Origin of the sequence: Mesorhizobium sp. M7A.F.Ca.US.005.03.1.1, assembly GCF_003997975.1 — a bacterium.
GTDB classification, from domain to species: Bacteria; Pseudomonadota; Alphaproteobacteria; order Rhizobiales; family Rhizobiaceae; genus Mesorhizobium; species Mesorhizobium ciceri.
In genome coordinates this window covers 1-56083 of record NZ_RZRO01000034.1, presented here as the reverse complement: position 1 = coordinate 56083, position 56083 = coordinate 1, and the positions used below count along the sequence as shown (strand labels likewise).

The following is a 56083-nucleotide window of genomic DNA, read 5'->3' as shown; positions in this document are numbered from 1 at the left end:
GGTTCATGCTGCGGCTCCGGCGATGGTGGTGGGCGAGGTTGGAGCTCTACGGCGCCCCCCTCTGTCCTGCCGGACATCTCCCCCTCCTGGGGGGAGATCGGATGTCATCTCTGCCTTCGCCAATTTCCAACGCTGCAAGAGAGGCGCTGACCATGGGCCTAGCCAATCTCCCCCCTTGAGGGGGAGATGTCCGGCAAGACAGAGGGGGGCGCGAAGGAACGCTGACATCGATTAGAATCCACTCACGGCGCAATGATCGGCGAAGCCGCCAAATCCGGCTGGCGCGCCTCCGCCCCGGCAAACGCACTGCCCTCCTCGAACCAGCTTTTCGGCGCCGGTGCGCCCCACAGCGTCTGGCGCTGCGGGTCCTTGAGGTCCCACTTGATCGGCTCGAGGTCGGGATCGACCGTCTGGTAGTCCGAGCAGTAGATCTCGATGCGGTGGTTGTCCGGGTCGCGGACATAAAGGAAGAAGGCGTTGGAAATGCCGTGCCGGCCGGGGCCGCGTTCGATGTTCGGCAAATAGCCCGTGGTCGCCATCAGGTCGAGCAGGTCGATGATGTTGAGCGGCGTCGGCACCCAGAAGGCGACATGATGCAGGCGCGGGCCGATGCCGTTGGTGAACGCGATGTCGTGGACGCCGCCCTTGCGGTGCGTCCAAGCTGCCCAAAGCTTCCCGGTTGCGGCATCCTCGGTGTATTCGGTGACGCGAAAACCGAGCTCGTTGTAGAAGGCGACGGACTCGTCGACATTGGGCGAGAAGCAGTTGAAGTGGTCGATGCGCAGCGGCTTGACGCCCTTGTAGAGCGCATATTTCTGATGGATCGGCGGCAGCCTTTCCATCTGGGCATAGAACTCCAGCGGAATCCCGTGCGGGTCGCGCGTCCGAAAAGTGCGCGACTGGTAGGGCCGCTCGACCCATTCCACCGGCAGGCCCTTGCCCTTGAAGAAATACTCGGCCTTGTCGAGGTCCTCGTCCGAAAAGACCTTGAAGCCGAGGTCGCGCGCTTCCGGCGTCGTCGCCTTGCGCAGCACGATGCAGTGATGGCCACGTTCCTCCATGGCGCGCAGGTAGATGGCGCCTGATGTCTCGTCGGTAACCTGCAGGCCGAGCGTGTCGACATAGAAGGCGCGGGATTTGGCGAGGTCGGTGACAGCCAACTCGACATGGCTGAGGCGCACGATGTTGAAGGCGGGGTAGAGATTGGGTTTGGGCAAGGGCATCCGATTTCCTCCGGTCAGCCGCCGAGTTTCTGGATCGCGTGCGCCGTCGTCGCGAAGGCGACGTTCTTCGTCTCCATGTAGAAGTCGAAGGAATGGTCGCCGCCGTCGCGGCCGATGCCGGAATTCTTGACGCCGCCGAAGGGGGTCGGCAAATGCCGCACGTTCTCGGAGTTAACCCAGATCATGCCGGCCTCCAGCGCATCGGTGAAACGGAAGGCGCGGGTGACGTCAGAGGTCCAGAGATAGCCGGTCAGGCCGTATTGCGTGTCGTTGGCCAGCGCCAGCGCTTCCGCCTCGTCGTTGAACGCAATGGCGCTCAGCACCGGCCCGAAAATCTCCTCCTGCGCGATGCGCATGCCGTTGGTCACGTTGGTGAACAGGGTCGGGCCGACATAACAGCCGCCTCCCGGTCCATCGACCTTGCCGCCGCCGACGGCCAGCGTCGCCCCCTCCGACCTGCCGATGTCGATATAGGACAGCACCTTCTTTTCATGCACCGGATGGATCAGCGGCCCGACCACCGTTTTCGGATCGAGCGGGTGGCCGACGACGATGCGCTTCGCCCTCTCCGCGACTTTGGCGGTGAAGCTTTCATAGATCGAGGCTTCGACCAGAAGCCGCGACGACGAGGTGCAGCGCTCGCCATTCAGCGAATAGATCATGAATACGGCGGCGTCGGCGGCGCGCTCGAGATCGGCGTCGGCAAAGACGATCACAGGGTTCTTGCCGCCAAGCTCGAAATGCACGCGCTTCAGCGTGCCGGCGCCTTGCTTCATGATCATCGAACCGGTGCGGCTTTCGCCGACAAAACCGATCGCCCTGATGTCGGGATGCTCGGTCAGCGCCTTGCCGGCGTCTTCACCAAGGCCGTTGACCAGGTTCCATACGCCTTTCGGCAGGCCGGCCTCCTCGGCGATCTCGACCAGCAGGCGGGCGGTCAGCGGCGAGAATTCAGCCGGCTTATGAACCACGGTGCATCCGGCCGCCAGCGCTGGCGCAATCTTCCACGTCGACAGCATGAACGGTGTGTTCCACGGCGTGATGATGCCGACCGGGCCGATCGGAACGCGCGTCGTCATATTGACCTGGCCTGTCGTACGCAGTGTCTCGCCGTCGCGCGCTTCGGGCGCGCGGTCGGCGAAGAAACGGAAATTCTCGGCACCGCGCAGCGCTGCCTTGGCCATGAACTTCAGCGCCTGGCCGGTATCCATGCATTCGACAAAAGCGATCTCCTCGGCGCGCGCTTCGATTGCGTCGGCGATTTTGTGCAGCAGCTTCTTGCGTGCCTCGCCAGGCATGGCCGCCCAGGCTGGGAACGCCGCCTTCGCCGCCTTGGCGGCGCGGTCGATGTCGGCGGCGCCGCCGCGCGCGACGCTTGCCAGCGGCTTGAGGTCGACCGGCGACAGCGTTTCGAACGTCGCGCCATCGAGGGCCGGCACCGCCTCGCCGCCGATCTGGTTCAAAACGCCATCGCGCTTGAAGCGGGCCAGATAGGCCTCGGCCTTTTTCAGATTGCCTTGCAGGTCGGACATGTCGGGTTCCGTCACTTGCCGCGCAGCCGCGGGTGGATTGCGTTTTTCTTCCAGCTGAGCACCGGGTCGATTTCCCGGATTTCGAGCGACAGGGCGAAATGCGGGGTCTCGAACAGGGCGGCAAGGTATTCGCTCACCGCCGCGAAGACAGCCTCGCCGGTCCGCTTCTTCTCGTCCGGGCTGCGGCCGGTGCCGATGCGAAACGACATGTCGAGAAAAGCGTTTTCCGGCAGGCTGTCGGCCATCGCGTAGGCCTCGGCGCGAAAGGCCCGCACCCGCACGGCGCCGGTCTCGAACAGCCCGGTATCCAGCACTGTGCGCAACACCAGCGCGCACAATTCGTCCATATCGACCTTGGCATCGAGATTGGCCGAATACTCGATGGAGAAGTGAGGCACGGCGCTTCGTTTCCCTGGGTTATTGCTTTGTTGTAGTTAACGCGTTAATTACATGCGGCATCCGCGAAGTCAAGTCTTGCATCGGCCTTGGCGCAACGATACGGGATGGCAGGAACGGGCCCCGGCTGGCGGATTCGGCCGAGGGAAGGCCTGTTTCGATCGCAAGCGTGGGAGGCTCTTTTTTGCTGCCTGAAAATACCCGTCGTTCCCTGCCGATGGCGCTGCTTCATGCCCGCGAAGCGGTGATGGCGCGGTTTCGGCCGATGCTTGCGGCGCATGACGTGACCGAACAGCAATGGCGCGTGCTGCGTGTGCTCAGCGAAGCCGGCCCGGTCGAGGCGACGGAACTTGCCGATCGCGCCTCGGTTTTGCCGCCCAGCCTGACGCGCATCATCAAGGCGCTCGAGGGACGCAAATTCATCACCCGCAACAAGGCCGAAGGCGACGGCCGCCGCGTCGTGCTGACCATTGCGCCTGCCGGCTCCGCCCTGATCGACGCCCTGTCGCCCGAGCGTCGCGTCATCTATGACGACATCGAACAGCGTTTTGGGCATGAGAAGCTGGAGCAGCTCCTTGACCTCTTGGAGAGCTTGATCGACGGCGAGAGCTGAGCGGTCGGTCCTGGCCGTTTCGTCCAGGCTCACCCGCCAAAGCTGCCCAACCGTGTCGGCTGCGTATAATTCCGGTCGACATAGAGCAGGGCCGAGCCGCCGCTGCCGTGCCGGACATCGATGACGCGGCCGATCATGACATTGTGCGTGCCGACGACATGCACAGTCTCGATCTCGCAATCGAAGTTGACGATCGCATCCGACAGCGCCGGCGTGCCGGAGGTCAGCGTCTGCCAACGCGCCGAGGCGTAGCGCGCCTCCATGTCCCTGGTCGCGCCGGCGAACTTTCCCGCCAGATGCATGTGGTCATGCGTCAGCACGTTGACGCAGAAGCGCCGGTTGGACAGGAACATGGCGGCCTGCGTCGAGCGCCCGTTCATGCACACGAGCAGCGTCGGCGGCTCGTCGGAGACGCTGCACATGGCGGTGGCGGTGAAGCCGCCGCGTCCTGCCGGCCCGTCTGTGGTGACGATGTTGACCGGCGCGCAGACCCTCGCCATGGCGTCGCGGAAATCGGCTTTCGAAATCTGCGTGGCCATGTGATTTCACTCGGCCGTTGAGACAAGCGGATTGAACCAGGTATCGCCGGTCCAGCCATTCTCGTCATAATCGGCCATGCAGGTGTCGACCAGCTCTTCCATCGCCTTCAGCCGCCCGCCGCGCTCGGCGCCTTTCAGCACCTGCAGCCGTACCTCTTCCGGCGCACCGGCATAGTTGAGCTCATAGAGCGCGTGGCGGCCGCCGAACTCGGTGCCGGTCGCATCCCACAACAGCTTCATGATCTTGATGCGTTCGATGTGGCCCATATCGTTGGAGCCGCGCACATATTGCGCCAGATATTTGTCGATCTCGGGGTTGTTGAAGTCGCGCACCGACGACGGTAGGTAGATCAGCCCCGAGGCGATCACCCGGCGCACGGTGTCGATGACGCGCGGATAGGCTTCCGACATGAAGGTGCGGTAGGCAAGCGCGGCTTCCAGATTGGGCAGCACCGCGCCATTCGCCCACGGGATCGGGTTGTAGGCCATGGCGTTGGAAAAGCTCCAGAACATGTGCCTGAGCGCAATGACCTCGCCCAGTGCCGCCTGGTTGCCGCGGAAAGCATCGCCGCCGGTGGCGCGCAGCGCCTTGGCCAGCAGGCCGGCGAGGAAGTCGAGCTTGACGGCGAAGCGCGTGCAGCCCTGGAAGCAGTAGCCGTGCATGAAGCCGGAGGCCGGATGAAAGGACAGGATTTTTTGCGCATCGCGCAGCACCAGAACGTCCTCCCAGGGGATGAAGACATTGTCGAGCACCAGGATCGCGTCGTTCTCGTCGAAGCGCGACGACAGCGGATAGTCGAAGGGTGCCGCCACCGTGTTGGCCGTCTGCTCGTAGGAGACGCGGCAGAACATCTTTATCCCCGGCGCATTCATCGGCACGATGAACATCACCGACAGCGACGGATCCTCGGTCACCGTCGCCGACCCTTGCGCCAGGAAATTGTAGTGCGTCAGCGCCGAGGACGTCGCCACCACCTTGGCGCCGGACACGTAGATGCCGGCGTCCGTCTCCCTGGTGATGTGGACGAAGACGTCCTTCACCTGTTCGGCCGGCTTGTGGCGGTCGATCGGCGGGTTGACGATGGCGTGGTTCATGAACAACGCGGCTTCCTGCGCGCGTTTGTGCCAGGACAGGGCATTGTCCTTGAACGGCCCGTACCAGTCGGCATTGGCGCCGAGCGTGTTCATCAGCGCCGCCTTGTAGTCGGGCGTGCGGCCCATCCAGCCATAGGACATGCGCGACCACTCCGCGATCGCCGCCTGCTGGGCAACAAGCTCGGCGGAAGACTTGGCAACGCGGAAATATTTGTGGGTGTAGCCGCCCGAGCCGGTGTCGGTCGGCGAGGTCAGCGCGTCCCGCCGCCTTGGATCATGCAGGGCGTCGTAGAGGCGCGCCAGCGACCGCGCCGAATTGCGCATCGCCGGATGCGTGGTGACGTCGGCAATGCGTTCGCCGTTGATATAGACCTCGCGGCCATCGCGCAGGCTCTCCAGATACTCGGCCCCGGTGAATGGGCGTGCCTTATCGGTGCGGAAGTCTTCTGATCGCATGATGGTCCTCCTCTTAAGCCGTAACCCTAGCGCCCTGGGCATCGATCGGTTATGGACGGAACGGCAAAACCGATTGGACTTTTTCCGGCGTCATGAGCCAGAGATCCATCCCCGACTTCTTCGTCTATGGCGAGCCGGTGCGGCCGCTCGATGTCGGTTTTCTGCATGTCGAGACGGTGCTTGCGCGCAGCAATATCCATCTTGGTGAGGTCGCCGCGCACAAGCACCCGCAGATGGGTCAGATCACCTTCTGGACCAGCGGCTCCGGTACCTACCGTATCGAAGACCGATCCTGGGACTTTTCGGCGCCTGCCGTGAGTTTCGTGCCGAGCACTATCGTGCACGGCTTCTCGATCGGCCCCGGCACCGACGCCATCGTCGTCTCGGTCGCCGACGGCGCGCTTGCGGCCATCGCGGCTCACAGCCTGCTGCCGCTGGACCGGCCGGTCTTTGCCGACGGCCTGCCGCAGCACGCAGCGTGGGCCAGATTGGCGGCGGTGCTGGAGATGATCGCCGCCGAATACGCCGAGGCGCAAGCCGGCAATGACAGGGTCCTGCAGGCGCTGATCGCCGTCGCGCTCTCCCACATCGCGCGCCTCAGTCCCGAGACAAAGGGTGCCACGGCGTCTTCGGATGCCTCACTGGCGTTGGGGCTGCGCCGGCTCGCCGATGCGCATTTCCGCGACAACTGGCCTGTTGATCGCTACGTCGAGGCGCTGGCCACGACGCCGCATCTTCTCGACAAGGCCAGCCGCGCGGTGCTGGGCAGCGGCGTCAAACGCGTCGTCAGTGAGCGACGGCTGCTGGAGGCCAAGCGGCTGCTGTTGTTCACCGTACGCTCGGTCGAGGACATCGCCTACGAGATCGGCTTCGACGACCCGGCGTATTTTTCACGATTCTTTCGCGCGCGGGTCGGCGAAGCGCCCGCGTCCTGGCGGCGGAAACAGTTGCAGGGTCATTGATGGGTGACCATGGATGCGGCCCTTGGCGCGCCGTTCCGGCGCGAGCCCGCTTCCGCCAGGGCGTTGGCTTCCCGACCGGCCATGATGCAGCCACAGCCACTTTTTCGTGAAGCTGAACGGGTTGATCCGCTCGCCTGTCTGCCTAGGTAGAAAGGAGCGGCGGGCGCCACGCAAAATCTGACAATCGGGCAAATCTGACAGTCGGCATGACATTTTCCTGCATTCGAAAGCTTGGCCTCGCTGCTCTCTGTGTCGGCATCCAGTCTTCCTGCGTCGTTCCCGACGATACGTCGCGTATCGCCAAGGTTGATCCAACGGCGGCGGCTGCCCGCAAGGAGATGGTCGGCCTCAGCGAAGCCGATGTTCGAATGTGCGCCGGGTTTCCGACCGCCACCGCCGACGCCGGCCAATCGGGCCAGATCTGGACCTACAAGCGCATCGTCCAGCGCGGCAATCTCAGCATTGTGGTTCCGACGTTGGCGGTCGGCGCGATCCCGGCGGTCGGCGGCTCCGTCAATGTCGCTCCCGGCGGCTATTGCGATACGCAAATTCGCATGGTCGATGGCCGTGTCGCCGAAGTTGCCTATGCCGGCGACAACAATTTGCCGAACAGGCGCGACGCGCTTTGTGTCAGCACGGTGGACGCCTGTGTGACCTATGCCCGCCAACACGGCCAGAGGCCGGCGGCCAAATAGCCGGCGGCAGCGAAACGGCGATGGCAGGTCATGCAAATGTCGTTGAGGGCTTGACTGACCCGCCGGACCGAATACGCTAGCGCAAAATACCGGCTCTGATCGCCGGGCGGCAAAAATGCCTCGTATGCCTCGCCCTTCCGGCGCAGGCTGCGGGGCATTGTCATTTTGGGGTCCTGTTTGAAACGGCGCATCGAGATCGGCATCCTGTATTCCCGCTCGGGGAGCTATCAGCTCGTATCCGATGCGTGCCGCATCGGCGCCATGCGCGCCATAGCCGACATCAACGCCGATCGCAGCTCAGCCATCGAACTGGTGCCGGTGGAGCGCGATCCGCAAAGCAATGCGGACCGCTACGCAACGCTTTGCGAAGATATCTTCAAGACCAGCAGCGCACGCCATGTCATCGGCTGCGTCACCTCCTGGAGCCGCAAGGAAACCATTCCGGTCTTGGAGAAAGCCGGCGGCATGCTCTGGTACGCCTGCCCCTATGAGGGCTTCGAAGCCAATGAGCATGTCGTCTACATGCACGCCTGCCCCAACCAGCATCTGGTGCCGCTGATGGCGCATGTCGTGCCGCGTTTCGGCGCCAACGGCTTCCTGCTCGGCTCGAACTACATCTGGGGCTGGGAGATGAATCGCGTCGCGCGCGACCTGATCGCGGATGCCGGCGGCAAGGTGCTGGGCGAACGCTACCTGCGCATCGGCGAGACCGACGTGTCGCGGCTGATCGCGGAGATCCGCGCCACGCGGCCGAACTTCATCCTCAACAATTTGATCGGCACCTCGTCCTACGCCTTCCTCGCGGCCTATCGCGACCTAGGTCACGAGGATGCCGCCTTCAGTCCCGAGACCTGTCCCGTCATCTCCTGCAACCTGACCGAAGGTGAGCTGCCGGCGATCGGTGAATCCGGCAAGGGACATCTGTCGGTCGGGCCGTATTTCGCGCCGCGCCCGGCTGCCTTTGCCTCATCCTTCGAGGCCTCCGCCTATGCCTCGGTGCAGGTGATGGCCGACGTGCTTTCCAGCAATCCCGACGCCGGTCCGGCGGAATTCTCCAAAGCCTTCGCCGAACGCCGCTTCTCCACCCGGCTCGGTCCGATCGCCATCGACGCCCACTCGCAGCATGCGACACTGCCGGTGATCATCGGGCGCATCGCGGACGGCTTCTTCGAGGTCGTCAGCCGCGAAGACGAAGTCGCGCCGGATCCGTATCTGTCGCGCTACGACCCGGCAAAAACATTCGGCCGCCCGCGCCTGAGGGTGGTGTCGTGACCAGAGCCCCACGCATCCCCAATCTCGGCGGCGCCAGGGCGTTTATCCTGCATCGCCCGCATCCGACGGTGCAGGCGATCACCAGGCAATTGTCGGCCATCGGGCTGATCACGCTGGATTGCTGGCCGGAACTGCCGCCCGAGGCGCTGGCCGCCGATTTCGTCTTCTTCGACGCCGATCTCGGCTTTGACGAGCAGTTTCCGTGGAAGCCGGGCGAGGCACCGATGCCGCTGGTGGCGCTGATCGGTTCCGAGGCGCCGGGCCGCATCGAATGGGCGCTGTCGCATAAGGCCGATGCGCAGCTGCTGAAGCCGGTCGGCAATGCCGGCGTCTACAGCGCGCTGCTGATCGCGCGCCAGAGTTTCGAGGCGCGAAAACACCTGGCCAGCGAGATCGCCTCGCTTCGCCAGCGCGTTGCCGAGCGCCAGACCATCGTGCGCGCGGTGACGGCACTGGCGAAAGGCGCCGATGACGGCCGCGCCTATGCGCAGCTGCGCTCGCTGGCGATGAGCTGGCAGATCAGCGTCGAGGATGCCGCGCGGCGGATCGTGGCCATGACAAGCGAAGAAGCAACAGGGGAAGAAGGCGGCGATGACCAGTCCCATCGTGCCTGATCTCACCGCGCCAGGGCGCATGCCGGTCAAGCCGCGCGCCGGCGTCTGGCGCCGGCTGGTCAGGCGCCGTCTGGCTCTGCTCGGGCTGGTCATCGTCGCCATCGTCGTTGCCGGCGCCGTGCTGGCGCCATGGCTGACTGGCTATGATCCCAACGAGCAGATGTTCGACGGCCTGACCATCGAGGGCTCGCCCTTGCCGCCGGATGCAAAATTCTGGCTGGGCACCGACTTGCTCGGCCGCGACCTCCTGACCCGCATCCTCTACGGCGCCCGCACCTCGCTGATCATCGGCATCGTCGCCAATGGCGTGGCGCTGTTCATTGGCACGCTGGTCGGTGTTGTCGCCGGCTATTTCCGTGGCTGGATCGGCAGCGCGCTGATGCGTTTCACCGATTTGATGATGGCGTTTCCGGCACTGCTGCTCGCCATTTGCCTGGCCGCGGTGTTCGAGCCCAGCCTGTGGATCGTCGCCATGGTCATCGCTTTGGTCAACTGGGTGCAGACCGCCCGCGTCATCTACACCGAGACCTCATCGCTGGCGGAGCGTGAGTTCATCGATGCCGAACGCACCATCGGCGCGAGCGCGCCGCGCATCCTGTTTCGCCACATCCTGCCGCATCTCTTACCGACCATCATCGTCTGGGGCACGCTCGGCATCTCGACCACCGTGCTGCTCGAGGCGACGCTCTCTTTCCTCGGCATCGGCGTCCAGCCGCCCACGGCGTCCTGGGGCAACATCATCTTCGAGAACCAGACCTATTTCCAGGCCGCACCCTGGCTGGTGTTCTTCCCCGGTGCCGCGATCCTGGCGCTGGCGCTGGCTTTCAACCTGATCGGCGATGCGCTGCGCGACATTCTCGATCCGACGCAGAGGGGCCGGGCATGATCGCCTATCTCGGCCGCCGCCTCATCCAGTCGCTGCTGATCCTGCTCGGCGTCTCGCTGATCACCTTCGCGCTGCTCTATCTCCTGCCGGCCGATCCGGTGCGCCAGATCGCCGGCCGCAGCGCCACGCCGCAGACGGTCGAGAACATCCGCCAGCAGCTCGGCCTCGACCAGCCGTTCGTCGTCCAGTACTGGCGCTATCTCACGAAGCTCGTCAGCGGCGATCTCGGCCGCTCCTACATCCAGCGCTCCGAAGTCACCGAGCTGATCGTTTCGCGGCTGCCGGCCAGCCTGTTGCTGATGGTCGGCGCCATCCTGTGCGAGCTGTTGCTCGGCCTGAGCATGGGCCTGATCGCCGCCGTCAAGCGCGGCACCGCCACTGACCAGACGCTGATGGTCGCCTCCTTCGTCGGCGTCTCGGCGCCGCAATTCGTCGTCGGTCTGCTGCTGCTCTACGTCTTTGCCGTGCGGCTCAGCTGGTTCCCGATCGGCGGCTACGGCACCTGGCGTCATCTGGTGCTGCCGTCACTGACCATGGGAATCCTCGGCGCCGGCTGGTACGCGCGCATGATGCGCTCGTCGATGATCGACGTGCTGCGCCAGGATTACGTGCGCACCGCCCGCGCCAAAGGCCTGGCGCGGCGAGCTATCCTGTTCCGCCATGCGCTGCCCAACGCCATCCTGCCGGTGATCGCCATGATCGGCATCGACATAGGCATCTTCATGGGCGGCATCGTCGTCGTCGAAAGCGTATTCGGCTGGCCCGGCATCGGCCAGCTCGCCTGGCAGGCCATCCAGCGCGTCGACATCCCGATCATCATGGGTGTGACGCTGGTGTCGGCCTTCGCCATCGTGCTGGGCAATCTGCTGGCCGACATCATCGCGCCCTTCATCGACCCCCGCATCAAGCTCAGATGAAATGAAAACCAGACAGAGAAAGGGAACATAAAAATGAAAAAGTTTCTCGCATCCACGGTAGCGGCATCGGCGCTGGCGCTGATGCTCGGCGTGACGAGCGTTCGCGCCGAGGACGCCGTCGATCCGAACGCCAAGCAGGGCGGCGCCATCACCATCACCTACAAGGACGACGTCGCCACGCTCGATCCGGCGATCGGCTATGACTGGCAGAACTGGTCGATGATCAAGAGCCTGTTCGACGGGTTGATGGACTACGAGCCGGGCACCACCAATTTGAAACCCGACCTCGCCGAAAGCTACGAGATTTCGCCCGACGGCAAGACCTTCACCTTCAAGCTGCGCCATGGCGTGAAATTCCACAATGGCCGCGAGATGACGGCCGACGACGTGAAATATTCGCTCGACCGCGTCACCAATCCGAAGACGCAGAGCCCCGGCGCCGGCTTCTTCGGCTCGATCAAGGGCTATGACGATGTCGCCGCCGGCAAGGCCGAGAGCCTCTCCGGCGTCACTGTCGTCGACCCTTACACGGTCAAGTTCGAACTGACCCGCCCCGACGCCACCTTCCTGCATGTGATGGCCATCAACTTCGCCCATGTCGTGCCGAAGGAAGAGGTCGAGAAATACGGCGCCGATTTCGGCAAGCATCCGGTCGGCACCGGCGCCTTCAAGCTCGCCGAGTGGACGCTCGGCCAGCGCATCGTCTTCGAGCGCAATGCGGACTACTGGCACAAGGGCCTGCCGCATCTGGACAAGATCACCTTCGAGATCGGCCAGGAGCCGATCGTGGCGCTGCTGCGCCTGCAGAAGGGCGAGATCGACGTCCCCGGCGACGGCATTCCGCCAGCAAAATTCCAGGAGGTGATGGCCGATCCCGAGCAGAAGGCACGCGTCGTCGAAGGCGGCCAGCTGCACACCGGCTATGTCACCATGAACACCACCATGGCGCCGTTCGACAATGTTAAGGTGCGCCAGGCAGTCAACATGGCGATCAACAAGGCGCGCGTCATCCAGATCATCAACGGCCGCGCCGTGCCGGCCAACCAGCCGCTGCCGCCGTCGATGCCGGGCTACGACAAGGAATACAAGGGCTATCCCTATGACGTCGCCAAGGCCAAGGCGCTGCTCGCAGAGGCTGGCCACCCCGACGGCTTCGAGACACAGCTGTTTGCCATGAACACCGATCCCAACCCGCGCATCGCCCAGGCGATCCAGCAGGATCTGGCGGCGATCGGCATCAAGGCCAGCATCCAGTCGCTGGCGCAGGCAAACGTGATTGCCGCCGGCGGCGACAAGGCCGGCGCACCGATGATCTGGTCCGGCGGCATGGCCTGGATCGCCGACTTCCCGGATCCGTCGAACTTCTACGGCCCGATCCTCGGCTGCGCCGGTGCGGTGCCCGGCGGCTGGAACTGGTCGTGGTATTGCAACAAGGATCTCGACGCCAAGGCGGCCGAGGCCGACTCGGTGGTCGACCCGGCTAAATCAGGCGAACGCGACAAGATGTGGAGCGCCATCTACGACAAGGTGATGGAAGACGCGCCCTGGGCGCCGGTCTTCAACGAGCAGCGCTTCACCATGAAATCGGCGCGCATGGGCGGCGCCGACAACCTCTATGTCGACCCGGTTCATATCCCGATCAACTACGACAATGTGTACGTAAAAGATGTGCAATAACTGCGACTACACCATCCATGGGCGCCAACATCATTTCGGCTGGGACAATTCGTTTGCCCCGGCCGAGCGGGTGGCGCCCGGCTCGACGATCGAGTTCCAGTGCCTCGATTCCTCCGGCGGCCAGTTGCAGGCCGGCAGCACGGTCGCCGACGTCGCCAAGCTCGACTTCGCCACCGTCAATCCGGTGACCGGGCCGATCTTCGTCGAGGGCGCCGAGCCGGGTGACGCGCTGAAGGTGACGATCGAGATGTTCAAGCCGTCCGGCTTCGGCTGGACGGCCAACATTCCGGGCTTTGGGCTGCTCGCCGACGACTTCAAGGAGCCGGCGCTGAACATCTGGAAATACGACGCTGCCTCGCTCGAGCCGGCGCTGTTCGGCAAGAATGCGCGTGTGCCGTTGAAACCCTTCGCCGGCACCATAGGCAACGCGCTGGCGGAAAAGGGCCACCACTCGGTGGTGCCGCCAAGGCGCGTCGGCGGCAATCTCGACATCCGCGATCTCGCCGCCGGCACCACGCTCTATCTGCCGGTGGAAGTGGCGGGCGCGCTGTTTTCGGTTGGCGACACCCATGCCGCGCAAGGTGACGGCGAGGTCTGCGGCACGGCGATCGAAAGTCCGATGGACGTCGTGCTCAAGCTCGACCTGGTCAAGGATGCCAGGCTGAAGACGCCGCGCTTCACCACGCCAGGCCCGGTGACGCGCCATCTCGACGCCAAGGGCTATGAGGTGACGACCGGCATCGGTCCGGACCTGATGACCGGCGCCAGGGAAGCGGTTGCGCAGATGGTCGACCTGCTCGCCGGTCGTTATCACATCGACCCAGTCGAGGCCTATATGCTGGCCTCGGTCTGCGGCGATCTCCGCATCAGCGAGATCGTCGACATGCCGAACTGGGTGGTGTCGTTCTACTTTCCGCGCTGCGTGTTTGAATGAGGAGGGGGGTGTGCCGGAGTAAATCCCTCTCCGGGTCACGCGCGCAATGATCGCCGCCAGCGAACCCATACTCGACATCGCCAACCTCTCCGTCAGCGTGCGCGGCGAGGAGGGCGAGCGCGAGGTCGTCTCCGACCTGTCGCTGACGTTGTCTCGTGGCGAGACGCTGTGCATTGCCGGTGAATCCGGCTCCGGCAAGTCGATGACCGCTCTGGCCATCATGCAGCTTCTGCCGCAGCCTGCCGCCAGGATTTCATCCGGCAAGGTCCATCTCGGCGATACAGATCTGACGATTCTGGACGAGCGCCGGATGCGGCGCATTCGCGGCAACCGCATCGCCATGATCTTCCAGGAGCCGATGACCTCACTCAACCCGGTGCTGTCGATCGGCCGGCAGCTCACCGAATCCATCGAGGCGCATACCTCCCTGTCGCAGAGCGAGGCTCGCCAGCGTGCCATCGAGGCGCTGAAGGCGGTGCGCATTTCGGAAGCCGAAAGCCGGCTAAAGCAGTTTCCGCACGAACTGTCCGGCGGCATGCGCCAGCGGGTGATGATCGCCATGGCGCTGGCGCTCGAGCCGGACGTGCTGATCGCCGACGAGCCGACGACGGCGCTCGACGTCACCGTGCAAGGCGAGGTGCTGGAACTTTTGCGCGATCTGCAGCGCCAGCATGGCACCAGCGTCATCCTCATCACTCATGACATGGGCGTCGTCGCCGAAATGGCCGACCGCGTCATCATCATGCGGCATGGCCGCATGGTCGAAGAGGGAAAAACCGCTGACATTTTCGCCAGGCCGCAAGCCGGCTACACGCGCGAGCTGCTGGCCGCCGTGCCGCGCATCGGCAGCGGTATCGGTCGCCAGGAATCCAGGAGTGCCGAGACGGCAACGCCGGCCAATGTCGCTGACGTCAAGGACCTGCATGTCCGTTTCGACCTGCATGGCGGCTTCTTCGGCCGGGTCACTCGTCGCGTCCACGCCGTCGAAGGCGTCAGCTTCTCGATCGCGCCCAACGAGACGCTGGCGCTGGTCGGCGAATCCGGTTGTGGCAAGTCGACCACCGCCAAGGCGCTGGCCGGACTGGTGCCCTACAGCGGCGACATCGCCATTGGCGGCCGCAATCTGTCCGGCCTCGGCCGCGACGAGCGCAAGGCGGTGCGCCGCGACGTGCAGATGATTTTCCAGGACCCCTATGCCTCGTTGGACCCACGCATGCGTGTCGGCGACCTCGTCGCCGAGCCGCTGCTGATCCACGGCATCGCCTCGAAGGAAGAGCGCAGCGAGCGTGTCGCGGCGCTGTTCGAGCGCGTCGGCCTGTCGCCCGATCAGATGGAACTCTATCCGCATGAATTCTCCGGCGGCCAGCGCCAGCGCGTCTGCATTGCCCGCGCGCTTGCACTGCGGCCGAAGCTGATCATCGCCGACGAAAGCGTCTCGGCGCTCGACGTCTCGGTGCAGGCGCGCGTGCTCGATCTGTTGAAGGAGTTGCAGCGCGAATTCGGCGTCGCCTATCTCTTCATCTCGCATGACATGGCGGTGGTCGAGAACATCTCCGACCGCGTCGCCGTCATGTATCTCGGCCAGATCGTCGAGATGGGCACCCGCGACCAGGTCTTTTCCAACCCGCGCCATCCCTACACCAGGCGCCTGATCGAAGCCGTGCCCGTGCCCGATCCCGCGCGGCGCAGAAGCCGCTTCGCGCGCCTCGACCAGGAAATCCCGAGCGCCACCCGCAGGATCGGCGAGGCGCCGCTGAAACTGGCGCTGAGGGATGTCGGCAACGGCCATCTCGTCGCCGCCGAGGACTGAGCCGGCACTGCCGCCGGGCGGTTCACATGTTTGTGTCTCTATCTCTCGCCCAAGGCTCGCGTTCCGCCGCCAAACCGTATCGCTTCGAACACTAAATCCCTAACGGCCTCTTGCCCTCTGTCCCTATCTTCCTCATGTTCAATACCATTGCGATGATCGATCATAGGAGGGTCGGTCGGATTCATCGCTATGGGAGGAAGTCAACCATGAAGGTAAGCCTTTTCGTTTCCGCGGCACTTCTCGCCGCATCCGCGATCCCCGCTTCGGCCGCCGAAATTTCCGACGGCAAGGTCAAGATCGGCATCCTCAACGACCAATCGGGCGTCTACGCCGACTTCGGCGGCAAGTGGTCGGTCGAGGCGGCCAAGATGGCCGTCGAGGATTTCGGCGGCAAGGTGCAGGGAGCGCCGATAGAAATCATCAGCGCCGACCACCAGAACAAGCCGGATATCGCCTCCAACATCGCCCGGCAGTGGTACGACACCGAGCAAGTCGATGCCATCATGGAACTGACGACCTCTTCGGTAGCGCTCGCCGTCCAGGGGATTTCCAAGGAAAAGAAGAAGATCGACATCGTCACCGGCGCGGCAACCACGGAGCTGACCGGCAAACAGTGCTCGCCCTACGGCTTCCACTGGGCCTATGACACTCACTCGCAGGCGGTGGGTACCGGCGGCTCTCTCGTGCAGCAGGGCGGCGACAGCTGGTTCTTCGTCACCGTCGACTATGCATTCGGCTACTCGCTGAAGGATCAGACCACCAAGTTCGTCGAAAGCCATGGCGGCAAGGTGCTGGGCGAGGTGCGTTATCCCCTGGGATCGACCGATTATTCGTCCTTCCTGCTGCAGGCGCAATCGTCGGGCGCCAAGGTCATCGGCCTGGCCAATGCCGGCCTCGATACCTCCAACTCCATCAAGCAGGCGGCCGAATTCGGCATCGTGCAGGGCGGTCAGCGTCTTGCCGCACTCCTGTTCACGCTGGCCGAGGTGCATGGGCTTGGCCTTCAAGCGGCGCAGGGCGTCGTGTTGACCGAAGGCTATTACTGGGATCGCGACGACAAGAGCCGCGAATTCGGGCAGCGCTTCTTCAAGCGCACCAACCGCATGCCGAACATGATCCAGGCCGCGACCTATTCGGCGGTGACACAGTATTTGAAGGCGATCGACAAGGCCGGCACGGACGAGACCGAAGCCGTCGCCAAGCAGCTGCATTCGATGCCTGTGGACGACGCGGTGATAACCAACGGCAAGGTGCAGGCGGACGGCAACATGGTCCACGACATGTACCTCTACCAGGTCAAGTCGCCAGCCGAGAGCACCGAGGATTGGGACTACTACAAATATCTCGCCACCATTCCAGGCAACGAGGCCTTCCTCAGCGAGAAGGAAAGCGGCTGTCCGACGGCCGGCCAGTGATCGGCGCGGCCGATGGCGCCGACTGACCTGGACGCGAACGAGCCGCGGGTTGTGCTTTCCGCCCGCGGGTTGCGACGCGACTTTGCCGGCTTCATCGCCGTCAAAAACGTCGATCTCGATGTCCGCCATGGCAACATCCATGCCCTGATCGGACCCAACGGCGCCGGCAAGACGACCGTCTTCAACCTGCTCACCAAGTTCCTGGCGCCGACCAGCGGCAGGATCGAGCTGCTTGGCCACGACATCACCCGCACCTCGCCGGCCAGGGTTGCGCGGATGGGGCTGGTGCGCTCGTTCCAGATATCGGCGATTTTTCCGCACCTCAGCGTGCTCGACAATGTCCGCGTCGCGCTGCAGCGGCCGGGTGGTCTTGCCGTTCAATTCTGGCGCTCGCTCGCGGCGCTCGACCGGCTGACCCCGCGCGCCGAGGAATTGCTGCGCTCGGTTGGTCTCGACGACGCCAGGAACAGGCTCGCCGGCGATCTTTCCTATGGCAGGAAACGCGTGCTGGAGATCGCCACGACGCTCGCGCTCGATCCGAAAGTGCTGCTGCTGGACGAGCCGATGGCCGGCATGGGGCATGAGGACGTGGCCACGGTTTCCAGCCTCATCCGTTCGGTTGCCAGGGATCGCGCCGTGCTGATGGTCGAGCACAATCTGACCGTGGTGGCCGACCTTTGCGACTGGATAACGGTCATGCAGCGCGGCGAGGTGCTGGCCGCTGGCGACTACGCCACCGTTAGCCGCGACGAGCGCGTCAAGATCGCCTATATGGGCACCGCCGATGACTAGTGCCGCACCTCTGCTTGCCGTCACCGGCCTCAACGCCTGGTATGGCGAGGGCCATGCGCTGCACGGTGTCGATCTGGAAGTGTTTGCCGGCGAGACGGTCACGCTGCTCGGCCGCAATGGCGTCGGCAAGACGACGACGCTGCGCGCCATCATGGGGTTGATCCGCAAGCGGACCGGCCGGATCGCCTTCGACGGCAAGGACCTGATGCGGCTGCCGCTGCACCGCACCGCCCATCAAGGCATCGGCTTCGTGCCGGAGGAGCGCGGCATCTTCGCAACGCTGACCGTGGACGAGAATCTGATTCTGCCGCCGGTCGTCGCGCAGGGCGGCATGAGCGTCGAGGAGATATTCGATCTGTTCCCCAATCTGAAGGAGCGGCGCAACAGTCCCGGCACCAGGCTGTCGGGCGGCGAACAGCAGATGCTGGCGATCGCGCGCATGCTGCGAACCGGCGTGAAGATGCTGCTTCTCGACGAACCGACGGAGGGGCTCGCTCCCGTCATCGTGCAGCGCATCGGCGCGTTGCTGGCGACGTTGAAAAAGCGCGGCATGACGATCCTGCTGGTCGAGCAGAACTTCCGCTTCGCCAGTCGCGTCGCCGACCGTTTCTACCTGATGGAGCACGGCAAGGTGGTGGCGGGGTTTCCGGTCGGCGAACTGCCGGACCGCATGGCGCAGCTCCACGAAGTCCTGGGTGTATGATGGCGCCATGACGATGATCTTCGGAATCCCGGTTCAGGCCTTCCTCGGCCAGTTGCTGGTCGGCCTGATCAACGGCTCGTTCTACGCCATGCTGAGCCTGGGCCTGGCCGTCATATTCGGCTTGCTGCGCGTCATCAATTTCGCCCATGGCGCCCAGTATATGTTCGGCGCCTTCGTCGGCTACCTGCTTCTCACCCATCTCGGCATCGGCTATTGGCCCGCTTTGATCCTTGTGCCGCTGATCGTTGGCGTCTTCGGCGTCGTGGTCGAGCGCCTGGCGCTGTCGAGGCTGTACGATCTCGATCCGCTCTACGGGCTGCTCTTCACCTTCGGCCTCGCGCTCGTGCTCGAAGGCATCTTCCGCTATTATTACGGCGTCTCGGGAAACCCTTACGCCGTGCCGCCGCTGCTTGCCGGCGGCACCAATCTCGGCTTCATGTTCCTGCCCAACTATCGCGGCTGGGTCGTGGTCGCCTCGCTGATCGTCTGCTTCGGCACCTGGGCGCTGATCGAGAAGACCAGGCTTGGATCCTATCTGCGCGCGGCAACCGAGAATCCCCGTCTCGTCCAGGCTTTCGGCGTCAACGTGCCGTTGCTGCTGACCCTCACCTACGGCCTTGGCTCCGCGCTGGCCGGGCTTGCCGGCATTCTAGCAGCACCGATTTATCAGGTGAGCCCGCTTATGGGATCGGACCTCATCATCGTCGTCTTCGCGGTGGTGGTGGTCGGCGGCATGGGATCGATCCTCGGTGCGATCGTCACCGGCTACATGCTTGGCCTCGCCGAGGGCCTGACCAAGGTCTTCTACCCCGAGGCCTCCAATCTCGTGGTCTTCGTCATCATGGCCATCGTGCTTCTGGTCCGGCCGGCTGGCCTGTTCGGAAGGGACGCTTGACATGTCGGAAGGGACATCTGACATGACCGAACTGACGCTTCGCGAGGCATCGGCCAAAACCTCGGCACGGCTGGAATGGATGCTGGTCGGGCTCGGCATCCTGGCGCTGCTGGTAGCGCCTTTCCTGATCTATCCGATCTTCCTGATGAAGATGCTGTGTTTCGCGCTGTTTGCCTGCGCGTTCAATCTTCTGCTCGGCTATACCGGGCTCTTATCGTTCGGCCACGCCACCTTCTTCGGCGGGGCCGCCTACTTCACTGCGCATGCCGTCAAGGTCTGGGGCTGGCCGCCGGAAGCCGGCATTCTGCTCGGCATGGCGGGTGCGGCCTTGCTCGGCCTTGTCATGGGCTTTTTCGCAATTCGCCGGCAAGGCATCTATTTCGCCATGATCACGCTGGCGCTGTCGCAGATGTTCTTCTTCTTCTGTGTGCAGTCGCCCTTCACGCAAGGCGAGGACGGCATTCAGGGCGTGCCGCGCGGCATGCTGCTTGGCGTCCTCGACCTGAACGTCTCGCTGAACATGTATTACTTCGTGCTGGCGGTGTTCCTGATCGGCGTCTTCGCCATCTGGCGCATCGTCAACTCGCCGTTCGGCATGATCCTGCGCTCGATCCGCGAGAACGAGAACCGCGCCATTTCGCTGGGCTATTCCGTCGCCAACTACAAGCTGGGCGCCTTCGTCATGTCGGCGGCCCTGGCCGGGCTGGCCGGCTCGCTCAAGGCGATCGTTTTCCAGTTCGCCACGCTCACCGACGTCACCTGGCAGATGTCGGGCGAGGTGATCCTGATGACGCTTCTCGGCGGCATCGGCACCATGGTCGGGCCGATCATCGGCGCCAGCCTTGTCATTGGCCTGGAAAACACGCTTGCCACTTCCGGCTTTCCGGTGACCATCGCCACCGGCCTCATCTTCATGGTGTGCGTGCTGATCTTCCGGCGCGGCATCGTCGGCGAATTTTATGCGCGGATTTTCAAGCGGGCGGGCAAGGACTGAGCACCGGAATCTGGGGGCCGCACGCCAATGTTGGACAACTACGCGGTGGACGGGTTTGGCGTGATCCACCAGGTCGACTCCAAACCGATCAAGTATGACAAGCAGTATATTTCCTATTACGAGGACCTGAGTGACCGGACCATCAAGCTCGGATATCAGCGACTCGGCTGGGTGCTGGGGATCACTGGCGAGATTCCCCGGTCCGTGCTGGAGATTGGATATGGCACCGGCACATTCATCGAAGCCGCGAAAATAACCGGGGTCGCCGACTGCGCCGGCTGCGACATAACCAGGTTTCCGCTGCCCAAGGGCGTCCGCTTCGTCGATTGGGATGAGGCGCTCTCCAGCTCGTGGGATCTCGTCGCCATGTTCGATGTGCTTGAGCATATCCCGGATCTGGGTTTCCTCGCCCGGCTTAAGGCCCGCTACCTGGCCGTCGCCGTCCCTTATTGCCGCTGGCGCGAGCTCGGCGCCGACGGCGACGCCTGGTTCCGGACGTGGCGTATGCGTCTTCCCGACGAGCACCTCCACCACTTCGATCGTGACTCGCTGGTGGCACTCCTCGCACACAGCGGCTTCGAATGCATGACGCTGAACTGCTTCGAGGACGGGATCAGACTGCGCCCTGGGGAAGTGGGTCCGAATATCCTGTCCGGATTCTTTAGAAAGCTATAGACCTCGATCAAATCGATGCGGCTGCTTGGGACCTGGGGCAATCGCGACAATCGCCCGATCGGTACGGGAGCACTGCTGTGGGCAAATCGTGATGCGCGCATTCTTTCGATTGGTTGCCGTTATGATCGTGGTGTCCGGTGTGACCGGCTGCACCAGTGTTTCATATTATGCGCAATCCGTGCAGGGTCATCTGCGGATCATGACGGCGCGCCAGGATGTCGGAAAACTGATCGAGGACCCTTCGACGCCGAAGGCATTGCGCGCTCGAATGGCATCGGCGAGCGCCATACGACAGTTCGCAACGGATGAACTGGCGCTGCCCGACAACAACAGCTACCGCAGCTATGTCGATATCGGTCGGGACTCGGTGACATGGGCCGTCTTCGCCGCGCCGGCATTCTCGCTGACGCCGCGAACATGGTGTTTTCCCGTTTTCGGCTGCGTGCCCTACCGGGGATATTTCTCCAGGAAGTCCGCAATTGAAACCGCTGCCGAACTTCAAGGACAGGGCATGGATGTCTATGTGACGGGCATCACCGCATATTCCACGCTTGGCTGGTCGAGTGACCCGCTGCTGAGCACGATGTTCAGCGAGGATAAAACCTATCTTGCAGGGCTGGTGTTCCATGAATTGGCCCACCAGCGCGTCTACGTGCACGACGATTCCGCATTCAACGAGTCGTTCGCTGTCGCCGTCGAAACGACCGGCGTGAAAAAATGGCTGCGCGCGGCTGGCGATACCGCAGCATTGCGCCGTTACGAAGCCGCCCGGAGGCGCAAAGCTGAATTTCTTGCGCTGGTGTCGCAAACACGGGACGAGTTGGCGAAAGTCTATTCCAACGCCGGAACCTCGGAGCAAAAACTGGCCGCGAAGACGGCCGCGATCGAACGGCTGCGGATGCGCTACCGACACATGCGCGACAGGCGCTGGGGCCGATACCGGGGATACGATGCCTGGTTCGCTTCCCCGATCAACAATGCAAAGCTCGCCGCGACTTCCGTCTATAGCGATCGGGTGACCGCGTTTCTCCGCCTGTTCGATCTGTGCTCGGGCGACTATGTCAGGTTCTATGCGTCGGTCCGACGGATTGGCGCACTGGACCAAGCTCACCGTGCCGAAGCCCTTGCGGCGGCAGATCGCTGTTATTGAGTCGGTCGAAGTGACGGCCAGAAGTGTCGCGATTTATGATTTTGGTGGAATGAATCGCCTATGCACTCGGCAGCCGATGGAGGAGTTGAGTGGATCATTGGTTGGCCGAGCTCCAAAACCTCTCCGACATGATGGGCCGGTAACGGACCGGCAGGTTCCGGCATCCGACAAGTGACAGCGGCCGCTGAATTCGGTGGACTAACGTCTCAAATTGGCCCAATGCGGATATCCCGCGTTGCAGCGCTGGATTTTGAAAGCTCAGTGACATCGGACTATTGTTGAGGCTGTCGCAAACCCTTTGCAGCGCTGTATGACAGGCGTTCGCGGGAGACAATCATGTTGAAGGCTACCGAAGAGGAGATCGAGGAGGTCCAGGAATACTTTGAATGGCAGGCGCCCGACCTCGAAGTGACCTTTATGCAAAAGGTCTACTCGGAATCTGTCCTGAACACTCGCCACGATGTGTGGGATATCCATACCAACAAGGATCGCTGGTGGGTCATCACGGGCGGCACAAACCTCTACTCTCAGGAGCAGTTCCCAAATATGGACCTTGCTCTCACCTTCCATATTGGCCTGATGCTCCGCATTCCGCGTACGGAAAAACAACAGGAGGGAGATCTACGCATACTCCCGTTCGGTCCCGTCTTCGAGAAGATGGAAGAATCCGGCACCGCTGTGACGCAAGCGCATAATCTCGCGGACTATCAAGCTGTAGGCGTCCGCTGCCGGGAGGCGCTTCTCGAACTGATCAGTGTCGCGCAGGACGCGGCAATATGGACAGGCACGCTGCCACAACGTGCGAACTTCCGCGTTTGGACGGAGATCATCTGCAACGATCTTCTGCCGGGCGACACCAACAAAGAGCGTCGCGGGACCCTCAAGAGTGCGCTTGAGTCCGCATGGACGTTTTCAAACTGGCTGACGCATTCAAAGTCGGCCACTTGGATTGATGCCGAGATGGCGCAATCGTTGATCCAACACGCCATCGGCATGGCGACATCACTAATCATTCGCGAGTTGCGCGGGGTGCCTCCGGAGTGCCCGAACTGCGGTTCGCCGCATCTCGAACCCGAGCATGGCGGAAATAATGAGGCACCCGGTATACTTTGGGAACGACCGCGCTGCGCCGACTGCGGATGGGCAGGCAGGCCAGTTCCAATCCTTGATCTCGAGGACGGACGGCCAATCATCACACGCGAAGGCGAAGAAACCGACGAGTGCAGCATAATGACGGTACCGTTACGAACGATCCTGAAGCCGGGACGATCGAACCGCTGAGGAACATAGAGACCGGCCCCCCCGAACACGTCGTCTATTTTGCCTACGGGTCAAACATGTCGACCGCCCGGCTGCGCGAACGCATGCCGAGCTGCAAGCCACTCGGCATCGCCACCTTGCCGGGTCATGAACTCCGTTTTCATAAGCGTAGCGTCGACAAGTCCGCGAAGTGCAACGCATTGGCCACTGGCAACGAGAATAGCGTGATCGGGGTTCTGTTCAGCTTCGACCCTGCCGAACGTGCTGAGCTAGACAAGGCCGAAGGCGTCGGAATTGGCTACGAGCACGCGACGGTCACGGTCATTAATGACAAAGGTCGTAGGCGAAAGGTCCTTACATATCTCGCCACTTCCGACTACATCGACGACAGCCTCAAACCTTATAGCTGGTATAAGGACTTTGTCCTTGCAGGTGGCAGAGAACACGGACTGTCACCGGAGTATATTGCCAAATACATCCAGTCGGTTGAGGCGATCGAAGATTCCGACAAGACACGGGACAATAAGCAGCTGGCCACGCTCGGAAGTTTCGGGCGGTGAGACTACGGTGTCGGGGCAAGTTGCCCGGCCACACTGCGGACCCGATGTCCGCTTAAAGCGCAACACGCGACCGCATTCAGATGTATGCTTTGGGTAGCCGCAATCAACATCGTTGCGGCAAACATACAGCGCAGTCCCGACGTCCAGATGGCGACGGACCGAATCGAGAAACGGCGCGGTTGAGATCGCCCGTGCGCGGTTCTATTGGTCCGAAAACGTCACGCTCACGCCGCGTTGCCGAAAATAAGCCTGCATCAACTTGCGGCCCGAGCGGTTGTTCTGCGCCAGCTTGGTCGGATCGAACACCGCCTGTTTGATCCCCTCTCGCGTCAGCGCCGCCTTAAGCGCCGCGATATGTGTGTCGATGTCGGCATTGTCCGCCCGGAGCGAGGCATAGATGCTCTCGGTCGCCTCGGCCACGGTCAGTTCGCTCATTGGTGTCGTCCTTTGGTTGGTTGGGCGGCGCTTAGCACAGATTCGCGGTCCGCCGATACCGAGACCGTCAGTACAAAGCGCCCATCGTGAAATCGAACCGTCCTTATGGGGCTTCGTAGAGTTCCAGCGGCAATCCATCCGGGTCCCTGAAAAAGGTAAACCGTTGGTCTGTGTATGGATCGATCCGGATTGGCTCGACGGCAACGCCTGCGGCTTCCAGGCGGATAATCACGGGATCAAGATGAGCCACCGCGAATGCCAGATGTCTCAGGCCTGTAGCCTCTGGGTGGGACGGCCGCATCGCCGGTGCAGGGAAGGAGAACAATTCCATTTGGGCCGACCCGATCCGCAGATCCGCCTTCCATGACTGCCGCTCCTCCCGATAAACCTCCCGGATCAGATCGAGGCCGAGGAGTTCGACGTAGAACCGTCGCGACCGGTCGTAGTCGGTGCAGATGAGCGCGACGTGGTGAATGGCGTTCAGCATGCTGCTAACCCTGGTCAAGCTGGGAGATGAGGCCAAGGCGCTTCAAGGCCTGGATCGTCGCGCCCTCGCCACGGTGCTGATCAACCCCGAGCCCATTATCCATAACACCCGCGTTCCACCGCCAGCCGCCGCACCAGCGCCAGCACGGCATCGATGGTCGGGGTCGGCTTGTCCGTTAGCCTGCCAAGTTCCTGTACCGCGCTCACCAGCGCGTCGATCTCCATCGGCCGGCCACGCTCCAGGTCCTGCAGCATCGAGGTCTTGTGCTCGCCGACATCGCCGGCGCCCTTGATGCGCCGGTCGACCGCGATGGGAAAACGCACGCCGAGGCTTTCGCCGATCGCCTGCGCCTCCAGCATCATGGTGCGGGCGAGCGTGCGGGTGCCCTCGTCGGCAACGATCGCGGCAAGCGTGCTGCCGGTCAGCGCCGAGATCGGGTTGAAGGAGAGATTGCCCCACAGTTTTACCCAGATCTCGCTGCGGATGTCTTCGCGCACCGGCGCCTGCAAGCCGCCCTTGACCATCTCCTCGGCCAGAAGCGTGACCCGTTCGCTGCGCTCGCCCGAGGGTTCGCCGAGCGAGAAGCGTTTGCCCTCGACATGGCGGATGAGCCCCGGCGCATCTACCTCGACCGCGGGATAGACGACCGAGCCGATGACGCGGTCCGGTCCAATCCGCTGCCAGATCGCGCCGCCGGGATCGACCGCGTTCAGCCTGGTGCCTTCGAGTGGCCCGCCGACGCCGTGGAAATACCACCACGGCACGCCGTTCTGCATGGTGACGACTGATGTGTGGTCCCCAAGCAGCGGTGCGATCTGGTCGAGCGCCGGGGTGAGGGAATGGGCCTTCAGCGCCAGCACGACATAATCCTGCACGCCAAGTTCCTCGGCCTTGGCGGCGGCCCGGACGGGGACGGACGTCTCCTGGCCATCCTCGATCAGGCGCAGGCCATCTGCCTTGATCGCTTCCAGATGGGCGCCGCGCGCGACGATCGAGAGATCGGTGCGGCCGGCGGCGGCAAGCTTGGCAGCGAGATAGCCGCCGATCGCACCGGCGCCGAAGATGGTGATCTTCATCGTCAAAGCCCGAGTTTGGCGGCAAGGCCGATGCGCTGCAATTTGCCGGTCGCGCCCTTGGGGATCTCGTCCAGGATCAGGATCTTGCGCGGCACTTTGAAGTCGGCAAGCCGCGTCGCGGCATAGGTGCGGATGTCGCCCTCAGTGGCGCTGATGCCTTCGCGCAGCACAACCGCCGCCGCCACCTCCTCGCCAAGCTTGTCATGCGGCATGGCGAAGGTGACGACCTGCGCCACCGCCGGATGGTCCATCAGCACATCGTCGACCTCGAGTGGCGAGATCTTTTCGCCGCCGCGATTGATGATCTCCTTGAGCCGACCGGTGACCCTGAGATAGCCATCCCCGTCCAGCACGCCCTGGTCGCCGGTGTGGAACCAGCCATGCGCGAAAGCCGTGGCGTTGGCATCCGGGTTCTTTTCGTAGCCCGTCGTGACATTGGGCCCGCGGATGACGATCTCGCCGGTCTCGCCTGCATCGAGCAGCCGCCCGTCGGGCGCCATCACAGCCACCTCCGGCCCGGCGGAGGCACCAACGCTGCCGGGCTTGCGCTGGCCCGGCGGCAGCCGGTTCGAGGCCATCTGGTGAGCCGCCTCGGTCATCCCGTAGGATTCGATCACTGGGCAGCCGAAGGTCGCTTCCAGCTCGGTCATGACCTGCGCCGGCAGCGACGCCGAGGACGAGCGGATGAAGCGCAGGCGCGCCGCCGCCAGCGCCTCGGTGTTGCGTGCCGCGCGGGCCAGGATCGCCTGATGCATGGTCGGCACCGCCGTGTACCAGCTCGGCTGCGCCTCGCTCAGCCACTGGAAGAAGCGCAGCGCGTTGAAACCCGGCGTGCAGTAGATGCTGCCGCCGGCAGCCAGCGACGACAGCACGGCCGCGATCAGGCCGTGAATGTGGAACAGCGGCATGATATTGAGGCAACGGTCATCGGCCGTCAGGCCAAGGGTGCCGCCGATATGAGCTGCCGAGGCCGCGATGTTGGCATGGCTGAGCGGCACCAGTTTTGGACGCGATGTCGTGCCGGAGGTATGCAGCAGCAGCGCAATGTCGCTGTCTTGCGCCATGTCGGGCGGGGCCTTCGGTCCGATCGCCGCGCCCTCGATAGCAAAACTGCCGGCGGGTGTGCCGGGCTGCACGACAAGCCGCAGCACGCCGATGCCGAGGCGCTCGGCCACCGTCACCGCGGGGCCGGTCTCACCCTCCGCGACAAGGATCGCCTTGGCGCCGATGTCGGTCAGGTAGAAATCGAGCTCGTCGGCCCGGTAGGCGGGGTTGAGCGGCGCCGTCGAGGCGGCGGCCGCCACGGCGACGAAGGCGGTGGCCATCTCGGGCCCGTTCGGCAGCACGATCGCTACCCTGTCGCCGCGGCCGATGCCGCGCGCATGCAGCTGTTTTGCCGTGTCGGCGATCATGCTGCGCAATCCGCCATGGCTGAGCGTTGCCCTATCGAGCGCCAGAATGGCGGGGGCGTCGTCGGCGCCGGCGGCCAGACGGCGGGAGAGATCTGCGTGGGTTTCAGTTTGGGTCATGATCACCGGCTGGATTTCGAACGATTACTGGCGAGAGCCCTTCTGACGGGCTTGCCTCGATATGGGCGCCATTGGACAACGGATCGCCTCAATAGCCAAGCGCCAAACCATCCTTGCGCGGATCGGAAGCGCCGGTCAGCGTCCCCTTCTCCCAGTCGATCAGCACCACTTGCCCGCCGCCAAGCGGATGATGCGGTTCGGCGATGCGGTGGCCGCGCCGGCGCAGGCCCTCGGTTGCATCAGTGGGAACGCCACGCTCGGCTTCCACTGTGTCATCGTTGTAAAACACCCTCGGCGCATCCAGTGCCTGCTGCGGGTCCATGCCGAAATCGATCATGTTGGTGAGCAGGTGGACATGGCCAAACGGCTGGTAACCGCCGCCCATGACGCCGAACGGCATCACCACGCGGCCGTTCTTCGTCGCCATGCCCGGCATGATCGTGTGCATCGGCCGCTTGCCCGGCGCGATCGCGTTCGGATGCGCCGGGTCGAGGCGGAAGCTCGAACCACGGTTCTGCAGCACGATACCGGTCTTCGGGCCGACGACGCCACTGCCGAACGAATAATAGGTCGAGTTGATGAAGGAGACCGCGTTACGGTCGCGGTCGACGATGGAGATATAGACCGTGTCGCTGCCGGGCAGCTCGACGCGCGGCAGATGCGTCATGGCGCGGTCGCGGTCGATCTCGGCGCGTAGCCGGTCGGCATAGGCGCCGGACAGGAGCTGCTTCAGGGGCACCGGGACATGGTCCTGGTCGCCGACATAGCGGTCGCGGTCGCGGTAAGCCAGGCGCCCGGCCTCGATCTCCAGATGCAGGCGTTCGGCGCCGTTGGGGTCGAGCCCGCCAAGCTCGAAGCCCGACAGCAAATTGAGCATCAAAAGCGCCGTCAGCCCCTGATTGTTCGGCGGCATCTGGTGGATCTCATGGCCGCCATAGGAGGTGCTGACCGGCGCCACATAGTCGCCTCTGGTCGCGGCAAAATCCTCGGCCGTATGAAGTCCGCCCAATTCGTTGAGCCGGCTCACCATATCGTCGGCGACCGCGCCTTCGTAGAAACCGGACCGGCCGTGTTTGGCGATGATGCGCAAGGTCGCCGCCAGTTCCGGCTGCCGATGGACGTCACCCGCCTTCGGCGCCCTGCCGCCGGGCAGGAAGATGCGCGCGGCATGCTCGTCGGCCGACAGGTCGGTCTCCGGCTCGGCCCAGTCGAAGGCGACGCGGTCGTGCACGACATAGCCGTTCTCGGCATAGTGAATGGCCGGCGCCAGCGCCTCGGCAAGGCCCTTGCGGCCATGGTCTTCGAGCAGGCGGCTCCAGGCGTCGACGGCGCCCGGTACGGTGACCGCATGCGGACCCTGCAGCGGGATGCGGTCGAAGCCTTTTTCGAGATACCAGCCGACCGTCGCCCTGGCCGGCGCCCGGCCGGAGCCATTGAAGGCCAGCACATTGCCTTGTCCTCCGGGAGAATAAAGCACGAAGCAGTCGCCACCGATGCCCGTCGATTGCGGCTCGACCACACCCTGCACGGCGGCGGCGCAGACCGCGGCGTCCATGGCATTGCCGCCGGAGCGCAGCATGTCGATGGCCGCAAGCGTTGCAAGCGGATGCGAGGTCGCGGCAACCGCCTCGGTGGCACGAACCGGCGAGCGGCCGGGAAACTGGAAATCACGCATTCTGTCTGGATATCCCCTAGTCACTTCTGCAAATTGGTCACTTCTGCGAATTGATCTGGTGAAATCAATGCCGCCGGCCGAAGATCTGCGCAACCGACAACAGCACGACCGACAGAACGATCAGGCAGGTCGAGATGGCGGCGATCGTCGGGTCGATCTGGTCGCGCAGCGCATTGAACATGCGGCGCGTCAATGTCGTCGTCTCGCCGCCCGATATGAACAGCGAAACCACCACTTCGTCGAAGGAGGTGATGAAGGCAAACAGCGCGCCCGAGACAATCGAGAAGCGGATCTGCGGCATCGTCACCTGCCAGAAGGCGGCGACGCGGCCGGCGCCAAGGCTGCGCGCCACGCGCTCCTGGTTCATGTCGTAGGAGCGCAATCCCGACAGCACGGTCAGCACCACCAACGGCAGCGCCTGCACCGTATGCGCGATGACCAGGCCGGTCAGCGTGTTGTTGAGGCCGATGCGCGCATAGAGAAAGAAGGTGCCGATGCCGATCAGGATCACAGGGACGATGAGCGACGCCGTCAGCAGCGCGTTGATGGTGCCGTTGAAGCGCAGCGTGCCCCGGTTGATGGCATAGGCGGCCGCGGTGCCGAGCGGCGTCGCCACCAGCACGGTCATGACAGCCACCTTGACCGAGACGATCGTGGCATCGCGCCACTCCAGCGACCCGAAATAGGCCTGGTACCAGCGCAGCGACCATTGCTGCGGCGGGAATTGCAGCAGCGTCGAATCGGAAAACGACATGATGACGATGATGATCGACGGTGCGATCAGGAACAGCAGCACGAGGCCGCCGAAGCAATAGAGCCATAGGCGTTGCCGGTGCGAGATAGGCAGGCCGAGATCCCTACTCATCTCGAACTCCACACGCCGGTGGCACGCGCGCCGAGCAGCCACTGGAACAGGCCGAGAAGCGCCAGCGTCACCACCAGCAGCACCACGCCCAGTGCTGCACCCGCGCCCCAGTTTGAATAGAGGCTGGTGGTCTGTTCCATGCGCATCGCCCACATGATGACCTTGCCGCCGCCCATCAAAGCCGGCGTGACGAAGAAGCCCAGGCAGAGCACGAAGACGATGACCACGCCCGAGGCGAGGCCTGGCAGCGACAGCGGAAAGAAGATCTGCCGGAAGGTGGCAGTCGGGCCGGCGCCGAGATTCATGCCGGCGCGCAGGCAGTCGGTGTCGATGGTCTTCATCGAAGCGTAGAGCGGCAGCACCAGGAACGGCAGCAAGATATGCGTCATGCCGATGACGACGCCGGAAAAATTGTTGGCGAGCGATAGCGGCTGGCTGATGATTCCGAGATCGATCAGCCAGCTGTTGATCAGTCCCTTGCGCTGCAGGATCACCAGCCAGGCATAGGTGCGCACCAGAACCGATGTCCAGAACGGCAGGATGACGAAGATCAGGCAGATCGACGCCGCCCGCCGCGACAGTTGCGACAGCATGTAGGCCAAGGGATAGCCGAGCAGCACGCAGGCGCCGGTGACGATGAAGGCGACCTTGAAGGTGGTGATGAAGGTCTTGATGTAGGAGGCCTGCTCGAAGAATCGCGCATAATTGGCGGCGCTGAAGCCGCCCGCTTCGTCGAACAGCGACAGCCAGAACAGCCAGCCGATCGGCACGATGATGATGGCGAAGACCAGAAGCAGGCTTGGCGACAACAGCGCCAGCAGCCGTAGTGATTCACGCCGGGCGTCGGCGTGAAGTCCCTGCGTGTTGAGCTCCCGGCCTGCGGCGCTGCCGATCTCTTCCATGAGGGCGGGCTGCGCGCTCATCAGTCTGCCGCCACCAGGATCGTGTCCTGCGCATCGAGACCGAATGAGACTGGCTGGCCGGGCGCCGGCATTTTGGCCAGCACATCGCTGCGGCAATAGTCGCGCAAAGTCAGCTGGCGGCCGTCGCGCAACGCCGCGTAGCAGACGAAGCTGTCGCCCTGATAGATGATGTCGCTGACTTTCGCCTCGAGCACGTTGACGCCGCTTGTCGGTTCGGCGTCTGCCAGGAGCCGCAGCTTTTCCGGCCGCACCACCATCAGGTGCTGGCCTGCCGCCGGCACTGGTGCCGCGGTATGGATTCTCCGGTCCTCGTACCAGACGGAGCCGTTGCGGCACTCGACCGGAATGAAATTCGATTCGCCGATGAAGCCGGCCACAAATCGCGTTTGCGGCCTGGCGTAGAGGGTTTCAGGCTTGTCGAGCTGTTCGATGCGCCCGGCGTTCATGACCGCGATGCGGTCGGACATGGTGATGGCTTCGCGCTGGTCGTGCGTGACATAGACGGTGGTCATGCCGAGCCGGCGATGCAGGGCGCGCAGCTCGATCTGCATGTGCTCGCGCAGGCCCTTGTCGAGCGCCGACAAGGGTTCGTCCATCAGCACGATGCGCGGCTCGAAGACGATGGCGCGCGCCAGCGCCACACGCTGTCGCTGGCCGCCGGAGAGCTGGTCGACCCGGCGCTCGCCCAGGCCCTGCAATTTCACCAGATCGAGCGCCTTCTCGACACGTTCGGCCGTCTCGGCCGCGGCGACGCCGCGCTGCTTCAGCGGAAAGGCGATGTTGTGGAAGACGTTCATGTGCGGAAACAGCGCGTAGTTCTGGAACACCATGCCGATGTTGCGCTTGTGCGGCGGCGTGGTGATGATCTCGTCGCCGCCGACCCTGATCGAGCCGGCATTGGCCCGCACGAAACCGGCCAGGATCATCAGCAGCGTCGTCTTGCCGGAACCGGAAGGGCCGAGCAGCGTCAGGAATTCGCCGGCCTCGACATCGAGGTTAAGGTCGCGCAGCACAGGCACGCTGCCAAATCGTTTCTCGATCCCGCGCATGCCGATGGGCAACGCGGATGGCGCAATGGACAAGATTTTTCGCTCCTTAGCCGCAGAGAACAGGTGGCGAGGCAGTGGCTGGTTACGCTGCCCGCCGTAAGCTTGTGTCCGCAGCCTATTGCTGGATCAGATTGTTGAACTTCTCCGTCGCCTCGATCAGATTGTCGCGCCAGAATTCTGCATCCTGCAACACCTGCTTCTTGACGTTTTCGGGCGCCGAATTGATGTCCTTGATCCTGTCCTGCGGGATCTTGCCGGTCTCGAAAGCCTTCTCGTTTACCGGGCCATTGTCGACGTAGAGCGGCAGATTGGCCTGCAGCTGCGGGCTGACGAACATCGCAAGCGCCTTCATCGCGGCTTCCTTGTTCTTGGCACCCTTGGGGATGACCATGCAGTCGGCGGTCAGCACGCCCTGATCGAAGGAGAAGCTGACCGGCGCGCCTTCCTTCTTCAAGGTGCCGGCGCGGCCGTTCCAGATGCTCGCCATGTCGACTTCGCCGTCTTTCACCAGTTGCATGGCCTGCGCGCCGGAGGTCCACCAGGCGTCGACATGGCCACGGATCTTGTCGACCGATTTCAGCGCGCCGTCGACATCCACGGGATAGACCTTGTCGATCGGCAGGCCCGAGGCGAGAGCCGCGACGCTCAGCGTTTCGGTCGCCTGGCTGCCGCTCAACGCGCGCCGTCCCGGAAACTTTTCCACGTTCCAGAAGTCGGCCCAGGTCTTGGGGCCTTTGTCGCCGAACACATCAGTCCGGTAGATCAGCACGACGGAGGTGTAGGAAATGCCGACCCAGTCATCGTGGACAAGCTTCGGGTTGATGCCGGTCTTATCGATGATGCCGTAGTCGAGCTTTTCGAACAGCCCTTCCTTCGAACCGCGCGCGCATTCGTCGGCGCCAAGTTCGGTGATGTCCCATTTCACTGCATTGCCGGTCACCTGCAGCCGGACGTCGTCGAGGCCGTTGGTGGTGTCCTCCTTGATGGTGATGCCGAGCGCGTCGGCTGTCGGCTTGAAGAACGCCTTGGTCTGCGCTTCCTGGTAGGTGCCGCCCCACGAGGCGACAGTGATGGTATCGCCCGCCACGGCGGGGGCCGCGACCGCTGCCACGAGGGCGGCCACCGCGACAACGCTGATGCTTCTGGTCCTGTTCATTTTCGGCTCTCCACCGGTGTTCCCATTGTTTTTGATTTCGCATGCTATTTTGTATACAATTTAAAGTGTAGCTTCGGGATCAGCGATGTCAACACCGATCGGCGCGCCTGGGGTCGTCGACCCGGGCTGGGAGATGGGGCGCCGGAGCGTGGCAAACCGCGCCGACTTTGAATACAGCTATGCGTGAGAACGTATGCCGGCAGAAAGACCGGAGAACTGGAAACGGAACTTGGCCAAGGAAACCAAAAACACGCTGCGCGACTCGGTCTATTCCGCGCTCAAGGCGATGATCGTGACCGGCCAGATCCCGCCGGGATCGCGCGTCACCGAGAACGACATCGCCGCAAAACTCAATGTCAGCCGCACGCCGGTGCGCGAGGCCTTCAACCGCCTCGAGCGCGACGGCCTGGTCACCGGCCGGCCGCGCCAGGGCTATGTCGTCACCGAGTTCGACATCAACATGTTCCGCGAGGCCTTCGAGATCCGCGAACTGCTCGACGGCCACGCGACGGAACTGGCCGCCGCTGCTGCGACGGAACAGGACAAGGCGCGGCTGCGTGTCATGCTGGCCGAATGCGAGCGGCTGGCCGCCATTCCGGAGCGCACCACGCGCGAAAAATTCCAGGAGCTCGAAGTCGGCATCGACCTGCACCGCGTCATCGCCGAAATCAGCGGCAATGCGATGCTGCATGGCATGCTGTGCGGCATCCTCGACAAGTGCCAGCACTATGTCTGGACCGAACTGTTGTGGCTCGACGAATGGAAGATCGCCCGCGACGAGCATGCCGAGATCGTCGAGGCGATCTGCGCCGGCGATGCCGCCCGAGCCGGCACGCTGGCCCGCGCCCACGTAAGGGGCTCGCGCGACAATGTGCTGCGCCTGCTGCAGGCGAAATCGGACTACCAGAGTTTTCTGGCCAAGGCGTCCTGAGCGGCGCTGGTGGCGGCGTCAGATGGTCCATATGGATATTGCTATCGACAGCACTACTATATGTCTCACGAACTGCGACGAGGACGGTCCAGTGCTTCCCTCGACAGGGCTCGATCGGTTGAGCGCATTTTCGGATGGCGTGTTCGCCGTCCTCATCACGGTGCTGGTCCTCGACTTGCGCCCGCCGGAGTTGCCGACGTTCAAGGCGCTTCTGGAGCTCTGGCCGACATGGCTGAGCTACAGCGTCAGCTATCTCTTCATCGCCATCGTCTGGGCGAACCATCATCATCTGTTACGCCACGCCAGGGAGGCGACAGCCAGCCTGATGTGGTACAATTTCGCACATCTGTTCTCGGTTTCGCTGCTGCCGCTGGCGACCGCGTGGATGGCGGTCAGCGAGCTGGCGCCGCAGCCGGTCGCCTTCTATGCCGCCGTCTTCTTCCTGGTGAACCTGACCTACATTCTTCTGATCCGCGAACTCATCGACCCGATGCCGGAGAACGCGGTTCCGCTCGCGGTGCGCAAGCGCATGCGCATCCGGTCGCTCGCGACGCTCTGTCTATTCGCGCTGGCGGGGCTGGTCGCCCTGAAATATCCAGTCGCGGGCTTGGCGATCTGTTGCTGCTGCTTGGCCGTCTATCTCAGGCCGGAAGCGCCGGGGGCAGGCAAAAGCTCGGGCAAAGGCTGAATTCTCGCACCCGACGCGTTAAACGGCTTCAGCCCTTGCGCTCCTGAAGGCTGTTGCCGCCATCGACCACCAGCAGGGCGCCGTTGACATAGCTGGCGCCTTCCGAGGCCAGGAACACGACCGCGGCGGCCACCTCATCCGGTCGCCCGGCCCGCGCCGGCGGCGTATTCAGGGCGGCTTGCCGCTCCATCTCGCTCGACGACCCTGTTTCGATCCAGCCGGGAGCCACGGCATTGACGGTCACGCCGCTTTTCGCCACTTCGAGCGCCAGCGTGCGTGTCAGGCCGACCATGCCGGCCTTGGCGGCGGAATAGGCTGATGTGCCTTCGAAAGACACCAGCGGCCCGGTGACCGACGCCACATTGACGATGCGCCCGTAGCCCGCTTCGACCATCGCCGGCAGAAACGCCTTCGTGACGAGGAATGCCGTCTTCAGGCTGACGTCGATCCCCTGATCCCAGTCGGCCTCGGTCATGGCGAGAAACGCCTTGTCGACCGATGGCGATGCCAGCGAGCCCATGCCGGCATTGTTGACCAGTATATCGACCGCGCCGACATCGGCCCGCAGCCGCGTGACATCGGCAGCGATGGTGAGATCGGCGATTGCGGCCCTGGCATCGATGCCTTCTGCACGGAGCTCAACGGCGCGATCGAGCACACGTGCACTGGCACCGGTGAGAAAAACGGCATGGCCGGCTTGGCCGAGCTGCCGGGCAATGGCAAAGCCGATGCCGTCGGCCGCTCCGGCCCCGGTGATAAGTGCTCGCTTGGTGGTAGTGATGGATGTCAATTCAGGCTCCGTTGGTTCCGCCTGCCGTGCGCGGTCGAACGCCAGCGGTCACAATCGTCGAACCATATAATCCATGGGGTACATAGCGCGCCTATTTTTCCTGTTAAATCGCATGCAGCGCGTCGACGGTATGGAAACCCGAAACACGTTCCATCATGGAAATTCAGTCCGACCAGCTCGCGGCTGTGAAAAAGAAGTAGGGGGAAATAGTCCTAGGTTGTGACAGGCTTCGGCAAGGTGAGCCAAGGTGGACGCTTGAGGTGGACCCGACTGCCGCCGACACTTATCTTGCGATCATACCGGGCTGAGAACTCGGAAATGAGCATGAGCGCCGCGAAGTAGGCTTCCGTCGCATAGCGGATTGTCCATTTCGTACCCAGACCGTACCGTCCTTCCATCATCTCGCGTGAATTGGGGAGCTTCTTTAGGAGGCCGCGGTTGATGCCGGAACAATGCGGAAGCGCGTCGTCGTAAAGGTAAAAAAGGTCGTGGGTTTCACGATACTTTCTGCCTGTCTTTTGAAGAATGAATGCCTTTATCGTCCGTTCGATTGCCATCTGCATCGACCACATTGCAGCGCCCCTTGCGGTATCACTATCAGTAAGCAGACCTATTGCCGCGTTTTGAAGATCAGAAAGAACCCCATCAATCAATTCCGTGATTTCATGATCCGGCGCGGTCACTCCCATCGTGTTCATTCTGATCCTGCGCAAGGCGGTGGCCACCGCCGTCGTCCTCGTTTTCAGTTTTCGGCTTTCCGTCAGGTCTATCTTCGCGAGGTTGGGCGGGTTTACGAGCCAGTCGGTGGGCGTCTCGCCCTGTTCAATGCCAAGGGGGAAATGAAGCCAAACGGTTTCACCAGGTGTCCCCGGCGTGGTGCGTGTTAGTGGAACGCGGATTTCAATCGGGACATGCCGAACAAGCACTACGCCCGACGCAAAACCCTCCCCGCTACTCTGATCAAAAGCACTTCCGTAGGTATCGCGATACCATGTCTCAATATGGTGGAAGATCACCGCAAACCATGGTTTCCCTGCAAAATCCTCCTTCGTGTCGCCCCGAATGTCCAGAATGCTTTCTAGAACGAACTTGATTGAAGCCCTAAGCGGACGTTGCCAAAGTGGGAGCTCCTCCACCTGAAGCTCCAAGTCGATTAGCTGCATATGCTCGGCAATAGCTTCTTCAAGCGTCACTTAGGACCTCCGGTCGTGCGGAACAATTATATGATGGAGAAGGAAGTAACGGACAGGTCGACGCTTTTCCCATAGATGTTCGAAAATTGCGGATTGTTGCCCCGTCGCCGCGTTCCCATGTTCCGGCACTCAAACCGGAGACAATGAAATGCCGAAGTCAACAATCAGTGCCGCCCTTTTACAAGAGCACCTTCACGGTGGCGGGTCGGTCTATGAAGAGGGGCAGAAAGCCTGTCGACGCCACGTCCCGCTGCGCAAATGCCCCTATACGGATAGCGGTCGCCGTGAAAGGTGGATGAAGGGCTGGCACGATGAACAGGCTGAGTTCATGACCAGCTAGGTCGTCCGCATGAGATCTATGAGGTCTGCCGAACTTGAACTGAAGCGCAAGGAGTATTTCAGTCCTCCCGGTTCGCCCATGCGATCATTTCGTCCGTCACTTGAACCGGTCGGGACTGATAGAGCTTTGAGATTGTTACGAACCGATCAAGGACCTTTTGGTCAACATCCGCGTCCACGTCAAAATCTCGTTTGAGCCGTTCTTTGGTTTCCCGCCAGACCTTCAAGGCGTAACCTGCCAAATCCTCCTTGATCGAAATCTTGAAGGGGTCTTTGATGTCTTCAGGTATCTCGCGAAACTGCGCCCAGCGCCGATTGTAGCCTTCATTGTCACGGACGGGACTTCCAAACTCCTGCTCGATCCTTTGCCTTGCAGCCTCTTTTCCTTTATTCGTAGCGGCTCTTAGTTTCCTGATTTCGGGCATCGTCATGTCGAAAAGGAAAGTGTCATCCATTTCCTTTTTGATGTCCGAAAAATCGACCTTCTGTCCAAGGGTGTTGTGCTGCGTGACAAGATCATCATAGAGCTTCCAATGATCATTCCACTTTCCTGCAACCCCGATACGCCCCGCCTTCACCTTTCCAAGTATAACTTCCCGCGTGTAGATCGAAACGATATCGCGCAAGCGTTCAATGAGGTCAGCGGCTTCTTTCTGCTTGTCCTCCCAAAGCTCCGCTTCAAAGCCCAGCCCTTTGAAGCGTTTGAAGCGCGAAACGTTGGCGTAGAGAAAGCTGAGAAAGCCAAGGCCAAAGACTGCGGCGGCTTCTGTCACTTTTTCCTGATAGATCAATGTCAGGCTCGCGCCGAGCAGGGCCAAGCCGACGATCACAAACAAGACCCGTTCCCAATTCGTAACGAACCACTTCCCAAAGGGTTTAAGCATTGCCTTGATTGATCCCCGCGCCTTCTTGCATAGATGGCGGGAAGATCGGCAATGCGCAACTGCTACCCGTTCCGTGAGGCTGCCCGAGAATGGCTTCCTCACGGTTTGTCACCCTCGATGAGAGTAGGACAGCCAGTGAACCGCATATGAAATTAGTGGGAGTATCCGTGGGGCTTTGAGCCCCATTCCGGGATTTTTACGGCTTTTTGTTCCCCTCTAGGCTGTTGAAGGCAACATAGAAAAGGTCGGAAATCCCAACGGTCTCATATAATTGTTTGGCGCGCCCGAAGAGATTCGAACTCCTGACCCCCAGATTCGTAGTCTGGTGCTCTATCCAGCTGAGCTACGGGCGCGCAACAGGCCATGCTTTCCATGACCCCGCAATCCGATCGTAAACGACCGGTCGCGACGAGACGTGTTCCCTAGCGACTGAATTTCGGAAAAGCAAGCCGATCCGGCAAAAGTTTTGTCACAAGTGCCTTGGTTGGTGATGAAGGCTGGGATTCCGGCAGATGGCAACGGTCCGAAGTTGAGCCGGTTCCTGCTCATTGGAAGAAGCATCGGGCCAGAGGACAAGAGGGCCGGGCGACCCGGCGCTCTAAACCGTCACGCCGGGCGGCGCAGGCCGTTGCGGGCCTGGTCGAGCCGGACCGGCTGGTCGGGGATGGTGACGGCGAATGTGGTGCGCCCGCCAATGCTCTCGACCAGCTCGACCGTGCCGCCGTGCGCGCGGATCAGTTCGTGCGCGATCGCCAGGCCAAGGCCGGTGCCGCCGCTGCGCGCCGAGCCGCGAAAGGCCGCGAACAGGTTTTCGCGCGCCTTGGGCGGCAGGCCGGGGCCGGTGTCGCTGACGGCGATGCGGCTGACGCTGCCCAGGCGCACGGCCGACACCGCCAGGCGGCGCACCAGGGCGCTTTCACTGTCGGCCGCCATCGCCTGCACGGAATTCCGGCACAGATTGGTCAGCACCCTGAACAACTGGTCGGAATCGGCATCGACCTCGAAGGCCGGCTCGACCGAATTGACGAACTCGATGCCTTGCTCGATGTCCAGCAGGCCGTGCACGTCCTCGACCAGTTGCCGCAGCCTCAGGCGTCGGCGCGCCGGCGGCGGCTCCTGCGTGCGGCCGTAGTGAAGCACGCCTTCGGAATAAGACACGGCGCGGTCGAGCGCGCGCAGCAGTTTCGGCGCGAAGGCCTGCACCGTCGGATCCTTGACCTGACGCAAGCGGTCCGACATCAGCTGCGCGGAAGCCAGGATGTTGCGCATGTCATGGTTGATCTTGGAAACCGCCAGGCCGAGATCGGCAAGATGCTTCTGCTCGGAGAGCATTTTTTGCAGCCGTTCCTGCATCTGCGACAGCTCGCGCTCGGCAACGCCGATCTCGTCGGCGCGGGCAGCCGGATGGATGATCCGCCCGGGATCGTCAGGGGCTTCGGAGAAAGATAGCATCGAGCGCGTCATCGTCCGGATCGGTCCGATCATGATCAGGTCGATGGCGGCGTAGACCAGCATGGCGGTGAACAGCGAGATCAGCAGCGAGACGAAGGCGACGTTGCGCGAATAGCGCAGCATCGCGTTGCGCAGGCTGTTGTCGGGCATGATCAGCTCGAACTCCTTGTCCGAGTCGCCGACCGGACCGAAGACGCGCAGCATACGGTCGCCGCCGAAAAACAACGTGTCGAGCGCACCGGTCATGCCCTTGATCATGCCGATCGAGGCGATATCGATGTGTTCGTCGACCTTCGGCGGCATTTCGGCCACCACCAGCAGCCGCGAGACGCCTCCGTCGCGCACCGCGATCGCCTTGGCGCCGATCGCCATCAGCACGTCGTTCTGCGCCGTGCGCGACAGCGAGGTGGGTTCACCCTGCACCAGCACGATCGACACCGCCGCCGCCGTGCTCAGCCGCTCCTTCAGCCAGTTCAGCCGGTAGCTCGCGATCCAGGGCAGGAAGATCAGCACTTCGGCCAGCAGCACGAAGACGATGGTCAGCAGCAGCAGCTTGGTCGACAGGCCGCGCGACAGCGGCACCGTGCGCACGCTGGCCGGCGCCTCGGTGGACCCCGCCGTGCCGATCCCTTCCTGTGCCTGTATGGTTTCGCTCATGCGGCTAATGTCTTCACGATCACTTGATCAACGCAGATTAGGCGATTACGGCTTTTTTGCCAATTTCATCCTTGGTCGCAAACATAAACCGGCCTGAATGGCGAAGCTTTCGGCCCGACGACTCCGGATTGACTTCCAAAAGCCTTCTTTCTATAAGCCCGCACACGCTCGGGCCATTCGTCCCGGCGCGGTTTCGATCGCGCCAAAGCCGGCCCGGCAAAGCTCCTGTTACACAGTGACAGAATCAAGAAGGGCCGCACCCCGCGGTATTAAAACAAATGAAGCGTACCTACCAACCGTCCAAACTCGTCCGCAAACGTCGGCACGGCTTTCGTGCCCGCATGGCCACCAAGGGTGGTCGCGGCGTCGTCGCAGCTCGCCGCAACCGCGGTCGCAAGCGGCTCAGCGCCTGAACGGAAGACGAGATCGTTGCCCGCATCCGGCAAGCCAGTGGGACCAAATCCCAAGCGGCTTCTGAAGCGCGCGGAATTCCTGGCTGTCCGTCGTGGTGAAAAACGACGCGGGCGGCTTTTTCTCGTCGAAGTTCTCGACCGCGGCGACGGCCTGTCGCCGCGCGTCGGCTACACCGTCACCAAGAAGGTCGGCAATGCGGTTGTCCGCAACCGCGTCCGGCGGCGGCTGCGAGAAGCCGTCCGTACGCACGCCGCAAGTGACATGGCGCCTGGCAATGACTATGTCATCGTCGGGCGCGAAGACGTGCTTACCACTCCGTTCGGCCAGTTGAAGGCCGAACTCTCCCGCCGACTGCGCGGAACACGATAGGCCAAGGGCTTTCGATGGAAAACAACCGGAACTTCTTCATCACCATCGCGCTGTCGGTGCTGATCCTGGCGGTATGGCAATATTTTTATGTGTTGCCGCGCAGCGAAGCGCAGCGCGAGGCCGCCCGCGTCGAACAGCAGCGCGTCGAGGAGCAGAAGAAGGCCGCCGGCACCAATCCCGGTACCGACACCGGAACGCCCGCCGCCCCTGGCGCCATTCCCAACGCACCCGGCACCGATGCCGTGACGCCGGCCGGCCGCGAACAGGCGCTCGCCACGACGACCCGCGCGAAGATCGACACGCCGAGCCTTGAGGGTTCGATCAACCTGACCGGTGCCCGTCTCGACGACCTCAAGCTCAAGCACTACACCGAGACGGTCGACAAGAACTCGCCCGAGATCAGCCTGCTCAACCCGGCGGCACTGCCCAATGGCTACTATGCCGAGATCGGCTTCGTCGGCAACGACAAGACCGGCGCGGTGCCCGGTCCCGAAACAGTGTGGGCTATCGACGGCAATGCGACACTGACGCCGACGACCCCGGTCACGCTGACCTATTCGAACGACAAGGGCCTGACCTTCAAGCGCACCTTTTCCGTCGACACCAACTACATGTTCACGGTGTCCGACACGGTGCAGAATGCCGGCACGGCCGCCGTCTCGCTGTCCAATTACGGCCGCGTCACCCGCTTCGACAAGCCGCTCGTTGCCAGCACCTATGTGCTGCATGAGGGCCTGATCGGCTTCACCGGCACGGAAGGCCTGCAGGAACACAAATACGCGTCCATCGAGAAGGACAAGCAGTTCACGCCGGGCAAGTCGACCGACGGCTGGCTCGGCATCACCGACAAATACTGGGCGGTGACGCTGGTGCCGACCGAGAAGCAGCCGTTCCAGCCGCGCTATGCCTATTTCGAGGACGGCCGCCATCGCTACCAGTCCGACTTCCTCACCGACCCGATCACCGTCGATGCCGGCCAGTCGGCGACGGTGGAGAGCGAGATCTTCGCGGGCGCCAAGGAAGTCGGCAAGATCAACGCCTATGCGGAAGACCGTCATATCAAGCGGTTCGACCTTTTGATCGACTGGGGCTGGTTCCACTTCATCACCAAGCCGATGTTCTGGCTGATCGACACGCTCTACAAATTCTTCGGCAATTTCGGCCTGGCCATTCTCGCCACCACCGTCATCGTCAAGGCCATCTTCTATCCGCTCGCCAACAAGTCGTACGCGTCGATGGCGAACATGAAGAAGGTGCAGCCGAAAATGCTCGAGATCCGCGAGAAATACGCGGACGACAAGATGAAGCAGCAGCAGGCGATGATGGAGCTGTACAAGACCGAGAAGATCAACCCGCTTGCCGGCTGCTGGCCGGTGGCACTGCAGATCCCGGTCTTCTTCTCGCTTTACAAGGTGCTCTACATCACCATCGAAATGCGGCACGCGCCGTTCTTCGGCTGGATCCAGGATCTGGCCGCGCCCGATCCGACGTCGCTGTTCAACCTGTTCGGCCTGATCCCGGTCACCCTGCCGCACATGCTGATGATCGGCGTCTGGCCGCTGATCATGGGCGTCACCATGTTCCTGCAGATGCGCATGAACCCGACGCCGCCGGATCCGACGCAGGCTGCGATCTTCACCTGGATGCCTGTCATCTTCACCTTCATGATGGCGGGTTTCCCGGCCGGCCTGGTCATCTACTGGGCCTGGAACAACACGCTGTCGATCCTCCAGCAGGGCATCATCATGAAGCGCCAGGGTGCCAAGATCGAGCTGTGGGACAATCTGGTCGCGCTGTTCCGAAAGAAACCATCACCGGCCGAATAGAAGGCGCAGCGCTTTCTCCAGCCTTCAAAGCCCCGCCTCGCGCGGGGCTTTTCGTTTAAGCAGCTCCGGCATCACGTTCCCGTGATCGGCGAAACTTGCGCCCCCTCGGCGGCGTGACTGCCTGTGCGTTTCCAAAGGCTATCAATTCCGATCAGCCCTCACACGGAGGAAGACCACATGCGCTTGCCGTCATTCAGGATCATCGCCCTTTCCGCACTCGTCGCCGGCGTGGCGATTGCCGCGCCCGCCTATGCCAAGAACCCGAATGTCGGCGGCGCGCCGATGTACACAACCAAGAACATCGTCGAGAACGCCGTCAATTCGAAGGACCACACGACGCTGGTCGCCGCGGTCAAGGCCGCCGGCCTGGTCGACACGCTGCAGGGCGCTGGCCCGTTCACAGTCTTTGCCCCGACCAACGCGGCGTTTGCGAAACTGCCCAAGGGCACCGTCGACACGCTGCTGAAGCCGGAGAACAAGGGCAAGCTCACCAAGGTGCTGACCGCGCATGTCGTGGCCGGCAAGATTTCGGGCGCCGAGATGATGAAGAAGGCCAAGGCGATGGGCGGCAAATACGAGATGAAGACCGTCTCCGGTGACACGCTGACCGCCGAAGTCAAGAAGGGCAAGCTCTACATCATGGATGAGTCAGGCGGCGAGGCGCGAGTGACGATCGCCGACGTCAACCAGTCGAACGGCGTCATCCATGTCGTCAACAAGGTGCTGTTGCCGAAGTAACGAACGGCTTCCGGCAAAGGGGATCAAGGCAGGTCCGTTGGGGCTTTCTCGGGCCTGCCATCCCCGCCTCATGACGAGGTGCCATGTTTCTTGGGAAGTCGTATCGGCATTGGCCGGGGTCCTGTCCCTCACAGGACCCCGGTTTCTTTTTGGCTGTTGCCTGTGCAGCCGGATAAGTTTCGAGCGTCGTCACTCCATCACGGCGCTGTGGTCGATCTTGGCCGGAGTCGCCGGCTTGCGCAGCAACAGAACCAGCGGAATGGCGGCAAGCGACAGGATCATCATCAGCTTGAAGTCGTTCATATAGCTGATGATCGTGGCCTGCAGCGTGACCACGCCGTCGAGCGCGGCGCGGCCCGCGGCGCTGTAGGGATCCATTGCCTGGAAGATCGCCGGATTGCTGAACGCCTGGTTGTAGGGTGTCACATAGGTGGCGATGTTGGCGTGGTTGATCTGCACGTTCTGCGTCAACAGCGCGGTGACCACCGAGATGCCGACGCTGGAGCCGATGTTTCGTGACAGATTGTAAAGGCCTGTGCCTTCCGCGCGCCGCTCCGGCGCCAGCGTGGCGAAGGTGATGGTGGTCAGCGGCACGAACAGGAAACCCAGGCCCGCGCCCTGGATGAAGCCGGTGCTGATGATCGTCCATTGCGAGACGTCAGGCGTCCAGCCGGTCATGTCGTACATCGCCCAGGCGGTGACCAGCAGGCCGGTTAGAAGCAGCCAGCGTGTGTCCACCTTGCCGATCAGCCTGCCGACCAGGAACATGCAAGCCATGGTGCCGAGACCGCGCGGCCCCATGACGATGCCGGCCGTCACCACCGGATAGCCCATCAGCGTCTGCAGATAGGGCGTCATCAGGGCAAGCGAGGCCAGATAGGTGATGCCGATGATGAAGATGAAGATCATGCCGACGGCGAAATTCCTGTCGAGGAACAGCCGCGGGTTCACGAAGGTGTTTTTGGCGGTGAAGGTGTGGACGAGGAAGACGTAGAAGGCCGACGCGCAGATCAGCGCCTCGACGATGATCTCGGACGACGAGAACCAGTTGAGCTGCTCGCCGCGATCGAGGAACATCTGCAGCGACGCGATGGTGACGCTGAGCATGCCGAAGCCCAGCCAGTCCAGCCTGGCCTTGAGGTCCGTCTTGGTTTCCTGGACGAACATCGAGACGCCGGCGAAAGCCAGGGCCCCGATCGGAACATTGATGTAGAACACCCAGCGCCAGCTGACATTCTCGGTCAGCCAGCCGCCGATGACCGGCCCGAGCACCGGCCCGACCATCACCGAAACGCCGAACAGCGCCATCGCCGAGCCGCGCTCCTCGACGCTGTAGATGTCGAGCAGGATGCTCTGCGCCAGCGGCACCAGGGCTGCGCCGAACAGGCCTTGCAGCAGGCGGAAGCCGACGATCTGCGGCAGCGACTGCGCGAAGCCGCACAGCACCGACGCGACGACGAAGCCGGTGATCGAGATCAGCAGGATGCGCTTGCGGCCGAAGCGATTGGCAAGATAGCCCGAAGGCGGCGTCATGACGGCTGCCGCGACGATGTAGGACGTCAGCACCCAGTTTATCTGGTCGGCGCTGGCCGAAACGCTGCCCTGGATATAGGGCAGCGCCACATTGGCGATGGTGGTATCCAGCGCCTGCATGATCACGGCCAGGATTACGCAGGCGGTGATGGCGCCGCGATTGGCGACCACGCCACCTGTCGCGGACGCGCCGGTCATGACTTTTGTCCGAACCGACCGAGGAGGTCCGTCACGAAGTCCGGCAGGCCGCGCGCATGGCCGGTATCGATGCCGACCACGACGCTCATCCCGCCGCGCAGCGGCGGCTTGCCCTGGAGATCGTCCACCGTCACGCGCATCGGAATGCGTTGCACGACCTTGACCCAGTTGCCGGTGGTGTTCTGCGCCGGAAGCAGCGAGAAGCTCGACGACGACGCCGGGCTGATCGAGGCGACCCTGCCGTGCCAGACGGCACCGGGATAGCTGTCGACGCTGATCGTCGCCGTCTGTCCCGGCCGCACATAGGTCAGTTCGGTTTCCTTAGGCTCCGCCGCGATCCACAGCTCGGTCGCCGAAATCAGGCTGAACGCCGGCTGCGAAGCCGGCAGGTACTTGCCGACCTGAAGCGCGTCGACATTGGTGACGATGCCGTCGAATGGCGCCTTGACGATGGAATCGGCAAGGTTGCGCTGGGCGTCGTCCACCGCCGACTGCGCCTGGAGATAGAACGGGTTCTTCTCCACCGGCTGGCTGGCGTCGCCGCCGAGCTGGGCAAGTGTCGCCTGTGCCTGCGCTTGGGCAACGGACACTTTCTGGCGGGCGGCGACGAGGTCGTGCTGGGCGCTGTCGAAGGTCGCCTTGGAGGAGGTGGAGGTCTTGAGCAGATCCTGCTGGCGTTGGAAAGCGGCCTCGTAGTAGGGGATGTCGGCCTGCGCCTGCTCGATCAGCGCCTGCGACTGCTGGTAGCTCGCCTGCAAGGTCAGCACCTGGTTGCGCACTGTGCCGAGCTGTGCCTGGGCGGCGGCAAGAGCGGTTTCGAAAGAGGCCGGCCGCAACCGGAAAAGCACCTGGTCCTTCTTCACCGCCTCGTTCTCGTGCACGTCGATCTCGGACACAGTGCCGGAGACATCGGTGGAAACGCCGAGCGACTGCGCCTGGATGTAGGCATTGTCGGTCGTCATGACCTGGCCGCCGATGACGTAGTAATAGCCGCCGACGACCAGCGCGAACGGAAGCAGGGCAAACAGGATCGGCCGTGCCCGGCCGCGCTTGGGCTTGACCGGCGCCGGAGGCGCCACCGCAACCCCGGCCTGGCGTGGCTCCTTGGACGGAGCCTCGAGCGCCGCCGGCTCCAGGGCGACCGGTGCTTCGAGCTCGTCATTGTCGATGACGGTGCTGGCTCGCCTTTGCTCGCGTTCGCTGTCCAGCCGGATGACCTGGTCGCGCGCCCGGTCGGCGGCGGATCCGTCTTCTTCGACAGGCTTCTTTGGTGAGGTTGATTCAGCCATGTGTTTTCTCCCGGTCGGCGGCAGGCTGGGCGCAAGCCGCGAGCAGATTGGATTTGATGAGGGATAGGGTTTGCAGCAGATGCAGTTGCGCATCCGCGGAAAGGCCGACAAAGGCCTCGTCACGCGTCTTCCGCCCATTGCCGCGCATGATTTCGATCAGCGGATGGGCTTGCGGCTTCAGGTACAGCAGCCATGCCCGGCGGTCAGCGGGATCGGGCCGGCGCTCGATGAAGCCGCTTGCTTCCATCTTGTCGAGCAGCCGGGCGAGCGTGATCGGCGTGATCTCGATCAGGTCCGCCAGTTTGTTCTGGTGGATGCCTTCATGCAGGCTGAGATAGGCCAGCACCTGCCACTGGGCGCGGGTCAGCCCCGATGCCCGCGACCTCTGCTCGAACCGCTTTCGAAGCAGGCGCGCGACATCGTGCAGCACGAAGCTGATGTTGGGTGACGATGGCATGGGAGGTACTGGAGTTTTTCGGCGCGACTGTTAGTGAGCATGCTTATTATCATCATGCACATAATCTTGCTGGACGCGGTGCGCAAGACGGACTAAGCCCGCCTGGAAAAAATGACGCATGGGCTGCGACCCACCCAAAGGCTCAGGTAGCGGGCTGTTGCCGGGCAAGGATACGACGATGAATTGGCTGAAGATCGCGACCGTGGCGGCCATTGCGGGATGGCCGGGCATTGCGCTCGCAAAGGGCGCCGTCAGTTGCGGCGGCGCCGCCATGCTGGGTGGCGCGCAATTGAACTGCAGCCACGTCGAACCCCAGGCGCCGCCTCAGTTTTGCACCTATAGCTGGGCTCTCCACATGCCGGCCGGCGACCAGAAAATCGTCGAAGGCAGCTTCATGCTGCCGCCCGGCGCCACGAATGTCACCGTCTATCAGGGCAGCGGTTTCGACAGTGCGCTGTCCGATCCGATCGTGATTTGCCGCGGCAGCAAATGAGCAAGGCCGTCAAGGAAAGCTCGCTCGTCGCCCGATTGGTGCTATAGGGCGGATCACGCTATTTTGAACGGGCGCATTCGAGTTTCGGATGCACCTGGCGGCCATTTCTCTGACGGATTTCGACATGGACGGACCCAACCCAGACATCAAGCACCCGATCCCGATGCATACCCGCGTCGGCTTCCTCAAGGGACTGGTGAACGCGCCGAACATCGAGATCGGCGACTTCACCTATTATGACGACCCCGACGGGCCGGACAAATTTGCCGAGAAATGCGTCCTGCATCACTATCCGTTCATAGGCGACAAGCTGATCATCGGCAGGTTCTGCGCCATCGCCGAGGGCGCGCGCTTCATCATGAACGGCGCCAACCACGCCATGTCCGGCTTTTCGACCTATCCGTTCAATATTTTCGGCCATGGCTGGGAAAAGGGTTTTGACCCGGCGACCTGGTCGAAGGAGGTGCGCGGCGACACCATCGTCGGCAACGACGTCTGGATCGGGATGGAGGCGGTGATCCTGCCCGGGGTGGAAATCGGCCACGGCGCCATCGTCGCTGCGAAATCAGTGGTGACGCACGACGTGCCGCCCTATGCGATCGTCGCCGGCAACGCGGCCAAGGTGGTAAAGATGCGTTTCGACGACCGGACAATCAGGCGGCTACTGGCGGTGGCGTGGTGGGACTGGCCGGTAGACAAGGTCAGCCGCAACCTCGATGCTATCCGGGGTGCCAATATTTCTCTTCTGGAGGCAGCAGCTTGAACGCTCTGAACAGCAGCATAATCGGCACCGAACTGTTTACGCGAGGGTGGATCTTCATCCGCGGCGTGCCGGCGATGAAGTTCCTGCCACCGGAAGGGCCGCCGGAAATCGCCTTTGCCGGCCGCTCGAATGTCGGCAAGTCGTCGCTGATCAATGCGCTGGTCAACCAGAAGGGGCTGGCGCGCACTTCCAACACGCCGGGGCGCACGCAGGAGCTCAACTATTTCGTGCCGGATGGATTTTCGGGCGAGGGCGCCGACCTGCCGCCCTTGGCGCTGGTCGACATGCCCGGCTACGGCTACGCCACCGCGCCGAAGGAGAAGGTCGACGAGTGGACCAAGCTGGTCTTCGATTACCTCAAGGGCCGGGTCACGCTGAAACGCGTCTATGTGCTGATCGACGCCCGTCATGGCATCAAGGCCAAGGACGACGAAGTGCTGTCGCTGCTCGACAAGGCGGCGGTGTCCTACCAGATCGTGCTGACCAAGACCGACAAGATCAAGACTGCCGGCGTGCCGAGGCTGATCGAGGAGACGCTGGCAAAGATCAAGAAGCGGCCGGCGGCGTTCCCGTTCGTGCTGGCCACCTCTTCTGAAAAGGCCGAGGGCCTTCAGGAATTGCAGGCAGCCATCGTGCTTGCCGCCAATGGCGGCTAAAGCATCCGCACCTTAGAGCAATTCTAGGAAAAGTGTGAAGCGGTTTTCCGTCCAGAATTGCGTCTAAACAAAGAGTTAGAGCATGGTCTGGCTAGGGCTTGGCCTCGATAGCAATCGTCTGATGGCCTTCTTCCGCCACAAGCCTTTCGGTGCCGTAGGCCTTCAGGAACATGCTGACGCCTGACCTGACGATGTGGTCGATCTCGTCCTGGGTCGGGGCCTTGGTGCGGTAGGCGAAGATGCACTGGCGGAACAGACCGGCCAGGCACAGTTCGGTGAACTGATAGGCGGCAAGATCGACATCGTCGATGCGCAGCAGGTCGCGCTCGATGGCGGCATTGAGAAAGGCCGCGACCTTGTCGTGGCCACGCTTGGGACCGCGCTCGTAAAAACGCGCGCCCATGTCGGGGATCCGGTCTGATGCCCCGATCACCGTGCGCTGCGCTTGGACGACCTTGGCCGACGTGATCTTGAGAGCCAGCACCTTGCCGAACTTCACCAGCGTCTCGCGCAGGTTGTCGGCATTGTCCAGCACGTCATACATGTTCTTGAAGATGGTGCCGCGCTCTTCCTCGATCAGCGCCTCGAACAGCTCTTCCTTGTTGGCGAAGTAGACGTAGATCGTACCCTTGGAGACACCGGCCTCGCGGGTGATGTCGTTCATCGAGGCGGCTTCGAAGCCCTTGTCGATGAAGACACGACGGGCGCCGTCGATGATCTGGCTGCGCTTGGCCGGATCCTGCCCCGCGGCCGGGCGGCCACGACGCAAGCTTTCCAACAGGTCGTCACACGACTCGTTTTCGACATTGGGCGGGGTCTCGGCCATGAAAGTCACACCTCGAAAATAATTCGAACCAAGCGGTTCGATTGCCCTTGATATGGTCCTCTTTACGCGCTATGTCAACGGCCGGATCGAACCGAACGGTTCAGTATTATATTATAACTTTAGAGAGATGTCATGTCCTCGAACGCGCCGACCACTGCCGAAGTCCGTCCCTTCCCTAACGCCAAGGTTGCGCCGGCGACGGAAGCACCGGAAGTACCTGTCCAGCCCGTCTCGTCGCCGCCGGCAGAGGCTCCGGCCAGGAAGAAGCGTTCGGTGCGTTCCTTCCTGCTGCCGGTCATCGGTGTTGCCTTGTTGGGCGCCGGCGCCTGGTATGGGTACGACTACTGGACAACGGGCCGCTTCATGATCTCGACGGACGATGCCTATGTCCAGGCGGACATGGCGTTCATCTCGCCCAAGATTTCCGGCTATGTCGATCAGGTCAAGGTCAGCGAGAACCAGCTGGTCAAGGCCGGCGATCCGCTGCTCGTCGTCGATGACGGCGATTACAAGATTGCCGTCGCCCAGGCCGAGGCGCAGATCGCCACCTTGAGCAAGACGCTCGACCGTATCGACGCCCAGACCGACGCGGCCCGCGCCTCGCTGCAGCAGGCCCAGGCGCAGAAGGTCGCCGACCAGGCCGCGGCCGACAACGCAGCCAAGGTCGCGGCGCGCGCCTCGCAGCTGCTCAAGACCCATGTCGGCACACAGGCGCAGCTGGACGACGCCCAGACCGCGGTCCAGCAGGCCGATGCCGCCCTTGTCGGCGCCGACGCACAGATCGCCGCCGCGCAAGCCAATATCGGCGTGCTGCAGGCGCAGCGCGCGGAATCGGCGAGCACGCTGGCGTCCCTGCAGCTCAGCCATGACAAGGCGCTGCGCGATCTTTCCTTCACCGTGCTCAAGGCGCCATATGACGGCATCGTCGGCAACCGCTCGGTCGAGCAGGGCGACCTTGTCAGCCCCGGCCAGAAGCTCGCCGTCATCGTGCCGATGGACAAGCTCTACATCGTCGCCAACTTCAAGGAGACACAACTTGCCCGGCTGGTTCCCGGCGAGAAGGTCAGGATCTCGGTCGATGCGACCGACGGCCAGGACTTCGAGGGAACCGTTTCGTCGCTGGCGCCGGCTTCGGGTGCCGTGTTCTCGCTGCTGCCGCCCGAAAACGCCACCGGCAACTTCACCAAGGTCGTGCAGCGCGTTCCGGTCCGCATCGATGTGCCGGCCGATGCGCTGAAGAGCGGTAAGCTGCGCGCCGGCCTGAGCGTCGTCGTCGCCGTCGACAGCCGCACCGCCCCATCCGGGTCGGCGTCAGTGGCAGCGTCGAATTGAGCGGCGGCCGGGGAGCAATGCCATGGCAACCGCAACCCTGACAGCAGGAGCGCCGCCGGCGAGGCCGGCTGTGCCTGACACCATTTCGACGCGGCGCGTCATCGCCTTCCTGGCGATGGTGTTCGGCATGTTCATGGCCATCCTCGACATCCAGATCGTCTCCGCCTCGCTGTCGGAGATCCAGGCCGGCCTGAGCGCCAGCTCCGACGAAATTCCGTGGGTGCAGACCGCCTACCTGATCGCCGAAGTGGTGATGATCCCGCTGTCGGGCTTTCTCAGCCGGATGCTGTCGACGCGCGTGCTGTTCACCATCTCGGCGGCAGGCTTCACCGCGGCCAGTGCGCTGGCGGCGACCGCCACCAACATCGACCAGATGATCGTCTACCGCGCCGTCCAGGGCTTCATCGGCGGCGGCATGATACCGAGCGTCTTTGCCGCTGCCTTCACCATCTTCCCGCCCTCGCGCCGCGCCGTCGTCTCGCCGATGATCGGCCTCGTGGCGACGCTGGCGCCGACCATCGGCCCGACCGTCGGTGGCTATATCAGCCATGCCATGTCCTGGCATTGGCTGTTCCTGGTCAACGTCGTGCCCGGCATCCTGGTGACAACGGCGGCCTGGACGCTGATCGACTTCGACAAGCCCAACCTCAAGCTGTTCAGCAAGTTCGACTGGTGGGGCCTCGCCGGCATGGCGGCTTTCCTGGGCTGCATGGAATATGTGCTCGAGGAAGGCCCCAACAATGACTGGCTGCAGGACCAGGGCGTCTTCATCTGCGCCGTCGTCATGACCGTCGGCGCGGTGCTGTTCTTCTGGCGCGTGTTCACCGCCGAGGAGCCGATCGTCGACCTGAAGGCCTTCACCAACATCAACTTCGCCTTCGGCTCGCTGTTCTCGTTCGTCATCGGCATCGGTCTCTACGGCCTGACCTATCTCTACCCGGTGTTCCTCGGGCGCATCCGCGGCTACGATTCGATGATGATCGGCGAGGCTCTGTTCGTCAGCGGCCTGGCGATGTTCTTCACCGCGCCGATCTCGGGCATCCTGTCGAACAAGATGGACCCGCGCCTGATGATGATGATCGGCTTCTTCGGCTTCGCCACCGGCACCTGGTGGATGACGCATCTGACCGCCGACTGGGATTTCTATGAGCTGCTCATCCCGCAGATCCTGCGCGGCTGTTCGATGATGCTGTGCATGGTTCCGATCAACAACATCGCGCTCGGCACCTTGCCGCCCGAGCGGCTGAAGAACGCGTCCGGCCTGTTCAATCTCACCCGCAACCTTGGCGGTGCCGTCGGCCTTGCGCTGATCAACACCGTGCTGATCGACCGCAACGCCTTCCACTACGCAAGGCTCTCCGAGCATGTGCAATGGGGCAGTGAAGCCGCGCAGACCAAGCTGCAGAACATGACCCGCAATTTCGAGCAGACCCCCGGCCTCGACGCCACAAGCGCTGCGATCTCCAAGTTGTCTGGCATGGTCCAGCAGCAGGCGGCGCTGCTGTCCTTCATGGACGTGTTCTTCATGCTGACGGTGCTGTTTGCGACGCTTGGCCTGTTCACCATGCTGATCCGCAAGCCGGCCGCACCGGGTGGCGGCGGCGGTGGGGGGCACTGATACGGAGCAATTCCAGGAAAAGTGCGCAGCGCTTTCCCTTGGAGATTGCGACAAGACAAGGTACGTGGGCAGCGGTTTCGGGAAGCTCCTCCAGTCCACGCCCGAAAAGCTCTGACCGCGTAAAAAACTCCGGGCCGCAAGCCCGGAGTTTTTGCATTCGAGTCTATGGACTCAGGCCGTGGCCGGTTTGAAGGTCAGCGCGACGCCGTTGATGCAGTGGCGCAGGCCGGTCGGCGCCGGACCGTCGTCGAAGACATGGCCGAGATGGCCGCCGCAGCGGCGGCAATGTGCCTCGGTACGCGTCATGCCGAGCGACCTGTCCACGGTCGTGCCGATCGCCTTGGGGATCTCTTGCCAGAAGCTCGGCCATCCGGTGCCGGAATCGAATTTCGTCTCCGACGAATAGACCGGCAGGTCGCAGCCGGCACAGGCGAAAATGCCCTTGCGGTGTTCGTTGAGCAGCGGGCTGGTGCCGGGGTACTCCGTGCCTTCCTTGCGCAGCACGTCGAAGGCGGCCGGCGACAGGATGGCTTTCCACTCGGCGTCGGTCTTGACGACCTCGAAGCTCTCGGCCGCTTGTGCTGCCTGCGGATCGCCCATGCGCAGCATCGTTGCCGCGGCCCCGATCACGCCGATGGCGGCGGCACCGCTCAAAAGAAAGTCGCGACGGTTCATGACCAGTTCCTCCTGATGTCCTTTTGCCAAACTACACCACCGCGCGGAAATCAAAAGCCGGTGACGGTAGCCCCTCGAACGAACACTCCGCGCCCTCCCACATCCGAATGCAGGCGGGCGCGAAGTGCACGGGCCAATTGCGGATCACGGGAGCGGGATCGTGCAATCGACGGAGGGTCCTTGCCGTCAGTTCGCCGGCAGCAAGCCCCTTGTTACATCTTGGGCAAAAGAACCTTGTCGATGACGTGGATGACGCCATTGGACTGTTCGACATCGGCGATCGTCACATTGGCGACATTGCCGTTCTCGTCGGTGACCGTGACCTTGCCGCCGTCGGCCTTGAGCGACAATTCGCAGCCGCCGACCGTCTTGACCTTGTGGGTGCCGCCGTCAGCCTTGGCCATCGCGGCCACATCTGCTCCCATCGCCTTGGCGCCGATGACATGGCAGGTCAGGATCTTGGTGAGCTTGTCCTTGTTTTCTGGCTTGAGCAGCGTCTCGACCGTACCGGCCGGAAGGGCTGCGAAGGCTTCGTTGGTCGGCGCGAACACGGTGAACGGACCGGCGCCCTGCAGCGTCTCGACAAGGCCGCCGGCCTTCACGGCGGCGACCAGGGTGGTGTGATCCTTCGAGTTCACGGCGTTCTCGACGATGTTCTTGTTGGCATACATGGCGGCGCCGCCAACCATCGGGTTTTCGGCGTAGGCGGCGGTGGCAAGGGCCGAAACGGCGATCGTACCGGCGAGCAAAAGGGTGGCGTATCTACGCATGATGTCGAACTCCTCGGGTTTTTCTCTTCCCATTTTTGGGGACGCGAGGAGATACGGAACAAACTCGCCCGAGTTTCAGAAATATTGTGATTTTTGATTTTATCCATGGCGCCAGAGGGATTTCCCGAGCCATCGGCCGCCCGCCGACATGCTGTCTACGGGCATGTTCAGCGAAGGATAGACTTATGATAGTCTGTTGTGATTTTCAGGTGAAGAGCCGGTCAGATGCTCTTCAGGTCGCCAGCGGCAACCACCGGTCCGGTCGGCTGTCCGGTCGGCGAACCGCCCGACGGCTCGAGGCTGACGGCAAGCACCGCGCCCTGGGCAAGTTTCTGATGGGCCGCCGGCGAGACGATAATATGCGCCGTTGCACCTGCCGGAATGACGCCCATCGAGACCGGCGGGTTCTTGCCCTCGATCATCCACAGCTCGAAGTCCTTGCCGGAAGCACGCTCACCGGAGACATGCGACAGGCCGACTTCGTGATGCGCGGCGTCGTAGACGGCAAGATATTTGACGTCGCTGCCTTCGGCGGCCAGCGAAGCGACGAGTCGCGCCTGCGGCTGCTCGACCGGTGGGTTGAGAATGGGCACGGCGATGTAAATCGCCAGTGCCGCAACCGCGGCTGCGGCAAGGCCGCGCCAGAAGGCCAGGCTGGACCACAGGCCGCCGCGCACTTCGGCGGGCCTGCTCACCGCGGCAGCGGTAGCGAACAGGCGGCGGTCGACCGCGGTCTTCACCGAAACCGGCGGCTCGACTTCCCGATAGGCGGCGGCAAGCGGTGAGAGACTGACCTCCCAGTCCTCGACAAGACGGGCGAAAGCCGTATCCGCATCAATGCGGCGAGAGACGATCTGGCGTTCGTCGGCATCGAGCACGCCGAGAACGTACTCGGCGGCGAGCAGGTCGTCGCCTCCACGTTCCGGTCCTGTGTCTTCTGCCAGCGTCATCTTTCCAGGCATTCTCTGAGTTTCAACAGGCTGCGGCGCAGCCATGTACGCATCGTGTTCAGCGGCACGCCATGGCGCTCCGCCAGTTCGGCATAGCTCTCGCCCTTGAGATAGGCGCCCCGGACGGCTGCTGCCCGGTCCTTCTCCAGCTCATCGAGACAATGGTGGATACGTTCGGATTCGTCGCCCGCCACCGCCATCGCTTCAGGCCCCGGCGCCGGATCGGCCACGTCGAGCGCGGCATCGATGTCGGCGGCGGGTTTGCGCCGCGCTCTGATGCGATCGATCGCATGATTGCGCGCGATTGCCACCAGCCAGGAGATCGGGCTTAGATCGGAAACAGCAAAACGGTCGGCCTTCGTCCATATCTTGACGAAGACTTCCTGCAGCGCTTCTTCCGCGTCTCCCCGGTCGTTCAATACACGAAGACAGACGCCAAAAAGTTTCGCGCTGGTCTGCCGGTAAAGCAGATCGAACGCGGCCCGATCCTTCATCGAAGTCCGAACGATCAGCTTGGTGATGTCCTGCGGCGTCATTGCAGGCAAATTAGGCGATTGCCATGTATTTGCAACGACGGAAATAACCTTGTGCACGCCTAAGCTTTTGTGTGTCACCGGCCCGGATCCGTCGGTCGATTGCCAATGGAATTGCCACTGGCTAGCTTGCCTTCATTGATGGGGGAGCGCGCATGTCGGTCGAACGGATCCTTTGGGAAGAAGATGCCACCGGCCTCGCCAATCTGGTCCGCAAGGGCGAGGTTTCGGCCGTCGAACTGACCGACGCCGCGATTGCCCGCGCCGAGGCCACCCGTCCCGACATCAATGCCACGGCCGAACCGCTCTACGATGCCGCCCGCGTCCGCGCCAAGACCGTCGACCCCTCGCTGCCGCTGGCTGGTGTTCCCTTCGCCATCAAGGATCTCGGCATCGCCATCAAGGGCGTGCCGACGCATGGCGGCAGCCGCATTCCGGCATGGCTGGCC

At 62.9% G+C, this 56083-nt stretch carries 57 protein-coding genes and 1 tRNA gene; 31 read left to right on the top strand and 27 right to left on the bottom strand.

From position 1 onward, the window contains the following. Nucleotides 1–242 precede the first annotated feature (242 nt). The 3 genes from hpaD to EN990_RS16300 are packed head-to-tail and all read right to left on the bottom strand — an operon-like array spanning nt 243 to nt 3153. Entirely contained in the window at nt 243–1223 is a 981-nt protein-coding gene (gene hpaD / locus EN990_RS16310; protein ID WP_063169700.1) for a 3,4-dihydroxyphenylacetate 2,3-dioxygenase, read from the bottom strand. Between the two features lie 14 nt (nt 1224–1237). Continuing rightward, nucleotides 1238–2755 (bottom strand): 5-carboxymethyl-2-hydroxymuconate semialdehyde dehydrogenase, encoded by a 1518-nt coding sequence (hpaE, locus tag EN990_RS16305; RefSeq protein WP_127368864.1) that lies wholly within the window; start codon nt 2753–2755, stop codon nt 1238–1240. Between the two features lie 11 nt (nt 2756–2766). Then, a complete protein-coding gene (locus tag EN990_RS16300) occupies nt 2767–3153 on the bottom strand; it encodes a 5-carboxymethyl-2-hydroxymuconate Delta-isomerase (protein WP_127368863.1) in 387 nt (128 codons plus the stop codon). A gap of 215 nt (nt 3154–3368) precedes the next feature. Between EN990_RS16300 and hpaR the strand changes: the two genes are divergently transcribed. Further along, a complete protein-coding gene (gene hpaR / locus EN990_RS16295; protein ID WP_224620863.1) occupies nt 3369–3764 on the top strand; it encodes a homoprotocatechuate degradation operon regulator HpaR in 396 nt (131 codons plus the stop codon). A gap of 29 nt (nt 3765–3793) precedes the next feature. Here the strand turns inward: hpaR and EN990_RS16290 are convergent, their stop codons facing one another. After that, on the bottom strand, nt 3794–4303 hold the full coding sequence (locus EN990_RS16290; RefSeq protein ID WP_013528541.1) for a flavin reductase: 510 nt from the start codon (nt 4301–4303) through the stop codon (nt 3794–3796). 6 nt (nt 4304–4309) lie between these two features. Next, nucleotides 4310–5854, bottom strand: a complete 1545-nt coding sequence (locus tag EN990_RS16285; RefSeq protein WP_127368862.1) for a 4-hydroxyphenylacetate 3-hydroxylase N-terminal domain-containing protein — start codon at nt 5852–5854, stop codon at nt 4310–4312. A 92-nt stretch (nt 5855–5946) separates the two neighbouring features. On the opposite strand from EN990_RS16285, the gene EN990_RS16280 reads away from it, so the two are divergent. The 18 genes from EN990_RS16280 (at nt 5947) to EN990_RS36150 (ending at nt 24065) form a co-directional block, all read left to right on the top strand. Further along, nucleotides 5947–6816 (top strand): helix-turn-helix domain-containing protein, encoded by an 870-nt coding sequence (locus EN990_RS16280; protein WP_063170920.1) that lies wholly within the window; start codon nt 5947–5949, stop codon nt 6814–6816. Between the two features lie 206 nt (nt 6817–7022). Next, nucleotides 7023–7511, top strand: coding sequence for a hypothetical protein (locus tag EN990_RS16275; protein WP_127368861.1), 489 nt, complete (start codon nt 7023–7025; stop codon nt 7509–7511). Nucleotides 7512–7688: 177 nt separating this feature from the next. Next, on the top strand, nt 7689–8783 hold the full coding sequence (locus EN990_RS16270) for a transporter substrate-binding protein (protein ID WP_127368860.1): 1095 nt from the start codon (nt 7689–7691) through the stop codon (nt 8781–8783). Next, nucleotides 8780–9397 carry an ANTAR domain-containing protein gene (locus EN990_RS16265; protein WP_013528536.1) on the top strand — a complete coding sequence of 206 codons (618 nt, stop codon included), beginning with the start codon at nt 8780–8782 and terminating at the stop codon, nt 9395–9397. The genes EN990_RS16270 and EN990_RS16265 overlap by 4 nt, the downstream gene beginning before the upstream one ends. 19 nt (nt 9398–9416) lie before the next feature. After that, nucleotides 9417–10283 carry an ABC transporter permease gene (locus EN990_RS16260; protein ID WP_128278528.1) on the top strand — a complete coding sequence of 289 codons (867 nt, stop codon included), beginning with the start codon at nt 9417–9419 and terminating at the stop codon, nt 10281–10283. Next, nucleotides 10280–11200 carry an ABC transporter permease gene (locus EN990_RS16255; RefSeq protein ID WP_024502122.1) on the top strand — a complete coding sequence of 307 codons (921 nt, stop codon included), beginning with the start codon at nt 10280–10282 and terminating at the stop codon, nt 11198–11200. The genes EN990_RS16260 and EN990_RS16255 overlap by 4 nt, the downstream gene beginning before the upstream one ends. Before the next feature lie 33 nt (nt 11201–11233). Continuing rightward, entirely contained in the window at nt 11234–12877 is a 1644-nt protein-coding gene (locus EN990_RS16250; RefSeq protein ID WP_127369941.1) for an ABC transporter substrate-binding protein, read from the top strand. Then, nucleotides 12867–13811, top strand: coding sequence for an acetamidase/formamidase family protein (locus EN990_RS16245; RefSeq protein ID WP_024502120.1), 945 nt, complete (start codon nt 12867–12869; stop codon nt 13809–13811). The genes EN990_RS16250 and EN990_RS16245 overlap by 11 nt, the downstream gene beginning before the upstream one ends. Nucleotides 13812–13857: 46 nt before the next feature. Next, complete coding sequence (locus EN990_RS16240; protein WP_127385257.1) at nt 13858–15621, top strand: ABC transporter ATP-binding protein; 1764 nt, start codon at nt 13858–13860, stop codon at nt 15619–15621. Between the two features lie 206 nt (nt 15622–15827). Continuing rightward, complete coding sequence (locus EN990_RS16235; RefSeq protein ID WP_127369553.1) at nt 15828–17036, top strand: ABC transporter substrate-binding protein; 1209 nt, start codon at nt 15828–15830, stop codon at nt 17034–17036. A 12-nt stretch (nt 17037–17048) separates the two neighbouring features. Next, on the top strand, nt 17049–17828 hold the full coding sequence (locus EN990_RS16230; protein WP_013528529.1) for an ABC transporter ATP-binding protein: 780 nt from the start codon (nt 17049–17051) through the stop codon (nt 17826–17828). Next, on the top strand, nt 17821–18531 hold the full coding sequence (locus tag EN990_RS16225; RefSeq protein ID WP_127369551.1) for an ABC transporter ATP-binding protein: 711 nt from the start codon (nt 17821–17823) through the stop codon (nt 18529–18531). Before EN990_RS16230 ends, EN990_RS16225 begins: the two co-directional genes overlap by 8 nt. Before the next feature lie 7 nt (nt 18532–18538). Beyond that, a complete protein-coding gene (locus tag EN990_RS16220) occupies nt 18539–19426 on the top strand; it encodes a branched-chain amino acid ABC transporter permease (protein ID WP_024502116.1) in 888 nt (295 codons plus the stop codon). A 22-nt stretch (nt 19427–19448) separates the two neighbouring features. Continuing rightward, nucleotides 19449–20420, top strand: coding sequence for a branched-chain amino acid ABC transporter permease (locus EN990_RS16215; protein WP_024502115.1), 972 nt, complete (start codon nt 19449–19451; stop codon nt 20418–20420). A gap of 27 nt (nt 20421–20447) precedes the next feature. Next, the gene (locus EN990_RS16210; RefSeq protein WP_024502114.1) at nt 20448–21095 is read left to right on the top strand and encodes a class I SAM-dependent methyltransferase; all 648 of its coding nucleotides are present in this window, start codon (nt 20448–20450) and stop codon (nt 21093–21095) included. Nucleotides 21096–21186: 91 nt separating this feature from the next. Beyond that, the gene (locus tag EN990_RS16205; RefSeq protein WP_127369108.1) at nt 21187–22245 is read left to right on the top strand and encodes an aminopeptidase; all 1059 of its coding nucleotides are present in this window, start codon (nt 21187–21189) and stop codon (nt 22243–22245) included. Between the two features lie 336 nt (nt 22246–22581). Then, on the top strand, nt 22582–23526 hold the full coding sequence (locus EN990_RS36155) for a hypothetical protein (protein WP_245460981.1): 945 nt from the start codon (nt 22582–22584) through the stop codon (nt 23524–23526). A gap of 56 nt (nt 23527–23582) precedes the next feature. Then, on the top strand, nt 23583–24065 hold the full coding sequence (locus EN990_RS36150; RefSeq protein WP_245460980.1) for a gamma-glutamylcyclotransferase family protein: 483 nt from the start codon (nt 23583–23585) through the stop codon (nt 24063–24065). Nucleotides 24066–24266: 201 nt separating this feature from the next. Here the strand turns inward: EN990_RS36150 and EN990_RS16195 are convergent, their stop codons facing one another. The 9 genes from EN990_RS16195 to EN990_RS16155 all read right to left on the bottom strand — a co-directional run bounded on the left by EN990_RS16195 (nt 24267) and on the right by EN990_RS16155 (nt 33260). After that, entirely contained in the window at nt 24267–24500 is a 234-nt protein-coding gene (locus EN990_RS16195) for a hypothetical protein (RefSeq protein WP_024502111.1), read from the bottom strand. A gap of 103 nt (nt 24501–24603) precedes the next feature. Continuing rightward, nucleotides 24604–24987 (bottom strand): VOC family protein, encoded by a 384-nt coding sequence (locus tag EN990_RS16190; protein ID WP_127369107.1) that lies wholly within the window; start codon nt 24985–24987, stop codon nt 24604–24606. Nucleotides 24988–25082: 95 nt separating this feature from the next. After that, nucleotides 25083–26063 carry a 2-dehydropantoate 2-reductase gene (locus tag EN990_RS16185; protein WP_013528521.1) on the bottom strand — a complete coding sequence of 327 codons (981 nt, stop codon included), beginning with the start codon at nt 26061–26063 and terminating at the stop codon, nt 25083–25085. Nucleotides 26064–26065: 2 nt separating this feature from the next. Then, nucleotides 26066–27592, bottom strand: coding sequence for an acyl--CoA ligase (locus EN990_RS16180; RefSeq protein ID WP_013528520.1), 1527 nt, complete (start codon nt 27590–27592; stop codon nt 26066–26068). An 88-nt stretch (nt 27593–27680) separates the two neighbouring features. Continuing rightward, nucleotides 27681–29267 carry a gamma-glutamyltransferase gene (gene ggt / locus EN990_RS16175; RefSeq protein WP_013528519.1) on the bottom strand — a complete coding sequence of 529 codons (1587 nt, stop codon included), beginning with the start codon at nt 29265–29267 and terminating at the stop codon, nt 27681–27683. Between the two features lie 64 nt (nt 29268–29331). Continuing rightward, entirely contained in the window at nt 29332–30132 is an 801-nt protein-coding gene (locus tag EN990_RS16170) for an ABC transporter permease (RefSeq protein WP_127369843.1), read from the bottom strand. Next, on the bottom strand, nt 30129–31055 hold the full coding sequence (locus EN990_RS16165) for an ABC transporter permease (RefSeq protein ID WP_127369844.1): 927 nt from the start codon (nt 31053–31055) through the stop codon (nt 30129–30131). Before EN990_RS16165 ends, EN990_RS16170 begins: the two co-directional genes overlap by 4 nt. Continuing rightward, entirely contained in the window at nt 31055–32137 is a 1083-nt protein-coding gene (locus EN990_RS16160) for an ABC transporter ATP-binding protein (protein WP_013528516.1), read from the bottom strand. Before EN990_RS16160 ends, EN990_RS16165 begins: the two co-directional genes overlap by 1 nt. Nucleotides 32138–32219: 82 nt before the next feature. Next, nucleotides 32220–33260, bottom strand: a complete 1041-nt coding sequence (locus EN990_RS16155; protein WP_127370427.1) for an ABC transporter substrate-binding protein — start codon at nt 33258–33260, stop codon at nt 32220–32222. Between the two features lie 229 nt (nt 33261–33489). Here EN990_RS16155 and EN990_RS16145 point away from each other — a divergent pair, with 229 nt between their 5' ends. Both EN990_RS16145 and EN990_RS16140 read left to right on the top strand, forming a co-directional pair. Further along, the gene (locus tag EN990_RS16145) at nt 33490–34191 is read left to right on the top strand and encodes a GntR family transcriptional regulator (RefSeq protein WP_245461027.1); all 702 of its coding nucleotides are present in this window, start codon (nt 33490–33492) and stop codon (nt 34189–34191) included. 118 nt (nt 34192–34309) lie between these two features. Then, complete coding sequence (locus tag EN990_RS16140) at nt 34310–34879, top strand: TMEM175 family protein (RefSeq protein WP_027161123.1); 570 nt, start codon at nt 34310–34312, stop codon at nt 34877–34879. Between the two features lie 28 nt (nt 34880–34907). On the opposite strand, the gene EN990_RS16135 is transcribed toward EN990_RS16140, so the two are convergent. From EN990_RS16135 to EN990_RS16115, 5 genes are all read right to left on the bottom strand, one after another. Further along, nucleotides 34908–35669, bottom strand: a complete 762-nt coding sequence (locus EN990_RS16135; protein ID WP_127369480.1) for an SDR family NAD(P)-dependent oxidoreductase — start codon at nt 35667–35669, stop codon at nt 34908–34910. A gap of 212 nt (nt 35670–35881) precedes the next feature. Then, nucleotides 35882–36862, bottom strand: coding sequence for a hypothetical protein (locus EN990_RS16130; protein ID WP_127224210.1), 981 nt, complete (start codon nt 36860–36862; stop codon nt 35882–35884). A 398-nt stretch (nt 36863–37260) separates the two neighbouring features. Next, nucleotides 37261–38037, bottom strand: coding sequence for a hypothetical protein (locus tag EN990_RS16125; protein ID WP_127224211.1), 777 nt, complete (start codon nt 38035–38037; stop codon nt 37261–37263). 324 nt (nt 38038–38361) lie between these two features. Continuing rightward, a tRNA-Arg gene (locus EN990_RS16120) sits at nt 38362–38438 on the bottom strand. Nucleotides 38439–38691: 253 nt separating this feature from the next. Then, nucleotides 38692–40194 (bottom strand): HAMP domain-containing sensor histidine kinase, encoded by a 1503-nt coding sequence (locus tag EN990_RS16115; RefSeq protein ID WP_013528506.1) that lies wholly within the window; start codon nt 40192–40194, stop codon nt 38692–38694. Nucleotides 40195–40472: 278 nt separating this feature from the next. Here EN990_RS16115 and rpmH point away from each other — a divergent pair, with 278 nt between their 5' ends. The 4 genes from rpmH to EN990_RS16090 all read left to right on the top strand — a co-directional run bounded on the left by rpmH (nt 40473) and on the right by EN990_RS16090 (nt 43541). Next, nucleotides 40473–40607, top strand: a complete 135-nt coding sequence (gene rpmH / locus EN990_RS16105; protein ID WP_008833937.1) for a 50S ribosomal protein L34 — start codon at nt 40473–40475, stop codon at nt 40605–40607. 16 nt (nt 40608–40623) lie between these two features. Next, on the top strand, nt 40624–40977 hold the full coding sequence (rnpA, locus tag EN990_RS16100; RefSeq protein WP_013528505.1) for a ribonuclease P protein component: 354 nt from the start codon (nt 40624–40626) through the stop codon (nt 40975–40977). Between the two features lie 14 nt (nt 40978–40991). Next, nucleotides 40992–42803 carry a membrane protein insertase YidC gene (gene yidC / locus EN990_RS16095; RefSeq protein WP_063169714.1) on the top strand — a complete coding sequence of 604 codons (1812 nt, stop codon included), beginning with the start codon at nt 40992–40994 and terminating at the stop codon, nt 42801–42803. A gap of 177 nt (nt 42804–42980) precedes the next feature. Then, nucleotides 42981–43541 (top strand): fasciclin domain-containing protein, encoded by a 561-nt coding sequence (locus EN990_RS16090; RefSeq protein ID WP_063169715.1) that lies wholly within the window; start codon nt 42981–42983, stop codon nt 43539–43541. 189 nt (nt 43542–43730) lie between these two features. On the opposite strand, the gene EN990_RS16085 is transcribed toward EN990_RS16090, so the two are convergent. From EN990_RS16085 to EN990_RS16075, 3 genes are read right to left on the bottom strand one after another with little or no spacing between them, the layout of a single operon-like run. Then, nucleotides 43731–45272 (bottom strand): DHA2 family efflux MFS transporter permease subunit, encoded by a 1542-nt coding sequence (locus tag EN990_RS16085; protein WP_127369020.1) that lies wholly within the window; start codon nt 45270–45272, stop codon nt 43731–43733. Beyond that, nucleotides 45269–46561 (bottom strand): HlyD family secretion protein, encoded by a 1293-nt coding sequence (locus tag EN990_RS16080; protein WP_127369021.1) that lies wholly within the window; start codon nt 46559–46561, stop codon nt 45269–45271. Before EN990_RS16080 ends, EN990_RS16085 begins: the two co-directional genes overlap by 4 nt. Next, nucleotides 46554–47018 carry a MarR family winged helix-turn-helix transcriptional regulator gene (locus EN990_RS16075; RefSeq protein ID WP_013528500.1) on the bottom strand — a complete coding sequence of 155 codons (465 nt, stop codon included), beginning with the start codon at nt 47016–47018 and terminating at the stop codon, nt 46554–46556. Before EN990_RS16075 ends, EN990_RS16080 begins: the two co-directional genes overlap by 8 nt. 178 nt (nt 47019–47196) lie before the next feature. Here EN990_RS16075 and EN990_RS16070 point away from each other — a divergent pair, with 178 nt between their 5' ends. The 3 genes from EN990_RS16070 (at nt 47197) to yihA (ending at nt 48930) form a co-directional block, all read left to right on the top strand. After that, nucleotides 47197–47511, top strand: coding sequence for a hypothetical protein (locus EN990_RS16070; protein ID WP_024502096.1), 315 nt, complete (start codon nt 47197–47199; stop codon nt 47509–47511). 124 nt (nt 47512–47635) lie between these two features. After that, the gene (locus tag EN990_RS16065; protein ID WP_027161114.1) at nt 47636–48274 is read left to right on the top strand and encodes a CatB-related O-acetyltransferase; all 639 of its coding nucleotides are present in this window, start codon (nt 47636–47638) and stop codon (nt 48272–48274) included. After that, entirely contained in the window at nt 48271–48930 is a 660-nt protein-coding gene (gene yihA, locus EN990_RS16060) for a ribosome biogenesis GTP-binding protein YihA/YsxC (RefSeq protein WP_024502094.1), read from the top strand. The genes EN990_RS16065 and yihA overlap by 4 nt, the downstream gene beginning before the upstream one ends. Nucleotides 48931–49021: 91 nt before the next feature. On the opposite strand, the gene EN990_RS16055 is transcribed toward yihA, so the two are convergent. Continuing rightward, nucleotides 49022–49756, bottom strand: a complete 735-nt coding sequence (locus tag EN990_RS16055; protein WP_013528496.1) for a TetR/AcrR family transcriptional regulator — start codon at nt 49754–49756, stop codon at nt 49022–49024. Between the two features lie 132 nt (nt 49757–49888). On the opposite strand from EN990_RS16055, the gene EN990_RS16050 reads away from it, so the two are divergent. After that, the gene (locus EN990_RS16050; RefSeq protein WP_013528495.1) at nt 49889–51088 is read left to right on the top strand and encodes an HlyD family secretion protein; all 1200 of its coding nucleotides are present in this window, start codon (nt 49889–49891) and stop codon (nt 51086–51088) included. A 22-nt stretch (nt 51089–51110) separates the two neighbouring features. Continuing rightward, nucleotides 51111–52706: a DHA2 family efflux MFS transporter permease subunit gene (locus tag EN990_RS16045; protein WP_024502091.1), complete on the top strand. Its 1596-nt coding sequence runs from the start codon at nt 51111–51113 to the stop codon at nt 52704–52706. A 171-nt stretch (nt 52707–52877) separates the two neighbouring features. Here the strand turns inward: EN990_RS16045 and msrB are convergent, their stop codons facing one another. The 4 genes from msrB to EN990_RS16025 all read right to left on the bottom strand — a co-directional run bounded on the left by msrB (nt 52878) and on the right by EN990_RS16025 (nt 55637). Then, complete coding sequence (gene msrB, locus EN990_RS16040) at nt 52878–53381, bottom strand: peptide-methionine (R)-S-oxide reductase MsrB (protein ID WP_013528493.1); 504 nt, start codon at nt 53379–53381, stop codon at nt 52878–52880. Between the two features lie 212 nt (nt 53382–53593). After that, the gene (locus tag EN990_RS16035) at nt 53594–54151 is read right to left on the bottom strand and encodes a fasciclin domain-containing protein (protein ID WP_127369973.1); all 558 of its coding nucleotides are present in this window, start codon (nt 54149–54151) and stop codon (nt 53594–53596) included. A 221-nt stretch (nt 54152–54372) separates the two neighbouring features. Next, nucleotides 54373–55101 (bottom strand): anti-sigma factor, encoded by a 729-nt coding sequence (locus EN990_RS16030; protein ID WP_013528491.1) that lies wholly within the window; start codon nt 55099–55101, stop codon nt 54373–54375. Next, the gene (locus EN990_RS16025) at nt 55098–55637 is read right to left on the bottom strand and encodes a sigma-70 family RNA polymerase sigma factor (RefSeq protein WP_013528490.1); all 540 of its coding nucleotides are present in this window, start codon (nt 55635–55637) and stop codon (nt 55098–55100) included. The genes EN990_RS16030 and EN990_RS16025 overlap by 4 nt, the downstream gene beginning before the upstream one ends. A 152-nt stretch (nt 55638–55789) precedes the next feature. Here EN990_RS16025 and EN990_RS16020 point away from each other — a divergent pair. Then, nucleotides 55790–56083, top strand: a 294-nt coding sequence (locus EN990_RS16020) for an amidase family protein (protein WP_245469187.1), incomplete at its 3' end; no start/stop codon positions are given.

Excerpts from the sequence above, each read along its gene's own strand:
- hpaD (WP_063169700.1), bottom strand. The coding sequence starts at position 1,223 with ATGCCCTTGCCCAAACCCAATCTCTACCCCGCCTTCAACATCGTGCGC.
- hpaE (WP_127368864.1), bottom strand. The coding sequence starts at position 2,755 with ATGTCCGACCTGCAAGGCAATCTGAAAAAGGCCGAGGCCTATCTGGCC.
- hpaR (WP_224620863.1), top strand. The coding sequence starts at position 3,369 with ATGGCGCTGCTTCATGCCCGCGAAGCGGTGATGGCGCGGTTTCGGCCG.
- EN990_RS16290 (WP_013528541.1), bottom strand. The coding sequence starts at position 4,303 with ATGGCCACGCAGATTTCGAAAGCCGATTTCCGCGACGCCATGGCGAGG.
- EN990_RS16285 (WP_127368862.1), bottom strand. The coding sequence starts at position 5,854 with ATGCGATCAGAAGACTTCCGCACCGATAAGGCACGCCCATTCACCGGG.
- EN990_RS16280 (WP_063170920.1), top strand. The coding sequence starts at position 5,947 with ATGAGCCAGAGATCCATCCCCGACTTCTTCGTCTATGGCGAGCCGGTG.
- EN990_RS16275 (WP_127368861.1), top strand. The coding sequence starts at position 7,023 with ATGACATTTTCCTGCATTCGAAAGCTTGGCCTCGCTGCTCTCTGTGTC.
- EN990_RS16260 (WP_128278528.1), top strand. The coding sequence starts at position 9,417 with ATGCCGGTCAAGCCGCGCGCCGGCGTCTGGCGCCGGCTGGTCAGGCGC.
- EN990_RS16255 (WP_024502122.1), top strand. The coding sequence starts at position 10,280 with ATGATCGCCTATCTCGGCCGCCGCCTCATCCAGTCGCTGCTGATCCTG.
- EN990_RS16250 (WP_127369941.1), top strand. The coding sequence starts at position 11,234 with ATGAAAAAGTTTCTCGCATCCACGGTAGCGGCATCGGCGCTGGCGCTG.
- EN990_RS16245 (WP_024502120.1), top strand. The coding sequence starts at position 12,867 with ATGTGCAATAACTGCGACTACACCATCCATGGGCGCCAACATCATTTC.
- EN990_RS16240 (WP_127385257.1), top strand. The coding sequence starts at position 13,858 with ATGATCGCCGCCAGCGAACCCATACTCGACATCGCCAACCTCTCCGTC.
- EN990_RS16235 (WP_127369553.1), top strand. The coding sequence starts at position 15,828 with ATGAAGGTAAGCCTTTTCGTTTCCGCGGCACTTCTCGCCGCATCCGCG.
- EN990_RS16230 (WP_013528529.1), top strand. The coding sequence starts at position 17,049 with ATGGCGCCGACTGACCTGGACGCGAACGAGCCGCGGGTTGTGCTTTCC.
- EN990_RS16225 (WP_127369551.1), top strand. The coding sequence starts at position 17,821 with ATGACTAGTGCCGCACCTCTGCTTGCCGTCACCGGCCTCAACGCCTGG.
- EN990_RS16220 (WP_024502116.1), top strand. The coding sequence starts at position 18,539 with ATGACGATGATCTTCGGAATCCCGGTTCAGGCCTTCCTCGGCCAGTTG.
- EN990_RS16215 (WP_024502115.1), top strand. The coding sequence starts at position 19,449 with ATGACCGAACTGACGCTTCGCGAGGCATCGGCCAAAACCTCGGCACGG.
- EN990_RS16210 (WP_024502114.1), top strand. The coding sequence starts at position 20,448 with ATGTTGGACAACTACGCGGTGGACGGGTTTGGCGTGATCCACCAGGTC.
- EN990_RS16205 (WP_127369108.1), top strand. The coding sequence starts at position 21,187 with ATGCGCGCATTCTTTCGATTGGTTGCCGTTATGATCGTGGTGTCCGGT.
- EN990_RS36155 (WP_245460981.1), top strand. The coding sequence starts at position 22,582 with ATGTTGAAGGCTACCGAAGAGGAGATCGAGGAGGTCCAGGAATACTTT.
- EN990_RS36150 (WP_245460980.1), top strand. The coding sequence starts at position 23,583 with ATGTCGACCGCCCGGCTGCGCGAACGCATGCCGAGCTGCAAGCCACTC.
- EN990_RS16195 (WP_024502111.1), bottom strand. The coding sequence starts at position 24,500 with ATGAGCGAACTGACCGTGGCCGAGGCGACCGAGAGCATCTATGCCTCG.
- EN990_RS16190 (WP_127369107.1), bottom strand. The coding sequence starts at position 24,987 with ATGCTGAACGCCATTCACCACGTCGCGCTCATCTGCACCGACTACGAC.
- EN990_RS16185 (WP_013528521.1), bottom strand. The coding sequence starts at position 26,063 with ATGAAGATCACCATCTTCGGCGCCGGTGCGATCGGCGGCTATCTCGCT.
- EN990_RS16180 (WP_013528520.1), bottom strand. The coding sequence starts at position 27,592 with ATGACCCAAACTGAAACCCACGCAGATCTCTCCCGCCGTCTGGCCGCC.
- ggt (WP_013528519.1), bottom strand. The coding sequence starts at position 29,267 with ATGCGTGATTTCCAGTTTCCCGGCCGCTCGCCGGTTCGTGCCACCGAG.
- EN990_RS16170 (WP_127369843.1), bottom strand. The coding sequence starts at position 30,132 with ATGAGTAGGGATCTCGGCCTGCCTATCTCGCACCGGCAACGCCTATGG.
- EN990_RS16165 (WP_127369844.1), bottom strand. The coding sequence starts at position 31,055 with ATGAGCGCGCAGCCCGCCCTCATGGAAGAGATCGGCAGCGCCGCAGGC.
- EN990_RS16155 (WP_127370427.1), bottom strand. The coding sequence starts at position 33,260 with ATGAACAGGACCAGAAGCATCAGCGTTGTCGCGGTGGCCGCCCTCGTG.
- EN990_RS16115 (WP_013528506.1), bottom strand. The coding sequence starts at position 40,194 with ATGAGCGAAACCATACAGGCACAGGAAGGGATCGGCACGGCGGGGTCC.
- rpmH (WP_008833937.1), top strand. The coding sequence starts at position 40,473 with ATGAAGCGTACCTACCAACCGTCCAAACTCGTCCGCAAACGTCGGCAC.
- yidC (WP_063169714.1), top strand. The coding sequence starts at position 40,992 with ATGGAAAACAACCGGAACTTCTTCATCACCATCGCGCTGTCGGTGCTG.
- EN990_RS16090 (WP_063169715.1), top strand. The coding sequence starts at position 42,981 with ATGCGCTTGCCGTCATTCAGGATCATCGCCCTTTCCGCACTCGTCGCC.
- EN990_RS16085 (WP_127369020.1), bottom strand. The coding sequence starts at position 45,272 with ATGACCGGCGCGTCCGCGACAGGTGGCGTGGTCGCCAATCGCGGCGCC.
- EN990_RS16080 (WP_127369021.1), bottom strand. The coding sequence starts at position 46,561 with ATGGCTGAATCAACCTCACCAAAGAAGCCTGTCGAAGAAGACGGATCC.
- EN990_RS16075 (WP_013528500.1), bottom strand. The coding sequence starts at position 47,018 with ATGCCATCGTCACCCAACATCAGCTTCGTGCTGCACGATGTCGCGCGC.
- EN990_RS16070 (WP_024502096.1), top strand. The coding sequence starts at position 47,197 with ATGAATTGGCTGAAGATCGCGACCGTGGCGGCCATTGCGGGATGGCCG.
- EN990_RS16065 (WP_027161114.1), top strand. The coding sequence starts at position 47,636 with ATGGACGGACCCAACCCAGACATCAAGCACCCGATCCCGATGCATACC.
- EN990_RS16055 (WP_013528496.1), bottom strand. The coding sequence starts at position 49,756 with ATGGCCGAGACCCCGCCCAATGTCGAAAACGAGTCGTGTGACGACCTG.
- EN990_RS16050 (WP_013528495.1), top strand. The coding sequence starts at position 49,889 with ATGTCCTCGAACGCGCCGACCACTGCCGAAGTCCGTCCCTTCCCTAAC.
- EN990_RS16045 (WP_024502091.1), top strand. The coding sequence starts at position 51,111 with ATGGCAACCGCAACCCTGACAGCAGGAGCGCCGCCGGCGAGGCCGGCT.
- msrB (WP_013528493.1), bottom strand. The coding sequence starts at position 53,381 with ATGAACCGTCGCGACTTTCTTTTGAGCGGTGCCGCCGCCATCGGCGTG.
- EN990_RS16035 (WP_127369973.1), bottom strand. The coding sequence starts at position 54,151 with ATGCGTAGATACGCCACCCTTTTGCTCGCCGGTACGATCGCCGTTTCG.
- EN990_RS16030 (WP_013528491.1), bottom strand. The coding sequence starts at position 55,101 with ATGACGCTGGCAGAAGACACAGGACCGGAACGTGGAGGCGACGACCTG.
- EN990_RS16025 (WP_013528490.1), bottom strand. The coding sequence starts at position 55,637 with ATGACGCCGCAGGACATCACCAAGCTGATCGTTCGGACTTCGATGAAG.